Source organism: Rossellomorea sp. H136, from assembly GCF_056838065.1.
On sequence record NZ_CM166371.1, the window covers coordinates 3,187,510 to 3,244,277 of the forward strand.

Genomic DNA, 56,768 nt, shown 5'->3' on the forward strand with positions numbered 1-56,768 from the left:
GATTTTATCTTTTGGACTTGAGAAATGCTTATGAAGGGCAACTGTTAATTCGACCACCCCTAAGTTAGGACCAATATGACCGCCAGTCTTAGATAAATTCTTTATTAAGAAATGACGAATCTCTTGACTGAGCTCTTCTAATTGTTCATTCGACATGTTTTTAAGAAAAGAAGGCTCCTTTATTGATAATAAATCCATGGGGTCCACTCACTTTCATCACTAAATATTTTGTTTCGCACGTTTGTAACGTTTTTTCTTGTTTTTATCTTTTTTATCTTTAATCACTACGATGTGAAATCGATCTTCAAAAAATTGTAGAACTTTACCAACTCTAAATATTATATCCTTAGAATAGGTGATAGCAAACGTTTTTCCAAGCGCTTTGCCTCCGACGGTCAAGGAAGCTATGATACTTGTCAGTGTTACGCTTACAATATATTCCCTCAAAGAGCCGCCTTCAAGCTGAAAAGATACGGCTAATTGTATAATGACAATAGCTGACGCAGTACCACTTATAATCCCTGAAATATCGCCGATTACGTCGTTACAGAAGCTCGCGAACCTGTCTGCATTCCGGACGATTTTGATTGAATAACGTGCACCATATACTTTTTTGGCCGCCATAGCATGAAAAGGGGTTTCATCAGCGGCTGTTGCAGCAATCCCCAGCATATCAAAGAAGATCCCGATAAAGACAATGATTAACACAACAACCAGTCCTGTATACCAGGCGACTCCATTTAATACCATATTTGATGTAACTGAAAAAATAGCCGCTAACACAAATGTGATAACGGCAATGCTGACACTCCACTTTATTGAGTTTTTCATTGTTTCATTCATTATCGTTTAAACACACCGTTTCTATTGTGTAAATATTATCAATGCTATGTAATTGGATGGTCATATAAAGAGTAAAAATTGCAGCTTAGGTCCAGTAGGTTTTCCCAATCAGATACCGGATGTTGCCATACCGGCGGTTTCCCTTTAAACCCGACTTAGCCGCGTCACCACAAGCTAGACTGGATTACCACTTAGTCCGCACTATAATCCTCTTTATATGTCCGAATATGAACAGTCTAGGAGTTTTCCTCAACAGCCCTTAACGCAATCCTTAGCCTCTTTTGCAAAGAGGATTTCATATGGGCGAAAAAGCACATATCAATGGCCAACTGATGTGTACCTTGTAACCATAATCCCCTCTCTCTTCACTCAAGGCAGGCTACGCTGCTAGTGAATCATCACATCGCAGGTTCATACTTTGTTCTTATTGCATATGCTTATGCCAGCATAAGAAACAAAGCCTCCGCGGCTTGCGGGTCAACGCCCACATGCCATTGTGGATCGCCCTCAAGCCTTACTCCCAGATATGACCCAAGGCTGGGCGCCTCAAGCCAATTCCAGGAACTTCATCGATGTGCCCTTTAGTGGATTTTTAGGCCCACCTTCAGGATTGGTGGACTGACTAGAATACTGCACCACCCAAATATTTATTCTAGAGATATTATAACATATGTTAAATAATTTGCTCAAACATAGAATGGTTTTAATGATTCCGGGCAACGATTAATTGGGCAATTTCGGTAAGGATACTGGAATCAATTGTGATTTGATCAAGTGAGTATAACGCTTCGTTCAAGTGAAAGTGAAGCTTTTCCTTAGCTCCTCCTATAGTCAAGAGACTTGGATATGTACTCTTATGTTTCGATTCGTCGCTCCCCACTGGCTTTCCAATAATTTCTTCGGAGCCCTCAATATCAAGAATGTCATCCTGAATTTGAAAGGCAAGGCCAATATGATAAGCAAATTGCTTTAGTAATTCCAACTGCTCTTCCGACGCCTCAGAGATAATCCCGCCTGCCAATACACTAAACGTCAGTAACTTACCTGTTTTATGCTCATGAATGCTTTCGAGTTCTTTTACAATAAGCTTCTTATTTTCCCCTTCAATATCCGCTACTTGCCCACCAACCATGCCTTCCGGTCCGGCACACTTTGTTAAAAGACTGATGAGCCTTAACTTAATATCACTTGTAAGGCCCTTGTCCTCTGCGATCATTTGAAAACTGTAGGTTAGTAAAGCGTCACCGGCTAAAATCGCCATCGCTTCACCAAACATTTTATGATTGGTCGGCTTACCTCTTCTCAAATCATCATCATCCATGGCAGGAAGATCGTCATGAATCAAGGAATAGGTATGAATCATTTCAAGGGCAGACGCAGTGTTTACCCCGAGTAAAGGGTCCTTGTTAAAGGCTTTGATCGTTGCTAAAAGGAGGATGGGACGAATTCTCTTTCCACCTGCTTGCAAAGAATAGATCATAGCATTCTTCAAGTTAGAGGGCATAAATAGGCTGCCTACAGTCTCGACCATATGGTTGGTGATCAATTCTCCATGCTGTTGTTGAAATTCTTTCAGATCAACGTGAGGATTCACCCTTTATTCCTCCTCATCCAGATCGAAGGCTTTTTCCCCTTCATCTGTCATCATTTTCGTTAATTGGTTTTCTGCTTTTTGCAACGTATCATGACAGTATTTCGAAAGATCCATTCCTTTTTGATAGAACTCTAACGCTTTCTCCAATGGAACTTCTCCTTCTTCTAATTTCTCAACAATCTCTTCCAGTTGTTCCATAGCTGTTTCAAATGATAGTTCTTCTTTAGACTTTGCCATTATTTTCACGCTCCTCAACGGATTCAACTTCGCAATGTATTTTTCCATCCCTTACATTTATCTCGAGACGGTCACCAACTTTGACTTGCTTGGATGATTTGATCAATGTATCTTTTTCCTGATAAACCAGGCTGTACCCCCTGTCCATGATCTTTAAAGGACTGAGGGCATGCAAGGTAGAGAGGGAAGAACTGAAACGATTGTTCTTTTCCTTCAGTACCTGCTTAAATTGCTTTTCTACCCTCGACTTCATAAATAAGACTCTCTCGTGCTGAATGGTAATGAGTTGTGAAGGATGCACACGTTGAAGTCTTGAGTGAAGTTGGGTTAATTGGTCACGGTTTTGTCTCACATGCAAGCTTATATTTTTCTGCAACTGGTCGGTCAGCCGGTCGACGGTTTCAATTTTTTGTTGATACAGATTACGCGGGTTTCTTAAAGCGTAGGATTTCATTAAACTATTTAAGCGGCTGCGCTCACTTTGAAGCTTAGTCTTGAACGCTTTGATCAGTAGTAATTTACGATTCATGATTCTTTCCAGCAAATCATCAATGTGGGGAACCGCAAATTCTCCCGCAGCTGTTGGTGTAGGGGCTCTTAGATCGGCTACGAAGTCAGCTATCGTAAAGTCTGTCTCATGTCCGACAGCAGAAATAACTGGAACTTTTGAATCAACGATGGCTTTGGCCACGATTTCTTCGTTAAACGCCCATAATTCTTCAATCGAACCACCGCCACGGCCGATAATCATTACATCTATATCTCCCAAATCGTTTACCTTTCTCATTGCTCCGGTAATCGATCCTGCCGCTTGCTCCCCTTGAACCAAAGCAGGGAAAATGAGGATTTCCCCAATTGGATATCGTCTTTTAATGGTTGTAATAATGTCTCTGATGGCAGCACCTGTTGGAGATGTCACAACGGCAATTCGCTTTGGAAACTTAGGAATCACACGTTTCCGGCTTTGATCGAAATAGCCTGCTTTCTCGAGCTTCTCTTTCAACTGCTCATAGGCCAGATACAGCTCACCAATTCCGTCAGGCTGCATCTCTTTTACATAGATCTGATATTGCCCGCCTGATTCGTAAACGGAAATATCTCCCCTGATCAACACATTCATTCCATTTTCAGGTCTGAATTTCAGTGATTGATTGTTACTTAAAAACATGACAGACAAGATACGGGCTTTTTCGTCTTTCAAGGTAAAGTACATATGGCCGCTTGAATGTCTTTTGAAATTAGAAATTTCCCCCCGTACGAATAGATTGGATAAATGGGGATCTCTATCGAATTTGCGCTTTATGTATTTTGTCAGAGCTTGTACCGTTAAATAACGTGATTGATCGAGTTCCATGCTCAAGTGACTCCTTTGTTTCTTGCAATTTGTAAAGGCTTTTATATGTAGGAATACGGAAAGGGACCAGCGATTAGCTGTCCCTTTCCGTTTTATGTTACCTATAGTGTACTATTTTTTAACCGTTTTGGCGATTGGCAAGAGCCCATTCTGCAGATTTCACTGTATTGTACAATAACATCGTAATGGTCATAGGGCCGACACCACCAGGGACCGGTGTGATTTTTCCAGCCTTTTCCTTCACTTCTGAGAAATTCACATCCCCACAAAGTGCACCGTTTTCATCACGGTTCATTCCGACGTCAATGACAACGGCTCCAGGCTTAATATCTTCTGAGCCGATTAAATTCGCCTTTCCTACCGCAGATACGATAATATCAGCCTGCTTTGTGTAGGATGACATATTCTTTGTTTTCGAATGACAATACGTAACCGTCGCATTTCGATTCAAGAATAAGTGACCTGCCGGCTTTCCGACAATATTACTTCTTCCTAAAATCACGACATGTTTACCTTCTACTGAAATGTTTTCATATTCAAGCATCTTCATGATTCCAAGCGGCGTACAGGAATAAAAGGTATCTTGGTTTGTCACCATTTTCCCAATGGATACGGGATGAAACCCGTCCACATCTTTATATGGAGAAATCGTTTCAATCACGGTTATTGGATTAATTTGCTCAGGGAGAGGCAGTTGAACAAGAATGCCATGAATATGGCTCTGTTCATTTAACTCTTCAATTTTATTCAGCAGTTCATCTTGAGTCAAACTGGATTCATATTGATAAAGCTCTGAATGAATGCCCAGGTTACTGCACGCTTTTCTCTTCATTTTGACATATGAATGAGAAGCATGGTTGTCTCCTACCAGGATGACAGCCAATCCTGGAGTGGCATCCTTTTCCTTAAGCTCCTCGACCTGACTTTTTAATTGTTCACGATAATGACCCGCAATGAGTTTGCCATCAATTATAGAAGCTGACATTCCACTCGACCCCTAACATTGTTAAGATTGACTTACCTTTGAAAGAACACCATTGATAAACTTGCTTGATTGATCATCTCCAAAGATCTTTGCAATTTCAACTGCTTCGTTAATGACTACTTTATTCGGAACATCTTCCACAAACAGCAGTTCATACACTCCTAAACGTAAAATGTTACGATCTACTTTTGCCAGACGGTCAAATGACCATTTCTCAAGGTTTTCACGAATGTGTCCATCAATACGTTCCTGATTCTCAATGAACCCGAGAACAAGCTGTTGAAGATAGGCATCCATCTTTTCCTCTTCCTCCAGCACATTGGTTAACGCAACTTCCGGCTCAATCCCACTCATATCTATTTGAAATAACGCTTGTAAGGCCTTTTCACGAGCAACTCTTCTCTTCATCTTATATTTACTCCTTTTAATCCATCAATTTTCATACCTTTGATAATAGCACAAACTAAGGGTAATACGCACGTGTATGTAAAAAAATCAATATTCTGACAGAAAAGCGGAGGGGGGTTGATCAGGCCCGACAAGCATTTCTGGGAAATCCGTGAAGGCGTTCTTTGCCTTTGGGGATTTCCCAGAAATGACCTCGAGGGACTACCCGCCGGAGCTGGACAATCAGAAAAGCGGAGCCGACTGGGTTGGCCCGACAAGCATAAGATGAATGGGCCGGGAAGGCGTTCTTTGCCTTCATGGACCATTTAGCTTATGACCTCGAGGGACAAGGAGGCGGAGCTGGACAAATCGAAAAGCGGAGGGGCTTTGCCCAGAGGCGACAAGCATAAGACGAACCGACACACAAAAAAAGAACGGCCCCCTAAAGGACCGTCCCTCTTCTACATTTCGTCGTCAATTTCAGCTTCGAATTTTTGATTCTCAAATTGGACGCCAACGATATGAACATTTACTTCATCTGCTTCAAGAGCAGTCATGTTAAGCAGGGCTTGACGAATGTTATCCTGGATTTTTTGAGCCACTGTCGGAATGGCTACACCGAATTTCATGATGCAATAGACATCCACGATGATTCCTTCCTCTGCAAGCTCCACTTTGACACCTTTACCGTGGTTTTTCTTGCCGAGACGCTCGACGACACCTGTTGCGAAGTTACCACGCATTTGTGATACGCCTTCTACTTCTGAAGCAGCGATACCTGCAATTACTTCAATCACTTCAGGTGCGATTTCAATCTTCCCAAGGCCGTCTTTACCGTGAGACATTTGTAAAAGGTTTTGATTTTCCGCCATGTAAGGCACCTCCTGAATTCACACTAGGATTTCATTACTTCGTATTTCTCCAAAAACTTCGTATTAAATTCTCCACCAACAAAGGTTTCATGATCTAATAGTTTCAAATGGAACGGAATGGTTGTGTGTATACCCTCAACCACAAATTCACTCAAGGCACGTTTCATTCTTGAGATCGCTTCTTCACGAGTCGCTCCATAGGTGATCACTTTGGCAATCATACTATCGTAGTATGGAGGGATCATATAACCAGGATATGCGGCTGAATCGATTCTTACGCCAATGCCGCCTGGTGGAAGATACATTTCAATCCTTCCTGCTGAAGGCATGAAATTCTTCTCAGGATTCTCTGCATTAATACGACATTCAATTGCCCAACCAGTGAACGTTACTTCTTCCTGAGTAAGAGAAAGTTTTTCTCCTGATGCTACGAGAATTTGTTCTTTAATCAAATCGACTCCTGTTACTTGTTCTGTTACAGGGTGCTCCACCTGAATACGGGTATTCATTTCCATAAAGTAGAATGATTGATTAACGTAGTCATATATAAATTCTACCGTGCCGGCACCAGTATAATCAACCGCTTTGGCTGCTTTTACTGCTGCTTCCCCCATTTTAACACGAATTTCTTCTGTTAAAGCGGGTGATGGTGTTTCTTCGATCAATTTTTGAAGGCGTCGCTGAATCGTACAGTCACGCTCCCCAAGGTGGATCACGTTCCCGAAATTATCAGCCAGCACCTGGATTTCCACATGCCTGAAGTCCTCGATGAACTTTTCAATGTATACACCAGGGTTACCGAATGCAGTCATGGCTTCTTGCTGAGTGATCGTTACCCCATTAATAAGCTCTTCCTGACTTTTCGCGACACGGATCCCTTTTCCTCCACCACCTGCAGTGGCTTTGATGATGACAGGATAACCCATGGATTCTGCAAGCTGAACTGCATCTTCTGCGTCCTTCACAATGCCTTTTGAACCCGGTACAATCGGAACGCCTGCTTCCCTCATGGTTTCACGAGCCACGTCTTTCGTACCCATCTTCGAGATTGCTTCTGGTGAAGGACCTATAAAGATGATGTTGCAATCGCGGCACAGGTCTGCAAAATCAGAGTTCTCAGCTAAAAATCCGTAACCGGGGTGAATGGCATCACAATCTGTCAGTTTTGCCACGCTAATGATGTTTGTGAAATTCAGGTAGCTGTCTTTCGATGCAGTCGGTCCGATACAATAAGCTTCATCCGCTAATTGAACATGGAGTGCTTCTTTATCTGCTTCAGAATAAACGGCTACACTTTCGATGCCTAAATCTCGGCATGCACGTATAATACGTACCGCAATTTCTCCTCGATTGGCGATTAATACCTTTTTTATCATATCTATTTTCGCTCCTTATTCAGGTTTGACCAAGAATAACGGCTGTCCATATTCAACCAATTGACCGTCTTTTACTAAGATTTCTGTAATTTCACCTTTTACTTCCGCTTCAATCTCATTAAATAATTTCATCGCTTCTACGATACATACGACAGAGCTTTCATCGACTTTATCTCCAACTTTCACGTATGGACCTGCTTCCGGAGAAGAAGATTGATAGAACGTCCCTACCATAGGAGACGTGATTTTATGTAAGTTTGAATCTTCTGCTTTTGCTTGTGGGACTTCTTTTTCTTCTGTATTTACAGAAGGAGCTGCTTCCTGTACAGGCGCTGGAGCCTGCTGTACTGCTTGAGCTGCAGGTATTGCTTCCTCTACTGCCTGAACGACTTGTGGTTGCCCGGAAACTGTTACACCATTATTCTTTTTAAGTTTTATTTTCGAACCATCATGCTCGTATGTAAACTCATCAACACTAGAATGATCTACGAGTTTGATTATTTCACGAATTTCTTGAATTTTTAACACGGTTGACACCCCTCTTATAGTTTAAAAAATTATGACTAGCTACTAATATCATACGATAATACCTCGTATAAATTCAATATGCGATTCCTACCATTCCGTAAAGCGCATACAACCCTAGTCTCTATTCTAGACCTTTTTAGGAAAAAAATAAAATAATAGAAGAATTTTTTTGATTTCTGTTGGATCGTTTATGTGTGATGCAAGTCATTGCACTTCCATTTCAAACAAAAAATAGCCACCTGAAGGTTCCCCTTCGGCGGCACTGGTTTACATGTTAATTTGTTGGCTGAAATTCTACTGCTACCGGTTTCATCTGACCAACTTCACTCATCACGAGGCGGATGATTTCATTCGCATCGGCTGTTGAGTGCTCCTTGTCGGATTTCACTGTAATTCGGATATTTTCACCGTTAGCTCTGACTAACGCATCTTCATAACCCATTGTTTTGATCATTGTTTCCAATACTGATTCTGTCATGGCCAACTCTCTTAAGTTCTCCATTTCCTCATAGGCAGCGCTTTTTTCCTCTGCTGATACATCAGCGTTCGCTACTTTCGCTTCCAGCTCTTCGCGAAGCTGTTCGCGTTGATCCAATACTTCAATTCTTAAAGCTTCGAACATTTCATTTCCAGCTGCGTCTGTTACGACTTCCATGTCAGACATGGTTTCCTTCCCATCTTCTTTCGCTTGCTCCTTTCCGTCCTTTTCTTCATATGCCATATCTGTCACTTGCTGTGTTGGAGAAGTAATGTAATAAACTGAAAGCACGATCACAAGACTCAACATCGTTAATAACCAAACTGTTTGTTTTTTTAGTAACATCTATCATTTCCCCCTTATTTTTTGGGCAGTACCGATACCCGGTGACTTGGTACGTCTAATCCTCGGGTAACAGCCTCTATGATCCATTTTTTTATTTGTATATTATCGGCTCCTTTTGCTACAACAAGGACACCGCTGACTTTAGGTTTTTTTGTTTCTTTCACAATGGGAACTTCTTTCTCACCATTCCTCACGATGACCATTTCTTCCTCTTGTGATTTATCCTCAATCGATCTTTTTCCACCTGACTTATCTTCTTCAGCAGTCGTTTGTGACTGTGTGGATTCATTCTTTTCATACACTTTTGACTCTGTTGCCTCTACATTGACCACAACATGTACTTCACTGACCCCAACAATTTGATCTAGGGCTTCTTTCAATTGGTTTTCGTATTGATCTTCGTACCCTCTCATAGAGCCATCCGATTCCTTATGGCCGGAGCCGAATGTCGCGACCTCTTCAGGTTCTCCTTCGTCTACTGATTTCGAGACCTCTAAGCTGCTATCCCTGCTCCAAAGATCACTAATCAGCATAAAGGCGACACCTACTAACAGCACAATGAGAAAATATTGAAACTTATTCCCTTTTTTATCCTTTGGCGGTGAATTGGAATTTTCCTTTGACAACCATTCCTTCAATGCGTTAAGCGGACCTTTACTAAAGTTCATTTGCTTCCCCAGTCCCCCCTTCAACTGTAATGATTATTTTGTCTGGTGTAAGATTCCATTGCTCGGCGAGTAAGGAGGCCATTTGGGACGTACTTTCTTCAGGGGTTTTCTTTCTCTGCTCAGCTCCCGTATCGATCTCCACGTTTTGAACAGTTTCAATCGTGGTGTTTTCTTGTTTATCTTTTACAACCACTGTCACTTCTGTGATACTTTCCGGGACATTCTCCAAATCATCTGCTTTTACCACAACCTTCTCAATAACCTTACCGTGTTCATCCATCATCTCCTTTTCAGCTTGTTGTTTCATTTGGACAGCCATCTGTTCTAAAATATATGCACGTTGTGAGGCTTGTATTTCTTTTTTCTTCATTTCTATTAAATTTTCTACTGAATTATTCTGTGAATTTCCATTTATATCAATTGACTCCATCACTGTACCAAAATCGGTGGACATTAATTTAAATAAAGGTGTAAGGATAATGGTGATTAACAATAAGCCGGTCACGATTTTTGCATATTTTTGCATGTTGGAACTAGGAAGAAGCATGTCAATGACGGTGGCTAAGAGAACAAAGATAATAATATTTGTAATCCAATCGGTGAGAAATGACATGACGGTACTCCTTCCTCTTTATCGCATCATCATCGTGATATTTCCTGCCGCGATGATGACGGTAAGACTCAAAAAGAACATAAAGGACACAATGGCAAGGGCCGCAAAGACATAAATTACACTTTTAGCAATGATATCGAGACATTCTATCACCGGTCCGCCCCCTAGGGGTTGCAGGAGGGCGGCGGCTAATTTATAAATAAACGCAATCATGAGGATTTTGATTGCAGGAAAAGCTGCAATGATCAGAACAATGGCCACACCAGCGATTCCCACCGTGTTCTTTAAAAGAACGGAAGCGCTGATCACTGTATCCGTCGCATCTGTGAACATTCTGCCGATCACAGGTACAAAATTTCCAGTAACAAATTTCGCTGTTCGAATGGTAATCCCATCTGTCACCGCTGCCGTGGCTCCCTGCACGGATATAACACCAAGGAAAACGGTCATAAAGGCCCCTAATAACCCGATACTCCATGTTCGCAATAACTGTGCCAGCTGCGTCACTTTATAATGACTGGAAAGGGTACTTACGATACTTAATAGCGCAGCCAGAAATAGCAGGGGGAGAACGACATTTTGGATCAATAAACCGCTTGTGTTCATTAAAAAGATAATCACAGGATGGAAAAACGCTGCGGATACAACTCCTCCTGAGGCGGCAATAAGAGCTAACATTAGAGGAATGAGGGCAATGATGAAGTGAATCATAGTGGAAATGGCATCCCGGGTATAATCAATCGCCACGTGAAAACTATTAAGGGCGATGATGATCAACACCATGAACACAATGCTGTAAGCAACCTTGCTGACACTTCCTCCTTCGAACGCATTCTGCAGGGATTGAAGAAACATACTGAAAATCGTAAGCATAATCAGTGTTCCTAATAGCTTCCCATTCATCACAAGCTCCTGGAAGGCGAATTTGAAGATTCCACCAAACCATGCTTTAAAGGAAAACTCTTTTTCACCTTTGATAAAATCAACCAAACTGCCCTTTTGACTTTCAGGGAGATAGCCACCGTATTGATCCACGATACTGTTCCAGAATCCTTTTAATTCTTCGATTCCTAATTGATCTAACTGCTGATCGATCATTTGCTGTTGAATCGTCGAATCGGGCGGATTCTGTTCCTCCCCTTCTTCAGCTTGTCCACCGGAGGCTCCTACGAAAAAAATGACAAGTGCTATGACGAGTATTCGATATATTTGCAACAATTTTTTCCACCTCTTAACGTTTCGCTTATCCAGTTGGGATCATGTTAATAATTGTTTCGATAATTACTGTTAGAATAGGTACCGCCATTGCTAAAATCAAGATTTTCCCTGCAAGCTCCACTTTCGCGGCAAGCGCTCCCTGTCCGGCATCTTTTGTAATGTGAGAAGCGAATTCCGCTATGTAGGCGATGCCGATAATTTTGAGAATGGTTTCTACATACACCATATTCACATTTGCATTCGCAGCAAGCTTCTCAATCATATGAATGATGGAGTATATTTGATCGATCAGAAATAAAAAAATTGAACATCCTACAAACACAATAAGCAAAAAAGCAAAATTTGGTTTCTGCTCTTTCACAATCAAAGCCAGAAAGGTCGCAACCAGTGCTATACCAACAATTTGAATGATTTCAATCGCGGACGCCCCCTCTAACCTTGATATAAGAAGACCGATTTAATCTTCTGGAACAGATCATCGACAATCGAGGCCACCATAAACAAAATATAGATGAACCCAAACAATGTAACCCACTGTGCATATTCTTTCTTCCCTACCTGATCTAAAATCGTATGCAAAAAGGCCACTACAATCCCCACCCCTGCGATCTTGAAAATAATATCCACATCAATTCCCATATTCATTTCCCTCCTGGTTTCTAAAAGCTGTTCTCGCAAGCGATTGGCATGTATAAAAGTATTGACCTATGAAGCATCGTTAGAGTAATAGGATGATCAATAATAAACCTGACAAAAACCCCAAGCTTTTCGTCATCTTTTCATATTTTCTCTGCTTTTCTATCGCCTCTGATTCTTCTCTTTCCAGGTGTGTTAACGCTAACTGAATATGCTTCTGCTGGGTCATCATGTCGTGTTTGCCCAGGTTTTCTCCAAATTGTTTCAGGATTTCGTATTCCCCTGTCTTAAAAGCCGTTAATTTCCAAATATCATTCAGGCTTTCCTCCCACGCTTTTTTCACTGAGATCTCCTGCTCCGTTAATTTCTTTGAGAACGTTTCAAAGAACCATGAAACAGGTTTTTGCAGCTGCTTGGAAATCTTTCTGGTTGCTTCATGCAAAGGGGTATGGCTGTACGTAATTTCTGCTTCCAATGACTGAAGGGCCACCTTCAACAACCGAAGCTGCCTTGGTCTTTCCGTTAAATATTTTGCCGCTTCGAAACCTGCCCAGGAAGTAGAAAGCAGGATGAAAACAGCACCGATTAGTTTAATCATTTATGTCACACCCGCTTTTTTCAGAAGAGATTGACCGTGTTCATTCCACACCTCATGAACTTTACCAGGCTCATCCCCTCTCCTTAATTCAACAAACCGCTCAATGGTTTGAAGATTCACAATGTCCTTGATAACTGGTCTCTTCGCTACTTCACCAAATGTAAATCCATGAGTCGTCATCACAAGGGTAATACCGGCATTAACGGCTTCCTGGATAGCTTGACCATCTTCCACGCGACCAATCTCATCCACAATCAGGACGTCTGGACTCATGGAGCGTATCAGCATCATCATACCTTCAGCCTTCGGACATGCATCCAGCACGTCCACTCTCGGTCCAAACATCAGCTGAGGAATTCCGTTTACACAGCCGGCAATTTCGGACCGTTCATCGACAATTCCTACTTTAAAAGGGGGGATATTTTTTTCAGGAACGCCCGTCGAAATCATACGTGCGAGATCTCTAAGCAATGTCGTCTTCCCTGTTTGAGGTGAGCCGATAATCATCGTATGCTTCCATCCAGCATCATAAACATATGGAAAAATAGAATCAGATATGCCAAGCTTTTGTCTTGCAATCCGAATGTTAAATGAGGACAGATTACGGATTCCTTTTACCACACCGCCTTCTAGAATTACCTTTCCTGCAAGGCCAACACGATGTCCGCCTTCTATTGTGATATATCCTCTCTTCAGTTCCTCTTCTAATGTATAAAACGAATGCCGGGATAGTTTGTTTATGAGCTGTTCGCTATCTTCCTCGGTAACGGTATAAGGAAGAAAATATGGCTTCCCCCTGGCCGTGACCTCCAACACACGGTTGGTACGAACCCTAATTTCTTCAATTCGGTCAATAAGGTCTTGTGGAAGGGTCAGGACTTTGTCAGAAATAGTGCTGGGTAGTAAGGCTAGAACTTCTTGCATATAGGTACCTCCTAATCTTGTTCCACTTCGGAATGTAGGAAGACGATAAATGAACCTTCGTACATGCTTCCCGATAATACAATGTATTCTAGTAGCAAGAGATTATGACATTAGAGTTGGAAGATTTGTGGTGGGTATTGGGAGCTTTGGTTTGGAGTGAGGGGGATGTCGAATTTCGACTAATGGCAGATAAACCAATACATAGCGCGACAAAGACCCCATCGCCAAATAAAAAAAGCCTGAACGAGAGTAATCCCGTTCAGGCTTTTCACATTATTTATCCACGTGATACGTAAGATCCGTCCGTTGTATTAATGATTAATGTGTCTCCTTCGTTGACGAAGAACGGTACGTTAACCACTAATCCTGTTTCCACTGTAGCAGGTTTTGAACCACCGGAAGCTGTATCGCCTTTAATGCCCGGTTCTGTTTCAGTTACTTTTAATTCAACTGAGTTAGGAAGCTCTACTCCAAGAGTTTCTCCTCCGTACATCATGATGGACACTTCCATGTTTTCTTTCAGATATTTCAATTCATATTCGATGGAAGAAGCAGGAAGTTCGATTTGATCGTAGCTCTCATTGTCCATGAATACATGCATGTCACCATTAGCATACAGGTATTGCATTTTTCGGTTATCGATTTGAGCTTTTCCTACCTTTTCTCCTGCACGGAACGTCTTTTCCTGGATGGCACCTGTGCGCAGGTTACGAAGTTTAGAGCGAACGAATGCTGCCCCTTTACCTGGTTTAACGTGTTGGAAATCGATTACTCGCCAAATCCCGTTATCGACTTCAATCGTCAAACCTGTACGAAAATCATTTACTGAAATCATATTTATTTCCTCCTATTGTCTAGTAGACCTGTCTTTAGGACTACAATGGTAGAATGATTAGATCTTTTGTAGAATGTGTCAGTGTTTCATTGGAATCTTCTGTTATGAGTGTATCATCTTCAATACGAACACCGCCAACACCTGGAACATAGACACCCGGTTCAACCGTTACGATCATTCCAGGCTCCAGTACCACATCGGAACGGGAGGACAATCCTGGTCCTTCATGGACTTCAAGGCCGATTCCGTGTCCCAGTGAATGTCCGAAATACTCTCCATAACCCTTTTCTGTTATGTAATCACGTGCAATAGCATCTGCTTCTTTACCTGTCATACCAGGCTTGATTTTTTCCATGGCCAGAAGCTGTGATTGTAGAACGACGTCATAGATCTCTTTCAATTTCTCACTTGGTTCTCCTACAGATAAGGTACGTGTCATATCGGAGCAATATCCTTTATAGTATGCACCATAATCCAACGTTACAAAATCACCTTTTTCAATGACTTTATCACTGGCAACCCCATGAGGAAGTGCAGAACGATTACCTGAAGCAACGATGATATCAAAAGATGAAGATGTCGCTCCCGCTTTTCTCATGAAGAATTCTAATTCATTGGAAACTTCTAACTCTGTCACACCCGGTTTAATAAAATCTAATATATGCTTAAATGCTGCATCGGCAATATCCGCCGCATCCTTAATTATCTTAAGCTCTTCAGGTGTCTTAATCAAGCGTAACTTTTCTACCAGCCCGGATACCGGTACAAGTTCTGCTTCAAGCACTTCACGATAGCTTTCATACGCACTAAATGTCATGTAGTTCTTCTCGAAGCCCAATTTATTAATCCCCAGGTTTTTCACTTGTTTCGCTACTTCCTCATGGATGGGTCCAGTATGCTGGACGATTTCAAAATCGCCAGCCTGCTCGGTTGCTTGCTCGATGTAACGGAAATCTGTTATGAATAACGCTTTATCTTTAGAAATCAGAACAACGCCTGATGAACCAGTAAAGTTTGTCATGTACCGACGGTTGTAAGTACTTGTAAGTAAGATCCCGTCAAGTTCGTTTTCTGAAAAAGTCTCTCTTAATCGTTCAATTTTCATCCAATTCCACTCCCTTAATGTTCTTTATGATCGCTTGTAAAGCCAACTCGTAACCAAACAGTCCAAATCCAACGATCTGGCCAACCGTTTCAGCTGCCACGACAGAATGATGTCTAAACGCTTCCCGGGCATGTATATTTGATATATGCACTTCCACTACCGGTACTGATACCGAAGCCACTGCATCTCTAATCGCATAGCTGTAGTGTGTAAAAGCACCGGGATTCAGGATGATTCCCCCATATCCTTCATCCTCTGCCTTGTGTATATAATCAATCATATCCCCTTCATGGTTCGATTGAGCTGAAAAGAGTTGAAAGCCTTCACCTTCTGCTTGTTTCGAAAGCTTCCCCTCAAGTTGCGGCAAGGTAACATGTCCATAAATATCAGGTTCACGCTTCCCCAGCCTATTTAAGTTAGGACCATTTAAAAGCAAGATTTTCATCATATATAAACCCCTAAAAAAATAGAATGTTCATCATGAACATTCTAACACAAACCTTATTCCTATACCTACATAATTGTCTGATAATGAGGATTTGTTAATGTGAAACTTCCCCTGATTTTTCTTTCTCATTCTGATGTCTCAATTCATTTTCTTCATAAGAAATCGAATAGCCGATAAATACGCCATACAAAATATACAGGCAGAAGGTTGTGATCAAAGTGTGATAATCAATGGATGTAAAGGATTCAATGCTCGGGAAGAGCGGATTGAGCAGTAAAAAGAATGCTAAGTATAACGCTACGCCGTAGGCAGCCCCAACCCACATAGACTTGAATTTTCGTAATAAACCATAATAAATGAGAGCCACACCTATAGAAATCACTCCGTAAGCCACTATGGAAAGAACGATACCAATCCATTTGTCCACCCAGTCACCAACCGCCCACGGCTCAAATATTATATTTGGCTCGATTTTCGTAAAGGAAAAAAAGTAACAAATGTAGGCAATTGAACTCCATAACATCCCACCTATAAAGCCCGTCACTACAACCATCGCCATGAACGATAGTGGTTTTTCACTCTGATTCTGCTCTAAACGTGGATTCTCCTTGCTTTCTTCTGTTCCATCCTGAATCTTTTCATGTTGTCCCTTTTGTTCAGCCATCTGTAACACCTCCATTCGTAGTATGTCCCATTGGTTTAAACATTTGCATGGTTTTACTTATTTTTCATCTGTGTATGATGAGGAAAAATGGATGAAAAAACCTATCTCTAGTCCTTTGATTGATTTTTTAGTAAAATAGATAGTATCTTTCCAAGTTCAAAAAATTAATTTGATTAATATTTAAAGAAAATCGATAACTAATATGGTTAAATAACAAGGAAATTGTCTAGAATAATAGTATAGATATGTATAATGGATTGTATTGTAAGGAGGTGGCTTTGTTGAACGCTCGTAATATCTTTGTTATCACATTAATATTGTTAGCTATTGTAGGGCTCTTAACTTCCCTATTCGGAAATCCCTTAGGGCTAGTAAAACAATTACTTGTTACTGCAGCTGTGATCGGAATTATCTACTTCATTTACCGAAGATGGTTCAGCGGAAGGCGGGCTGGTAATAGTAATGAACAGAGAGCGTTTCTTAAAGCAGCCAAACAATCAAAGAGGCGGCATAAGAAAAAATCTCCAAGTAAGCCTCAAGTATCAAACGCCTCAAAGAAACGTTCGATACGAAAGAAATCCAATGCCAACCTTACCGTAATTGAAGGAAAAAAGAATAAGAAAAACAATCGAGCCTCATTTTAGGAGCTCGATTGTTTTATTAATACGGCCATTTTTGTAGAAATGCTTCCGCTTTTGATTTTCCGTATTGAATGAGCTCTGCTCTTTTTTCCGGCGTTAATCCGAATTCGGTCGTGAGCACACCTTCAGTCGGAATAAAGATGATGTTTTTTTCAAGTTTTCTTGAAATGTATCTTGAATCATGTGCATCTTTCATCGTAGTAAAGAGGGCTTCATACATATCAATTGCATTTCTGATTTGTTTTTTTGGCTTTCCGACTAGATCGTGACTTAACTTCACCCCGATGACCGGTCTCACCTTTTTCAAATTTTCCCGATCAAAAAGCCAAATAGGAAAGTTACTGAGCACCCCGCCATCCACCATGAAACTTATTCCTTCTAAAGATCGCAGCTTTACAGGTTCGAAGAAGTAAGGAAGACTCGCACTCATTCGTATCGCCCTGGCAACAGGAAAGGTTTCTTTCGCTATGCCGTACTTCTCAAGATCATCTGGAAGAACCAATAGTCTGCCATTTGATAAATCTGAAGCGATCACCCGGAGTGAATGAGGTGGTAAATCGGCAAACGTATAAATTCCTCTTGCTTTCAGCTTCTCTTCCACCCAGCTTTCAAGTGCCACTCCTTTATATAAACCTAAACGATAGTATACCCGAAACCATTTTATAATAGGGAGAGAGATGATCGCGTTTGAGTCCATCAATTTACTAAATTCAATATCATCCATGATTTTGAGGAGCTCCCTGCTCGAATAACCGGCAGCAATAAATGCTGCAATCACCGCTCCGGCACTTGTTCCCGCAAGCCTCTTAAATTTGTAGCCCTTCTCCTCTAATGCTTGATATGCCCCAATCAACGCGAGCCCCTTTATGCCTCCACCTGAAAAAACACCATCGATGTCCAAAGGCCCCACTCCTTCAATGTCTATTACTACATCTTTAATTCACAATGAAGGGTTTTAGACTAAAAAAATAGGAAGGGAACCTGTCCCCTCCTAACTTTCTTCATTTATTATAGACCGCATTTCAGCTGAGCGCCGCAGTTTGTACAAGTATTACAGCCACCCATATCTTTTACCGTCCCTTTACGGCAGACCGGACAAGTATTCCCGACTTCAGAACCAATGGTCACGTCTGTTGAACGTACGTCCTGAATCGTATCAACTAATACGATCGGCTTTTTCGATGTAGGAATGTCGTTTTGTTCCTGTTCGTCCTCTTCATCAAAGCTGTTTTCTTCTGCTTTGAGGGTAAGAACTTGTGAATCACGGCTTCCGTCAACGTAGACGGTTCCACCTTTTGCTCCGCCTTTATAAAGTCGCTCATACACTTTTTCTACTTGCCCAACCGTATAACCACGAGGGGCATTAACCGTTTTCGAAATAGAGCTGTCGATCCAATTTTGAATCACACATTGGACATCTGCATGTGCTTTTGGCTCCAAGCTCATGGAAGAAACAAACCATTCTGGAAGTTTGTCAGCATCTGCATCCGGATTTCTCTTCAAGTAATCCTCTACAATATCCGCTTTCACTTCAATGAACTTACCAAGACGACCACTTCTGTAATAAGTGAATGAGAAATAAGGTTCAAGACCAGTAGATACTCCAACCATCGTACCTGTTGAACCTGTTGGTGCAACGGTCAATAGATGAGAGTTTCGAATCCCGAACTGTTGAATGTCGTCCCGTACATCCTCAGGCATTTTCTTCATAAAACCTGTTTCCACAAACGCTTTTCGTAAAGCTTTCGTTTCTTCGTCGGTACTTCCAGTAAGGAATGGGAAACTTCCCTTTTCCTTGGATAATTCAACGGATGCACGATAAGCCGTTGTTGCGATGACTTCAAATACTTCATCCACAAGTCTGTTGCCTTCTTCAGAACCGTATTCTTTTTCACAGTAAATCAACAAGTCTGCAAGACCCATTACCCCAAGGCCAACACGTCGCTCACCAAGGGCCTGCTTTTTGTTTTCTTCGAGGAAGTACGGAGTCGCATCGATGACATTGTCCTGCATGCGCACACCCACTTCAACGGTACGCTTCAATTTTTCAAAATCAACGGTTTTCGTCTCTTTATTGGCAAACTGAGCAAGGTTGACAGCTGCCAGGTTACACACGGAATATGGAGCAAGAGGTTGTTCACCACATGGGTTCGTAGCAACTACCTTTTGACCATATGCCTTCGCATTCGTCATATCATTCGCGTTATCAATAAAGAAGATTCCAGGCTCCGCAGAGTATGTTGCACAAACGTTGATAAGATTCCAAAGCTCTTTCGCTTTGATCTTACGGTAAGTACGCACTTTGTAGCCAAGCTTTTCCCACTCACGGACATCACCCACGTTGTGCCATTCTTCATTATAGAATTTCATTTGCTCTTCGTTATAAGTTTCCACATCAGGGAAGCGCAGTTCATATTCACGGTCGTTTTCAACGGCTTCCATAAAGTCGCTTGTCAGGCAAACCGAGATATTCGCACCTGTCAGGAATTCTGAATTATGGACGCTGTACGTACCGCCTGTACGGAGCTTTTCTTCTGCATTCTTAAGGATTTTCGCATCAAATCCACCGTAGCCAGGGATTTGTCTATAATTTAGGATACCTTGATACATCGCTTCCTCTTGTTCTGACAGAGGTGTGAATTTCAACTTATCCTGTGCTGCTTTTTTAATCGTTTCATCTTCTGTATTTTCAAGAAGATAACGTAAAATACGCGGGTTTTGCATTTTAGAAATAATGAATTCGATAATATCGGGATGCCAATCTGAAAGCATGATCATTTGTGCCCCACGTCTTGATCCACCCTGCTCAACCAAATGAGTCAATTTAGCGATGTCATCCAGCCAGGAAACCGAACCGGAGGATTTACCGTTCACACCTTTAGCCAGGGTATTTCTCGGACGAAGAGTCGATCCGTTCGTTCCGACACCCCCGCCTCGGCTCATAATCTCCATCACCTGCTTGCGATGTTCCGAAATTCCTTCACGAGAATCCTGTACGAAAGGCATCACGTAGCAGTTGAAGTACGTTACGTCCGTGCCTGCACCCGCTCCGTAAAGCACGCGTCCGGCAGGAACAAAATGCAGGTTCACCAATTCATGATAGAACTTTTCAAACCAAACTTGTCTCTTTTCAGGAGTTTCTTCCACTTCTGCCAAGCCTGTTGCGTTACGCTTCGCAATTTGTTCGTAGTAGACTTCCAGTGGCTTTTCGATTACATCAAGTGTTCTTGAGACGATACCCGTTTCCATTTCTTCCGGCTTGTCGATGGCACTTCTGTACTCTTCTTCGATCCAAACATCTACTTTCTTCGTTTCCCAGTCGATGCTCGAAATATAACCTAATCCTCTTGCAGGGAATTTAGGATCTTCTTTTATGGTGAGGACCACGAAATCCCCTTCAGAAAGAGTGATCTTTTCCGTGTCTTTGAAAGAATAGCGATCAATCATGACAAGACGGGATACACCTTTGTGTGTAGTATTCATATCTGGGGTTATGGGATGTACTTGAGGAAATAATCCGATATCCTGATTTAATCTTTCGATGTTTAATTTCATTGTGTTTTTCGACGCAACAGTCATAAAGACAACTCCTTCTATCTCAAATCATTCATTTGTTTGTTGTTTACTTTGATGTCTAATATCAAGTAATACGATATCATAGCTCTATTAGAAAAGCAATAAATAAACACAACATATAGTGTGTAAAAAATTATTCGACACACCACATATTGTGTTTATGGTCAATAGATCATTTGTTTGTCAAACGGATAATAAGCCAATAAAAATAGAAAACAGGAGGAAATAATAGAAAATCATATAATACTTCGACCATTTCTATTAATTTAGAACTTGATATAAATCCAAGTGGCGTAATAGTTGGTAAAATAGGAAAAAAGCGACAAGCATCGCTTTAATTCTACAAAAAAATTTTTTAACGCTTAAAGTTCCAGTCATCTGATTCGTAACGGGTCCCGGCAAGGTCCACAACATATTGTGTTTCCTCATTAGAAAGTTCATATGGTTCCAGGTGGATATTCAATCCTTCTTCAAAACCTTTTTTGAACGCTTCCTTCGCCATATCCATGGTGACCTTTTCAGAACTGATTTCGTTCATCGCGACAGCCTTGCTTTTAAATGCCCGCTGCATACGCTCTTTCACCCGGTCAGATGGATAGTTAAACAGGCTGAACAGCTTATCCTCGTCAAGATCCAATAGAATGGAACCGTGTTGAAGAATGACACCTTTTTGACGCGTCTGGGCACTGCCAGCTACTTTCCTTCCTTCTACCACCAGCTCATACCAGCTAGGGGCATCAAAACAAACAGCCGAACGTGGATTTTTCAACCCTTCCCGCTCTTCTACTGTTTTCGGAACAGCAAAATAGGCTTCGAGTCCAAGTCCTTGAAATCCTTTTAAGATCCCTTCAGAAATCACTCGGTATGCTTCTGTAACGGTTTTAGGCATTTCCGGGTGCTCTTCTGAAACAATGACACTGTACGTTAATTCATGTTCATGCAGAACTCCTCTGCCTCCTGTCGGTCTTCTGACAAAGCCAAGTCCGTGCTCTTTTACTGCGTCAAGATTGATTTCCTTTGCTACCTTTTGGAAGTAACCGATCGAGAGCGTCGCGGGATCCCAGCCATAAAACCTGATTGTGGGAGGAATCTTTCCCTCGCTATGCCAATCCAGTAGCGCCTCATCAAGGGCCATATTATAAGAAGGGGAACAATTCCCTGAGTCAATGAATCTCCATGTTTCTTTTTTCATGCATCATACCTCATTTGCGTCTTCTCTTTGTATTTTGTTATGTAAAAAACCAACTTCATTTAAGTCCGTTACTAGTCTATCAAATCCAAAAGAAAAAACAAAGAAAAACAGATTGGAAAGTGTTTGCTGTAAAATAATAAATTTGTTTTGATTCTCGGGGCTTTCATGAATATAATAGAAGTTAGCGCATTTGTAGAAAGGAGCATGAATGATGGAAGGATTATATATTCTTTTAGTCGTACTTGGTGGAATCATTGTTTATTCACTCTTTACGTTCTTCTATCAAAAGAGAATTGTGAATACTTTGACTGAAGAAGAATTTCGAGCAGGATATCGTAAGGCTCAGTTGATAGATGTTCGTGAAGCGAATGAATTTGAAAACGGTCACGTACTTGGCGCACGAAATATCCCCCTCTCACAAATTAAAATGAGACAAAAGGAAATCCGTGCCGACCAGCCCGTATACCTTTATTGCCAAAGCGGACTACGAAGCGGAAGAGCAGCTCAAATGCTTCACCGCAAAGGGTACCGAGATCTTCACCAATTGCAGGGTGGCTTTAAAAAGTGGACAGGTAAAGTAAAACATAAAAAATAATGTGAAAGGATTGCCTTTGGGGCGATCCTTTTTTAATTGGTGGGAGTAGTGGGAGGGATTGGAGTTGGTAGTTCTAATGGTATTGTGCATAACTCAATTAACAAATGGGATTAAATGTAATTCGACTGGATTCCCTATCACTTCCGTTGGATTACCTACCATCACGAACGTATTCTGCACCTATTCTGCTGAGTAAGCGACCTTATCTGCTTGATTACTTGTCTTTCTATCATGATGTTCCCTTTAATCGGTCGAATCCCCTCTTTTTTCACCTGAAATACACGTTACACACCACAAAGACCTCCACCCCACTTTCCTTACTACAAAGGTCCGTCCCTCAAAAATATCCCCGCAGCAATTGGCTGCGGGGATTTTCATATTCTTTAGCTTTCTTTTGTATAACGCAGTATCGGTTTTCTTGCCGCGAGTGTTTCGTCCATGCGTTTGACGATGGTTGTGTGAGGTGCTTCCTGGACGATTTCAGGTGTTTCTTCTGCTTCTTTGGCAATCTGGATCATGGCATCAATGAAGGAATCAAGTGTTTCTTTCGATTCTGTTTCGGTTGGCTCGATCATCATGCATTCTTCCACATTTAATGGGAAGTAAATCGTTGGTGGATGGTATCCGAAGTCCAATAGACGCTTCGCAATATCCAATGTACGGACGCCAAGCTTCTTCTGGCGTCTTCCACTGATCACAAATTCATGCTTACAATGACGATCGTATGGAAGGTCAAAGTGAGGAGCCAGGCGGCGCATCATGTAATTTGCATTCAGGACTGCGTTTTCCGTAACGGCTCTCAGCCCGTCCGGACCCATCGTTCTGATGTAAGTATAAGCACGAACGTTGATTCCAAAGTTCCCATAGTAAGGTTTTACACGGCCAATGGAATCAGGGCGGTTGTAATCGAACTCGAATTTATCATCATTTTTCACCAGGACCGGCTTTGGAAGATATTTAATCAGGTCTTCCTTCACTCCGACAGGACCGCTTCCCGGACCACCGCCTCCGTGAGGGCCTGTAAACGTCTTATGAAGATTTAAATGCACGACATCAAATCCCATATCCCCCGGTCTGGCTTTTGATAATACGGCATTTAAATTGGCACCATCATAATACAGCTTCCCGCCTGCTTCATGAATGATTGCAGCCATTTCCAGAATGTTTTCTTCAAATAATCCAAGAGTGTTCGGGTTGGTCAGCATCAAGGCTGCTGTATCATCTCCAACTACACGCTTCAGATCCTCCAAATCAACTAAACCATTCTCGTTTGATTTTACCGTTACCGTTTCGAAACCTGCTACAGTCGCACTGGCAGGGTTCGTTCCATGAGCTGAATCCGGTACGATGACCTTCGTACGTTGAGTGTCGCCATTTGCTTCATGGTAAGCACGGATCATCATAAGACCCGTCCACTCTCCATGAGCACCGGCAGCAGGTTGAAGGGTCACTTCATCCATGCCCGTGATCTCTTTCAAATGCTCCTGAAGATCATACATCAGTTCAAGGGCACCTTGAACGCTTTCCGCTTCCTGGAGAGGATTGATATGAGCGAAACCATTCAATCGTGCCACGTTTTCATTCACCTTCGGATTGTACTTCATCGTACAAGACCCTAATGGATAGAAACCGGAATCCACGCCATGATTACGTTTTGATAACGCCGTATAATGGCGCATGATATCAAGTTCAGATACCTCTGGAAGCTCTGGTTCTTCCGAACGGATATAATCCGATGGAATGAGGTCCGATAATTCCACATGTGGTACATCCATTTCACGTAAGCTATAGCCGACACGGCCTTCTTTAGATAATTCAAAGATAAGAGGTTGATCTTGCTTATTCATGACAATCCCCCAATTCTGCTACGAATGCGTCGATTTCTTCTTTGCTGCGAAGTTCAGTAACAGCCACTAGCATGTGCTGTGATAAGCTGTCATCCATTAATCCTAAATCGTATCCACCGATCATTTCTTTACTCAGAAGTTTTTGATTGATTTCTCTAACAGGCATATTTACCTTTACGACAAACTCATTGAATGATGGTCCTTCAAATGCAATGGAGAACCCTTTTGCTTTAAAGGCTTCTTTTGCATAATGTGCTTTTTGGATATTCTGAAGTGCCATTTCTTTGACGCCTTGTTTTCCTAGAGCCGTCATGGCGACAGACGCAGCGAGTGCATTTAATGCCTGGTTTGAACAAATATTCGACGTGGCTTTATCTCGACGGATATGCTGTTCACGTGCTTGAAGAGTCAGAACAAATCCTCTGATTCCATCTTCATCAACCGTTTGACCAACAAGACGGCCTGGAACTTTACGCATAAGCTTTTTGTTAACGGCGAAGTATCCACAGTGCGGTCCACCGAATGCACTTGGAATACCAAATGGCTGTGCATCACCAATGACGATATCTGCTCCTAATTGTCCAGGAGGGGTAAGCGCCCCTAGTGCAAGCGGGTTTGAAGAAACCACGAACATCGCTTTTTGGGCATGAGTCACTTCTTCGATGGCTTTTAGTTCTTCTACCCGGCCGAAGAAGTTAGGATATTGAACGACTACCGCTGCAATATCATTACTCATTAATTGCTTAAGTTCTTCCACATCCGTAACACCGTTATTGTGCGGGATTTCTACCACTTCTATATACTGACCTTTTGCATAAGATCGTAAAACATCACGTGATTCGGGATGCACGGTACTTGAAACCAGTACCTTTTTCCGACGGGTCTGCCCTGCACTCAGCATAGCTGCTTCTGCAAGAGCCGTTCCTCCATCGTACATGGAAGAATTGGCTACATCCATCCCGGTCAGCTCACAGATCATCGTTTGGAATTCAAAAATCGCTTGAAGTTCTCCTTGCGAGATTTCCGGCTGATAAGGTGTATAAGCTGTATAAAATTCAGAGCGTGATAATACATGATCCACGATGATCGGCATGTAGTGGTCGTATACTCCAGCCCCTAAAAAGGATGAATGACTTTTTAGGTCAGCATTCTTCGCTGCCATTTTGGTCAGTTCCTTTACCAATTCCGTTTCTGACTTCGCCTCTTTGATTTTGTAATCCCCTTTGAAACGAACCTTCTCGGGAATATCTTCAAATAGATCGTTAACGTTGTCTACTCCTATGCTGTCTAACATTTCCCTTTGATCCTGCTCTGTCATCGGTAAATAACGATGTTTCATGACCGTCATTCCTCCCCTATTTCTTTGGTCTTTTATAGAATGGTGTGGCTACTACTTTCGCTTTTAACTTTTTCCCTCTGATTTCAACCAGTACTTCCGTATCTAAAGAAGTAAACTCATTATCGAGTAATGCTAATCCAACATTTTTCTTTAATGTCGGCGATTGCGTACCGGTTGTGACTTCCCCTATTTCTTCTTCACGGGAAAACACTTTATAGCCATGACGTGGAATTCCGCGATCAATCATTTCAATCCCGACGATTTTTCTTGAGGCGCCTTCATCTTTTTGTTGTTTCAGCACTTCCTGACCATTAAATGGAACCTCTTTATTCACTTTTACGGCGAATCCAATCCCTGCTTCGATCGGAGTGATCGATTGAGATAATTCTTGTCCGTAAAGTGCAAGATTCGCTTCAAAACGCAATGTATCACGTGCACCAAGTCCGCATGGAAGTACAGCATGCTCCTTGCCCGCAGCTAAGATCGCCTTCCAGATTGCAGCCGCATCACCTGCATCACAGTAAATCTCAAATCCGTCTTCACCTGTGTAACCGGTACGTGAAACAAGTGCAAGCTTACCATCTATGTTCACTTCGGTCTGAAATTTAAAAAATCCGATATCGCTTAGTGAATGTTCGTTTGTAAGCTTTTGTAAAACCTGTTCAGCAAGTGGACCTTGAAGTGCCAATTGCGCCGTATGTTCAGAGATGTTGTTGATTTCAACGCCATCGACTTCATGTTCTTTCAGCCACTGAAAATCTTTATCTATGTTTGCCGCATTAACAACGAGCAAATAATCATTATCTTTTATTTTATAAACTAATAAGTCATCGACCGTCCCACCGTTTTCGTAGCACATAGCCGTATACTGAGCACCTCCATCTTTTACTTTGGAGACATCATTTGTCATCATTCTTTGTAAGTAGTCAAGAGCCCCTTCACCCTTCACTTCAATTTCTCCCATATGAGAAACGTCAAATAGTCCTGCCCGGGATCGTACCGCTTCATGTTCTTCTTTAATACTTGAGAATTGCACTGGTAAAGCCCAGCCACCGAAGTCGATGGTCTTTCCTCCATACTCTTTGTACACTTCGTATAAAGGTGTTTGTTTTAACTCTGACATGACTTTTCCCCCTTTATCTTCCTTACATGCATAATCCTTAACCAAGTTTTATCCCATGAAAAAAAGGACAGAAAAACCCCTTTTCATAAAGAAGTTTTCTCTGTCCTTGCACCTGAAAGTTTACCGAAGAACGGCTTTCCCCTTTGGTGGTTTCCGGGACGGAAACACTCTCCAGAGTTGCGTCCAACAAGAGTCTTTTTGCCTGAGAGATTCACACTTAAATGTGCTTGCTCCTTCGGCGCTGTATGCACAGTCTCTCCCCTTGTTATCATTCGCCAATATTCCTTGAAACATTTGGTCATACTAGAAATATACAGAAGAAATGTTGTAAATGTGAATGTTCGGATTTTCGAGTTTTTTAAACAATAGAAAATCTAATTTCATCCTACCATTAAATACGAGGATTGAGCAATCATTTTTATTAGAAATAAGGAGATGTTTTTCAGATGAATGTTGAGGTTATATTTGATGAAGAATGGGGAGAGGGTCTCGAGAATTTAATTGATAACGATGGCCCATGGGGAAATTGGGAGCTTTATAAGCTGGCCATCGAATTTGAACATCATCTTGCAATTCCGAACTTTGAAGGCCTGCAAGCACCAAAACATTTGGCAAATGTCACTCCGCTCCCCCATCAGCTTGAAGCAGCAAAGCAGGTTGTTGAAACGATGAACGGAAAAGCGATCCTTGCAGACGAGGTCGGATTAGGTAAAACCATTGAAGCAGGAATAATATTGAAAGAATACATGATTAGAGGATTAGTGAAGAAAGTATTAATATTGGTTCCCGCTTCCCTTGTCTCTCAATGGGCCTATGAATTAAACAGTAAGTTTTTCATCCCGGCTGTTCCACAACGAAAAAGTTACGTTTGGGATCAGTGCGATATTGTCGTTTCATCCATGGATACGGCTAAGCGAAGCCCTCATCGGGAAAAAGTGTATGAACAGGACTATGATTTGGTAATTATTGATGAAGCTCACAAACTAAAAAATCATAAAACAAAAAACTATGAATTTGTCCAGAACCTAAAGAAGAAATTCTGCTTACTGCTGACAGCGACACCTATCCAAAATCGTGTCGAAGAGATTTTCCATCTAGTTTCTCTCCTTAAGCCTGGACACCTCGGAAATGAAACCGGGTTTTCTGACAGATATAAAAAGGGGGACCGTACTCTTCAAGAGGATGAACATTTAAAAAGTCTCATTAACAAAGTGATGATTCGTAATAGACGCAGCGATACGGGTATAGAATGGACAAAACGGCACGTAAAGACTGTCTTAATCGATTTTAACGAAGCTGAAAGAGATTTATATAACAGCATCGATTTGCTCAGAGGGAACTATGATGACTGGGCTAATTCAAGCTCCTTCTCTCTATTAACACTTCAAAGAGAAGCATGCAGCTCTCGTGAAGCAGTATTTTATACTCTCAAAAACATGCTTGAGAAGAAGGAAGCTCCGACGGCTGGTTTTGAGAATACTATTGGCACTCTGATGAAAAAAGTAGAAAACGTGACAATGAACTCCAAGGCTCAGAAAGCACTGGAAATCGTCCAATCGATCAATGATAAAGTGATTATATTTACAGAGTACCGGGCGACACAGCTCTATCTGCAATGGTTCTTAAAACAGCATGGAATAAGCTCTGTACCTTTCCGAGGTGGATTTAAACGGGGGAAAAAGGATTGGATGCGTGAACTCTTTCAAAAGCATGCACAGGTGCTAATTGCTACTGAGGCCGGAGGGGAAGGAATCAACCTCCAATTCTGCCATCATGTGATCAACTTTGACCTGCCATGGAATCCTATGAGGTTAGAGCAGCGAATAGGTCGTGTCCACCGTCTTGGACAGACAGAGGATGTTCACATCTACAATTTCGCTACCAGAAACACGGTCGAAGAACATATATTAAAGCTTCTTTATGAAAAAATTAATCTCTTTGAACGAGTAATCGGACAATTGGATGAAATCCTGACCCGCCTGGATTTCCGTGACTTCGAAGAGCATGTAACCGATATTCTTTCTTCATCCAGAACGGAAGGGGAAATGAAGATTAAAATGGAGAATTTAACGAGTATGATTCAATTTGCCGAACAATTAAAGGAGGAGAAATCAAATGCAGCAGCACGAAATTCATCAATTTCTTGAGAGATACTTCGTGGCTAATGGATGTGATCTGGTTGCGAACGGAGACGGTCATATGACCGTCCAGCTCACGATTGATTTGGATAAGGAGCTGATGAACCGCCCTTTCTACTGGCACTACCTTGAGAAAACGGGAGGTATTCCAAATCCGATGACATTATCCCTTATAACGAATCCGGATAAAGCACCTGAAGACTTAAAAGGAGAACCTATTCACTTTGGTTCTCCGCGGTTACACCAAATCTTCCATTCAACACGAAATTTAGCAGGGTATATTCGCTTATATGAAAACCGGCTCACACCGAGTGGTCAGCAAACGCCTCTACATCCATGGCTCGGTTTGAATATCAAAATTTCGTATCAATCTAACCGAAAGAAAGACAGCATTAGAAGCATCGGATTAAACCTGATTAATGGCGTCATTCAGGAAAACTTTCATTCATCATTGATGTCCAGAAACCTGACACCTAAAATTCCTGATTTCTCATTCACATTGACACCGATCATTAAACCGAAAAGCGGAGTGAACCGCATTCAGACTTTCCTGTATGAAGAAATCAAAGAAGAACCTATTGAATGGGCTGAGCAGGCACGAAAGACGTGGGAGGAAGATTTACAATTATTGAATCACTTTTATGGAGGTCAAGAAGAAAAGCCCGAATCCTATTTCCTGGAACAACAAGCATTGAAAGAGCAGTATGAACCTAAGATATCCATTGATATCATCAATGGCGGGATTTTTTATTTACAGCATTCTAATTAATCATAATCGGAGTAAGCGGATTTCCTTTACTCCATTTTCATCACATAAAAAACGACTGCCACATATGGCAGCCGTTTTTTATTTATTTTTCTTAAACATGATCATGAAAGCATATGGGATGATCCCGAACCAGCGAAATAGAAATGGTTCTCGCTCATTTTTCCGTTGCTTCTTTATACTTTTACGTTCATGAGGTGATTTTTCATAATGTTGGACAAATGTTTGTGTTATGAATTTAACATAATCATTCACTGACATAAAAGCACCACCTCCTGCTTTTATCAGTATGCCCGGCTATAAGTAATTTATTCAGCTTGCCCATCTAGATGAGGCAGTATCTCTTCAATAACCTCTTCTATGGTTTTATTGTCTGTATGAATCGTTATGGAGCTTCCACTCTCATACAGTGGGAAGCGAAGGTTGAATAAAACCGATAACCGTTCCTTGGAGTTATTTTGTACGAGTGGACGATTTTCATCGTCTTCTAAACGGGACCATAATGAAGCAAAAGGACAAGTCAGGTGGAATACTAAGTCCTGTTGTCGTAAGATTTCCCGGTTCTCTTCCCTTTCAATCACTCCTCCACCCGTAGTGATAATCGCTTGCTTGTTGGCTAACTCAAGGAGGACTTTGTTTTCCAGATCCCTGAAATGTTGTTCTCCCTGCTGATTAAAGATCTCTTTAATAGACTTTTTCTCTTTGTTCTCAATGTAACTGTCCATATCAATGACCGGGAGATTCAGTAGTTCCCCAAGATGTTTCCCAATCGTCGTTTTTCCTACCCCCATAAATCCAATAAAGAAAATCGGTTTCATATTCTACTCCCAACTTATAATGTGTTTTGTTTCCCTATTATACACAACCGTCGTTGGAAGAAAAAGCTTCTCATCCCGTTTGAATGTCACTTCCAAACGTATTTCATCCGGGTTGTCCATATCGCTTCGGGTAACGATTTCACCATAATTCCCTTTCCATTGTTTGGAGGCGAGCACCCCACTCTCCATCTCCAACAGGATCGCATGAGATACACTCACGTTTCTTTCATAAATGTATTTCATATTTGTTAAGTATAGATATTTACTAATAAAAAGATCCTTTGCAGCAAACCCTATAGATAAAACAATCATCAGAAGCACTAAAGTATATGGCAAAATAAACCCCTTATTGTTAAGGCATTCCTTCTCCTTGTTCGGTTGAAAAGTAAAAGAATTCCCCCTCCACTTTTTCTCCACCCACAAACTCCAAATCCATATGCACTCCCTGGCTAATGGATGCAAAGCTAAATGAATCCACTGACTGTAGAACGACTTCATGCCCTTGATTATTTACCCTCCTTCGAATGGATTGATTATACTTTTCATACGAAATGGATTCACCACTCACCAGAAAAGAGATCTTATCAGGCGTGATCACTACACTTTCCCCTCTCCATAGTTCATTTCTCAAACTTTCATTGAATAGATTCCATTCATAATAATGTGGAGGAACCATATCATTTTTAATCGTAGAGAAACCGTTCATAATGAGAGGGATGCATAGTGAAATCATGCAAAATACTGTAAAGCTTAACAGAGCCTCGATTAATGTATATCCTTTGTTATTCAGCCTTTGAAATACAGACTTCATGGGGATCCGCACCTCTTTTATGATATTGGACACACGCTTCTTCATTGACTCCCCCTTTCCAATCGAGTTCATATCTGACTCCTTTATACATTCTTGAATGCTTCACATACTCGCGACTGACGATTGCCTTCTCCACCCCTTCTTTAAGAAATTTCAAAGCCTCCACTTCATGCTGAAGTCGTTGAAGTTGAGAAGCATATTGGATCAGAAAAGGTATAAATACGCCTGCTATCATAAGGATGCAACTCAAGGCAATAAGGGCTTCCGGAAGTGAGAAACCTTTAGTATTCTTGTACATAAAACCTCCCTTGCCCAATTTGAAACATGAGCTGAATCATGGTATCTCCCATTTTAAAGTTCAGCTTGCCAAATCGATTTGTATTTCCATCTGGATAGAATGTGATGTCTGATAAGCTGTTTATTGATGTAATCTGGATGGAAGATGAAATCTCTCTTGAGACAATCGTTTGTCTAGTAGCGGTTTTCGCAATGTATTTATTAGTTATGGGGTAAAAGGTCACGGTGATGGGAACTTGATGTCTAATGCTGTAGCTTTGGATCTGATAGAGGTCTGATTGGAGCTGGGAAAGAAATAAGTCCTTTTCATTAACTTCTTTCATAGGAAGTATGGAAAAGCTGACCCAAGATAGAAGGGTCGTGAAAATCAATAAGACGACAAGCATCTCAATAAGGGTATACCCTGCTTCCCCATTTCTTACTTCATTAATTAGGGATTACCTTCCCTTCAGCATCAATGGTGATGGCATTTCCGTCGGGGCAGGCTTTATAATTCTCATTTAAATACCCATCTGTGACAAGGGTATCTATGGTGACCGGGAGCGCATTCCCATCCATTTTGTAGGCCTCAACCTGGCCTTCCACCATGTGAACAAATGCTTCGCAGCCTTTGGAGTTAATTGAATTGCTTTGGTTGGTGACGTTAGGTATCGTAATAAAAAGCAATACAGATATGACTAATAGAACAATCATCATTTCGATTAGGGTGAAGCCTTTATCGTTTTTGAGCATGGTATTCCTCCTTGGGTATTGTGTATTTGTTATTAATGTGACTATGGTACAGGACGAAATTCATTTAATTTGCTGTTGTGTCGAGGCAACGCTGGTATTGGCCAATATTTAGATTTTTTTCTAAATCCCCTGCATCATCTGAAATAGGGGCATCATAATGGAGAAGTAGATCGCCATGATGAATAGACCTACAAAAGTAAAAATCATCGGCTGAATATATTTAAGCAATGCATTGGTATTCTCCTCTAATTCTTGAAAGCATATCTCGCTATAAAGTCGCAGTTCTTCAGCTAATCGTCCATTGGATTGCCCGTGATGGACAACAAAGGGTAACTCTTTTTGAAAAAACGGAAGCGATAAGAAACATTCATGAAATGGTTTCCCTTCTTTTAATCCTTCGATCAATTTTATTGAAACGTATTGTAACGTTGGTCGGAAGGATTGACTTTCAATGATGAGCAGAGACTCTGTGATGGATACTCCGCTTGTGAGAAGGAAGCTTAGTTCTCTCGCAAAAAAGTGTGAGTGACCAAGCTTTAAATATTTTGATAGATAAGGAATTTTGCATAGAGTGAATGAGATTTTAATAGGAGAAATTCTTTTTTTGAACAGGGAGAATACTATTGTGCAGAAAATGAGTGATAGTAAAAATATACTGAAAATCACTGGGAATCTTTCGATGAAGTGGAGAAGGTGCAAAAGATTCGCTGAGGGTTCATATCCGATAGAAGTATACAGAGACTGAAATCTTGGAAATAGCACTTTTCGCAGTAAGACCATCATTAAAATCGAGATGATGATAAGCATGAATGGGTACTGAATGACTTGTCGTATTTTCTGCTGGTTTTCCCTTCTCTTTATCAGATAGTTTCCCGCTTCTGATAGAGTATGTCCCATTTGACCATGATGCTCGGCGAAATAAATTTGTGCACTGACGTGACTAGGGATATTTAGCTCTTTGTTGATGACTGAAGAGACGGACTCTCCTTTTTGCAACGACCCCATCATTCTCTTTTTTAATTTGAGCGTATTCTTTTCTTTAGGGAGCAAGAGAAAATCGATGGCTTCTGAAAAACTATAGCCCTTTTGGAGGAGGTCTCCAAGTCTTTTGAGAAACTTACCTTGATCATCGCTTTTCTTCATGAATCCATTTCCTATATTCAAGTTCTGAAACAAATCCTAGTGCCACCCCCTTATTGATCAAGGTTTGGAGTGTATGATACTGATACTGGACCGACTCCCCCTTCGCCTCCTTTATTACTTCTTTCAAAGCTCTTCCTGTTACAATTTCATAGACAGAAGCTCTATTAACCTTTTTACCTCGAAGACAATTCCCTCCACACTCCGTTTTGCAAATCGGGCAAACTAACTTTAGTAATCTCTGTGCCGATACGGCTAACAGTGTTTGTTGAATATCATGCCATTCAATTCCTAATTCCATTAAACGGTAAATCGCACCTTTTGCATCCCTCGTATGCATGGTCGTGATCACTAAATGACCAGTAATATTGATAGAACTATGCATTATTTTTATATTAATCTTTTTACATTTATATTTGTAATTTAAAAGGATTATGGATATCCAAACCCGAATTACTAATTAACGTAATGGAAAGGAGGAGTTATAGTGAAGAATAAAATTAGATGTCAGCACTGTAAGGAGTATTATCAACCACAAGATCAAGTAGCCCTAAATTATGCCAACAGTATCTTACACTTTGATTGTCCTGATACTGAAAATCTTCCTATTATTGATGAGGGAACCTTTGAAGAGATAGTAAAGAAATATTCTTTTTTTAGATAATAATTTCCTAATAGAATGAAGCATATAAAACAATCCACTTAGGGCTTTCTTTAGATTGCTTTTTTATTTATTAGTGAAAAAGGCAGAGTTGTAAAGCACTTATAGAAAGAATGATATAGAAGATATTATTAGAGCTTGATCGAGCAGCTATTAATAGTGGAGTTATGTCCAATAATTTATTTGTAAAGAATGTGCTTTAAATAGAAAAATAGCCTATGAATCAAGAAGATTCATAGGCTATTTTCAATTTCCACTTACTATTTTGCTATAGCATAATAGGTAACTACCAAAACAAGAAAAGTAATTGAAAACCCTACTTTATACGCTATATTTTTGTGTTCGTTTTTGTTCTTTTTTATTAAGTATATAACGAAAAATGTAATACTTATTATGATTAGTAACACAGGAATAATAGTCATTAATAAGCTAGTATTCAGCTTGGATTACCTCCTTTCTTTCTTATAGAGGTTCCACGTTAAAGAAAAGTGCCCATGTTACCCCTACATAAACTCCATTACCCTTATTATTAGCATTAATTCTATTTTTTAGCAATAACCATTGACCCGTAGAAATACCTGCTACTGCCCCAACTGGAGGGAAGAAAGCGCCAACACCAGTTACTACAGTTCCTCCAGCCGCAATCATATCTAAGTACTCATTTGCATACCAATTTGCATAGCTATTGCTCATTTTTCTATCATATCCCCACCAATGATAAGTCCATTTTCCATAAACAGCGGAAATAGTAAAAAGATTATCTTCAATACTTAAATCATCATTAATAGTCACAGAACCTTCTTCAGCCAGCTTATTCATTTCAACAAAATGTGCTTCTAATTTTGCTAAATCATATTTCTTAAATAATTTTTTTGGAGCATTAACCAGTTCAAATTTACCATCCTCTGTTACGTTAACAAACGGCTCAACATCTTCAATCATTTTTTCTTGCTCTTTTTGAAGTTTTTCTTGCTCTTTCTCTATTTTTTTCAATTGTTTTTCTGACTCATTAGCTGCAGCATAGCTAGGAGTAACAACTCCTAAGATTAGCATTAATGTAAAAAGACTAGCTATAATTTTTTTCATTCTCTTTTCTCCCTTTTTTTAAAATTATTCTTGATTTTGCTTGCTTTATCTCTCTTCAGATAATATTTATGATGATTTTGGAATACTCACACTACCCTCACCAAACAGATTATCTTTTCCTGTTACACCCAAATCCTTAGACCAGCTTTTCAAAACATTATTGACTTGTTCAACAGTACTCTCTTCATTCGTCTGAGCTATTTGATTCCGCTGTAAAACATGAGCAACTAATCCAGTTAAGTGAGCAGTCGCATAAGAGGTACCTTCGCTCTTCGAAACTTTTTCATGATCGAGAGTAAGTATTGGAATTTCCGTTCCTGGAGCTGAATAATCAATTTTCCCTTTTGAAACAAAACTTGGTAGGATATTCTTTTCATCGACAGTTGTTACAGAAATAACATTTTTATATGCAGCTGGATAATCGCTATCATCTTTAAAATTGTTACCTGAAGATGCTACGATAACAATTCCATTTTCTATTGCTTTTTCTACTACTGCCTCTAGTGATTTATTACCGTGAGATCTCCCTAGACTTATGTTGATAATGTCAACATTTTGATCTATACACCATTCAATACCTTCAATAAGATCTTCTAACTTACCTCGTCCATTCTTATCTACAACTTTTACAGAATATAAATTCACCTGAGGATTTATTCCTTTAGTCCCAATGTGGTTATCAATAGCTGCAATAATCCCAGCTACTGCTGTTCCATGTCCTGAATCGTCAATTGAAGGATTACCAGGCGAGATAGTGTTATATTCTTTAACTACCTTACCTTTTAAGTCAGGATGTGATATATCAATTCCTGTATCAAGTATGGCTACCTTAATGTTATTTCCATTAAATTCATCCAGTGAATCTACATTTAGGTATTCAATCGTCCAAGGCAGAACTTGATTAGACTTTGAGAGATTACTAGTTAAAAAGTATGCTCCTATAACTGTAATGATTAACAGTAATATGAAGTAATTTTTGCGTTTTACAATAATCACCACTTAAAAATTTTTCTGTAAAATATGGCCATAAATTACACTAGGTATAGGTAATGTTTCCATCCATTACCTATTACCTAGGAATATTTAAACATACATTTACTTCTTTTACCATAAAAAAGTCAAATTATTCCTAGAAGAATATTTTAAAAACTTACAATTTTTTCATCATTACTAGTAATAGGGTTTTCTTTTAGTAAAATTGGAACAATAAACCCCACACAAACATTTCTGAATATCACTGCGTATTCTCTCGGTCTTTGTATCCCGTTTATCGTAATGGGGTTGTTCATTGGTGGATATGTAATGATTATTATTGGTTTGATGCTTAATTTCGAAAAGATGGTTTATTTTGCTATATAGGGAACAAGTATTCAATATTATATTTAAAATCTATTTAAGTAATGGAAAAAAACACACTAATTGGTTAGAGATATATAAATCGAGTTCATTATTAACTCTTCGTATTCTATTTGCTGTTTAAATATTTAATATCCCCACACTCCATTCGAAGTGCGACAAAAACTAAAAATATGTCGAACTTTCTGTTTTTTTATTCATTACGTTAAACAGTAATGGTACTATTATTTTACATAGTTGTATAGTTTTAGAAAAAAGGCAAACCTTTCGAAAGATTGGGACGCAAAGCTACAGGTCTAAGTTAATAAACAGCGATGACGGCTGAGCTACCTAGAATAGTACATATTTTAGGAGGGTAATATATTGACTACTGCAAATACTTGTGAAAATGAACTAGATCAAGAATGGATTGAACTCATTTTTGAGGCTCGCAATCTAGGAATTTCAGTTGATGAAATTAGAGAATTTCTAAATAAATCATCTCGTCCTCTATGAGGTCAAGATGATTTACTTGCTTCGTTCTTTGTATAAAAATTGGAAAAGAAAGACCTTCTCCAGGTATTCTAGAGAAGGCAACATAAAAGCTATGAAGGTTTTTACTATGTGCTCTATTTTATTATCTGTAATTATTATTAAACTTATTCAACACGAATATATTTTTCATTGGCTGTTACATAGAAAGTTTTACCCTTTGAATTTTCCACTTCAAATTGATAAGCATCATCCACTTTCAATTTTCTTACGATGATTGGAAAACCATATCCTTCTGTTAAATAATCCACTACAAATTTATCATCCCACGATGGCCTGGAATAAAATCGTAATTTTGATACCCTACACTCAGCTCTCTTCCCCACATAAGATGAATTTTTCAAAGTTAAATTTTCTCCTGGGTAGATGACATCTGATATTAACCCATTTAGGGATTTCAATTCACTTACTGATAGGTTATTATCTTGAGCAATCTCCCACAGTGTGTCACCGGACTTTACCGTGTATAAGCTTGGAGAAGATGATGGAGAAAGGTCTTTCAAAAGATATTTTAATGGATCCACAGCTTTACTCTTTTTAATATCCCACCTGCCTTTGTGCAACTCGAAGTGAAGATGTTGACCAAAAGAATAACCAGTGTTTCCCATGATACCGATAGGTTGTCCCTGTTTAACATGATCTCCTTCGCTAACCTTTCTCGATCCGGTTCTCATGTGTGCATAAAGAGATTCCCATGTTTGACCATTAATTTCATGAATAATACGGACACACTCACCGTATGAGGATGATAAATAAGACTTGGATACTTTACCAGTTGCTGATGCTACTACTTCATTTATACCACCCTTCGCGATATCGATTCCATTATGCATTCTAGCCACACCATTCAAAAAATCTTTACCGAAACGAGAAGTGATTTTTCCTTGCGTTGGATAAATAAACATATTTTTTCTCTCCCTTTTTGAATCTTTATATTTTAAAAAAGCCCTCCGGTTGGAGAGCTTTACTTCTTTTCTTCACTTTGGTCTTCAATGACTTGTAAACGATCCGTAATCGACTTAGGAATCTTCACACCAATTTGAGCAAGGTTTTCAGCAATCGAAAGACCCTCATTTGCTATATAAAAAAGAACGGTCCCAAAAGTAAGGACACCGTTCAATCCAAGAATTTGATCTATGACATTGGAGATAATAACTACAAAGAAGCTTAGCATCTTCCTAACGTATCCAAACCAAGCATTTCTACTTCGTAACCTTTTATCCTTCCAAGCTTTAATAACTCCTGAGATAATATCGATTACACTCAGTAATACAAGTAAATCTAAAAACTTCACATTCCCAAATAAATAGGCTTTTGCAATATCTAATGTTTCAAAGCTTAATAACACCCATTTCTCCTCCCCTTCTTTTCACCTCGTCTAAAATAAAAAAGAGCCTTTGAATAAGGCTCTTAAAATAGAATTATTCATTTTCCCCATCTGAAAAAAAGAAAAGAATCTTATTTACTCAGTAAGGTTCAAAACTCAATAAATCCAATCAACAGCTTCATTCGGATCAAAATATTCTTCTCCTAATGCCAATAAATCTTCATCAATAAAATCTTCAAGATCATCTACTTCTCTTACATTAAAAGAATTAGGGTCAATATACATAAAAGCCCTCCCTTTCAATACTTTTTCTTATTTTACCCAATCGTAATAAAAAAATGTAAAAGTAAGTAAATTTATTCAAACATTTTATACATTATAACTCTAACTGAAATCTATATATCCCTCAGCTTTAAGAATTTTATTAACATCAACCTTTAATAGTTCAGGAACATCCTCATACTTCCATTTCCCACGAATGATATAAGTTGCAAATAACATAGCCAACATCTACTCACCCCCTCCTAATACCAACTGCGATAATTCCATAATCGCAATGGCATTTAATTCTTCGTCAGGTGGCGTATTTTCTTGTTCCTCAATTAACTGCAATTTGTTTTGGAGCTCAACAGGATCCAGACCCTCAATCCACGCATTAGATTCAAAATCATATTTAGGTTTAAATATTCTCTGATGCCACCCCTCCCGTATGATACGTCTCCCTTCTTCAGTAGCTGAAGTGATTTCTGATTCAGACAAAATAAAAAAATCGATTACACCTCCTGATGCATCGACCTCAAAAACAGTTTTCTTTATAGTTTTATTGCCCACTTAGTTCACCTCTTAATTTTCTGCTCTAAATGAAATACCAGAGATAGAGACCCAAGAATTGCTTCCATTTTGAGGAGTAATGTAACCATCCACACCGATATCAATACGAGTAGCAACGTTTCCTGATGACAAGCCTGTGAAGACTTCTTTTTTATAAGGTCTGCATCCCACGGGGAGACGCCCTAACGCAGACCCGATAGTTCCGGACTTAACCATTCCTCGCAAGTGAACATAACCATCCGCAGTTTTTGTGTATGCAGCAGGTGTGTACTCTGCCCCATAATCAACCCACCCATTTAGTTTTGTGAGATATTCATGAACCGAGGGTTGTAGTCCATCGATGTTAATGCCGTTTCCCCACTTGTAAATAGCACCACCCGGAAGCTGATCGTACCAATTACCAAATCCTATGGATCCGTCGCTACCGAGGTAAATACCGCTGCCTGCGTTACTATCCTTTATTACGACTCCAAACATAGTGAAATCAATTGTAGAACCGGGCAACTTCGTGCTTCCGGAACGTTGACCCACTTTGAAGTACATGCGACCGTCGTTGATGTCGAACTCACCGTAACTGTCCCCAAATCCATAGGTAGTGTCTACGTATTGACCTTCCGAATGGACGTGATTGTCTTGAATCTCGGTGAAGTTGTACGCATCTAAACGTGAGGTGAATGTCGAACCGTTAATCTGAACTCCGGTTAGAGTACCGGCATTTACCTTACCTAAATCGGCAACAATCGCTGACAGATTTGAGACGTCGATGTGATTCGATTTGATGACGTTCGCTTCTATCTCGGTCGTACTGTCTACGATGTTTGGCCCCTGCGGACCTTGAGGGCCTTGAGCTCCCTGATTACCGGTTTCTCCTTTTTCTCCCTTTATAAGTATCCAGGTGTATTGAGAGGGATCGCTTGAATCTGCTGGAATGAAATCAGTATATGTTCCAATGTACGTTTTTCCAGAAGCAGAAGTCGTAGAAAAACCATTTGTACCCGTTGAATTGTTTGCCCAGGCAGTGTGAAAATATGGGGTCAATCCATCAGAACCGGGTGATCCTGGAATACCTTTATCGCCTTGCGCTCCTTTAATCAGGGTCCATTTGTATCTGGAAGGGGTCGTTGAATCAATCGGGTTGCTATCCACATAGATTCCAATGTATTCTTTATCCATCGAATCAGCGATAGAGAAACCAACCATACCATCTTCACTATTAGAATAGGCAATATGAGTGTATGAAGGCGTCCCTTCTTCTCCTGCCGGTCCAGGGATTCCTTGATTTCCCTTATCACCTTGTAATCCTTGTAGTCCCCTGGGTCCCTGTGGTCCACTTGGACCCGCAAGCCAGGTCCCTGATTCTTCACTCCAGGTTCTCCAGATAACTACAGGTGGATTTATTCCTTCAGGGTTAGATGTATCCAGCCATTTTTTTGACTTATCTTCAGGAGGAGTTGAACCTTCATGAAATCTTCGCTCTGCATATTCCATTAAACGAGCATTATTGATTTTCTTATTAACTTGATCGCGTAACGAACGTAAAATTGACTTGACCTCAGTCTCAGTGAATTCAACATAATCTCCAAGTGTAACTTCTACATTTTTCCCTTTGTCTTTTTCAGACATAGTGTGTACTCGAGCTTCTAAATAGAGTGGAGGATTAAATTTTTCATCTTTAACGCGTATCGTATCACCAAAAAATAATTCCTGTCCTACTTTTTCTGATAAAACCGCAATAGAAGTGGAATATTCGATACGAGCATTGATTCGCTTTTCTAATTCATTCTCTGTGTACGTTGTAAGCTCTTCTAAACTCATCTCCGGATCAGTTGATTCAGGATAGTAAACATCGTATAAGTGTTGTAATTGACCGGTCGCGTTAAGACGCCCCCAACGGTAAAGTGCATCTTCACTTTCTACAAAAACCGTTTTTCGATTTCCTTCGCTATCAGCAGGACTCACTCCTATTAAAGCCGTGACGATATCAACTGTTTTTTCTTTTCTTTCGATACCGAGTAGGTCATGACCAAATTCAACTTCATACCCTCTGAAAGCACCATTTCTTTGGATTAAATCAACATAACGAGCAATAACTTTGTTTCCTCTAACAACCACTCTAAAATTCAACTCTAAACGAAACTCACTCGCTATACGCTTTAATAAATCGTAGGGACTTGTATGTTCTTCCACATTTAAGGTTCGATACCCTGCGCCTTGAATTACGCCTGGACTCCAAGCCGTGTGATTTAATGCACGCCCAACGAGGACAGATGGAGTTTGTTCTACAAATGTTTGTGGTTCAATAGGCTTTGACTTCTTCAATTCCAAATAACTTGCAGTGGAATAAACCTTCCGTCCATGACTCCCGTTTCTATTCAAAATTTGAATGGTTTCATCTAAGATGAATTCTGCATAATCACCTGTTTTTTGTGCTATATAAATACGATTCCTGTCTTTTAAGAAGTTTGAATACGCTTTGTCAGCAAAAGTTTCAAAAGCAAATGTATCTCGGTTGCTTTTCAACTCCCGCAGCCGTTCATCGTTCCAGTATTCTTCCTCCATAATATACTCATTATATAATTCGTCAGTACGGCCATTAGCAATGTGTATCATATAATCCCTCCACTAATATGCCGGTCTATATTTCATAATACCGTTCAACCCATTCTCTGGTAATAAAACAAGAGTGTTTTCACCTGGCGACAAGTTGAATGGTCTTGAGCCAAAGTCGCCCTTAGCAACTCGTTCACCATTCAATAATAGTTCTCTTGTTCGGTGATTCATGACGATTTTATCCCCGACATTTGCTATATAAGGTGTTTGATCGACATTAGTTTCGTGAAGCTGAAATACTCGAATGGAATCTATTCGAGGGGTATAAGCTTGTTCGGTGCCTGAATATTTTCCTATATGGATTTGGATATATTTTAAAAGGCCCTGATAAGACCCATCGCTATCATAATAACTCGCAACCTGTGAATTCACATGGTTACCTGCATTACTTACACGTGTTATATAGAATTCAAATCTTTTGCCTACCCTTCTCATCCTCACCATTCCGTTAAAAGTGTCCCAATTGTATTCATAGTTCTCAGCGGATATTAGATAATTTGTAGTCCCACCAAGTTCTGACCCAATACGACCAACACCCTTTTTTCTATGCAGTTGCAGTCCATTATCTTTAATTCCCACCTTACCCAAGACATTAAAATTTTCATCAAACAAATAACATTCGATTCTAAACGTTTCTTGAGAATTAATGGTTCTGACATCCATTAACATTTCTATTTCAAAGTCTTGAATGACTGGTATTTCTTTTATTAATGCAGGACCGTGCCATCTACTGTCAGAAGGAAGACCATAATCGGGAACCGTTATTCCAATTCCATCCGTTTCAAACCTCCCAGATACTTCACCCACATCAACCATTGTTGAAGCTTCTGACCAAGAGCCAAACGATGTCCCTTCTTCTTCGAGGATCATTGTTTTTGTATCCACCAATTCTTCCTCTACGTCGGCCGGTCTGCCTATAACCATATATTCATCACCGGCTGACACCATCGCAAAAGTGATAGGGGCAGTTACTTCTAATTCAAATACAGGCTTTGTGCTAGCTGTCCCATCAACATTTGCTATTGTTCCTGATGAGTTGTTCAACGTGATAGTTTTTTCAGGCCCATATTTCCTTGGGTTTGAACATAAGAAAGTTAAACTCGCAAATAGAGTATTGCTATTTTCTTCTGGCACCTCATTTCCTGAAAGAGTCGCATAAAAACTCGCGTCCTCATCGGAAAATACCAATTCATTTTTTGTACCTTTTAATAAATAATTCAATTTGTTGAAACGTAATCGAAAACCTTCATTTGTTCTATCAGTTATTTTATACTTCACTACAATTTCTCTCTCGCTGCTAGTATATTCGTTTGATTCAAGGAGACCATCTTTTCCAGGAATTTCAGTAGTGGATAAACGATTAGTAACATTACCTCTTCCTGATACTGTAAGGGTGGTAAAACCTCCACTTTCATCTGTTAGTACTTCATCTAAATTAATCCCATTAAAAATGGTTTGAATGGATAAAGAGGTGCTTGCTGCACCTCTTTCATGTAAATCTACAAATTTGTACATAGAGCACCTCTTTTATCTGAATCTATTTTGTATATTTAATTCCCTTTCCTGTTCCTCTGTAATATCACTTACAAACGTTCTATATTCATGTCCACCTAAACTCAGATTAATAAAGGCTGGTTGTTTGTTATTCACTTTGACTTCAGCATTAACTGCACTGCTTACTTGAGCTGCACTACTCTTTTTCAGCCCCCTTAAACCTGTACTGATTCGTGAAGTATTTACTGACAAATCAGGGTTAAATGCTGTTTTTACACCATTTGCAAGTTTTGCAGTCGCACTGACAAGAGGTGACTTTGCTTTTTCGATCGACGTTCTGATTGGCCCTTTAAAATCCATTCTATGAATATCGCTTAATGGCCCTCTTTTGGCTGGAGAGAACGGCCAAAAATCGCGGACTGCTCCCACTATGTTATCCACTACCCCTAGAATCTTGCCTTTCATTGCCGACAAGCCATCGATAGCACTCTGAATAATTGCTTTACCGGATTCATATAAGTCAATACTTTTAAAATAGCTTAAAATGTTACTCCAAATTGCTTTAATGACCGTCCAAGTTGCAGACATTTTTTCACTCACTGTATTTTTCAAAGCTCCAAACTTATCTGACACCCAATTTTTGATTTTACTTGCTATGTCTTTAATCCAATTCCAAACAGCAGACCAAATTTTCACTGTCCATTTTTTGACTTTATCCCAGTTTGCGATGATTAACACAACTAACCCGATTACAGCAGCGATTACCCAACCAATCGGTCCCAAGGCAATAAACCAGGCTGCAGCCATCCTGGCAGCATGAAATAATGCTTGAATTCCCATCCAAGACCACTTTGCAACGAAGATAGCTGAAGTTGCTACCATCTTAGACAATGCAATCACCATGTTTTTACCTGTCGCAAGTAGCCAAGCTGCTGCAATTCTAGCACCTTGTATTAGTGCCTGTGCCCCCATCAGGATCCACCTGGCAATAAAAATAGCTGAATGAACAATAAACTGAGCGACAGTAGTGACTACTGATAAAATGAATTGAGCTAAAGACTTTATCATCATCTGAATGCCTGTAACTAAACCAGCTCGCATCATTCCTGTTTTAAGCCATATAAAGGTAGCCATACCACCGAAAGCTGTTCTAACTAGTATGATAAGAGGTGTTAAAGATAACAAAACTCCACTTAGTGACAAAATCATGGTAATGACTTTAGCAATCAATGGATTAGCCTTCATCATTTCTGAAGACCAACTTAAAAATCCATTAACCATATCAAGTATTTTTGAACCTAGAGGAGCCATACCAATTCCCAGTTGCACTAAAAAGTTAGTGATATTACCTATTAGTGCCATTACCTTTGGTCCGTTTTCTCTGACATACTGAATAAAATTCTGAAATCCTTTTGACTCGTCTAATGTAGCAGACCAAGTAGCAAACTTCTCTGTTAAGCCGATTAGTCCACCCTGCATATCAATAGATAGTGGTGTGAATGCAACCATTAGATTCATAATTCCTTGCATTATATTCTCGAATGATTTTCCTATAGCTACCATCGATGGACCTGCATTTTTATTTAAAAAGCTAATGAATTCCTTAAACTCTTTTGTTTCTATTGATTTCCCTAAACTTTTAGATAAAATGTCCGCTGCGCCAACGGCTCCGTCAAATGCAGGCTTTAAGTCTTGTAGTAACGATTGTACTTGTTCCAGACTCCTGTTAAAGATGTCCATTACAGGCTTTTCAAATTGCTTAGCAAACTTGCTCCAGAACTTACTGAATGACTGGAGTGCTTTTAAGCCTCTTTGTTGCTCTTTTGATAAGCTCGCCTGGGCACTCTCAATCTCTTTTAGTATTTCGGCTCTCTTTTCTAAATCATCGGTGTTTGCTAGCTCGTTTCGTAAATCTTTAATCGTTTTGTTTGCTTCAAACACATCATTTAAAGCTGAGGTAGCTACAGTCCCAAATAAAATAGCACCAGTTCCAGCTGCAGCAAATGAAGTAGTCAATCCTCCAAGAGCACCAGCCAAACTTGTAATTAAAGGTACTAATGCAGGAAGTGCAGCTAGAGATCCACCTCTAAAGAAATTACCTGTAACAGTTCCAACAGAGTTAATCGTCTTTGCTATACAATCTATTCTTTGTTGAAACTTATCCACACGAGCCTCCACTCGGATGATGATTTTATCTCGAGCAATTGCTTTTGCCTTTGCCTGTAAATTGCTGATCTTCTTAAAGAAGCTAACTGTATCCGCGCCCACTTCTTTTTTCACTTTGCCTTTAGTGAATCTATCCATCATTTTCTTTGCATTTTTTATGTTACGTTTCAGTAGTTTAATATCAGCATCTAATGTGGTATCTTCTACACTCTCAGTATCTCTTTTGAATTTTTCAGTTATGTCTCTTGCCTTCTGAATGGCCTTCCTGAATTTCGTAACGTTCGCTTTCAATTCAGCTTCTACAGAGTAGTTAGACATGTATTCACCCCTTTCTAGAATTTCGTTGAAGAGCAATTTGTGCAGGGGATAATTTTTTTGTAGGTTTATTGGTACTTTGTACAATAAATCCTTGATCAATAGTTTTTAATGCTTCCTCATAGTCAAAAAAGTCATTGAAATCTTTGAATGCATATTCTTCTTTTGGTTTCTTCTCGGTCCCTTTATTGACTTTCGCTTCAGCGTTCCGAATGAGAAAAGCAAGTTTATGCAGTTTGTATTCCTCATCTATTTCCTTATACTCCTGGGCATACCTTTTAAAATGGAACTCACTTAATGTCATTTCTTCGACATCAACTAAGCGCCCTATATCAAGTTTTCGAAGTGCATATATAACTACTTCGTTATAGGTTAGCCCTCTGTCGTTTTGCTTACTTTTTTCACTGCTTGATACTTTTCTGGAACCAGCTTTCGGGTCATAGGTTGCTTTCCCAGTTCATACATGACACGTTGAGCAAATTCATCTAGGCCTTCACTGTCCGCGATATCATTCAAGATCGTTTCAAAGTCCTCGTCAGTAGTAGGTTTTTTCTTGTCATGAGCAGTTGCTGCTTGGATCAGTTTATAAAGGCAAATGATATTACCTGATTGAAGACCGGGAACCAACATGGTTTCTAAGCCTTGACCCAGGCTAACACTCTCCACTTCCAAGCCTAGTGATCGGTCAATGGTGGTAAGTGTTCGTAGACCAAATGATAATTCAATATCTCTACCGTTAAAGTTAATATGCAAAGTATTTTCCTCCTAAAAAAATTAAAAGAGGGGTTAGCCCCTCCGAATTCCCATTATGCTTCTGGTGGTGTTCCAAGTCCGTCGTCGGCTGGATCCGTTGCTAAAACGTCATGAAATACATAACCTAAGGTTTCTATATCATTTGAAGGCAGTGTCACTCGTCCCTTTTGCCGTTTAAATTGAGTCACAAAGGTCCCACTCACCTCAGGATCGACTTCTGATGGATTCGTAGTCTCCCATTCAGTTATATAACCCTGGCGATATTCTGCAGCGAAGGTAGTAACCGTGTCGGGATCTGTTCCTGTTTCTTCTCTATCAGCTAAATCTACTTCCCACATTTCTACAGGGTAGTCATCGACAATGGAATCACTGAGCATTGTAAATGTTGGGTCCGTTTCTGCCTGAAGCGCTGAGATACTTATCTCATCCTCAAGTGCTCCAGAACCTGAAACGCTGCCATCCTTCGTGACTGTTGATTCACGATCGCGGGTATATGACTTTGAGTGCTCGGTTTGAAAGACAAGTTTTGCTCCTTCTGCTGCCTCACCGAGTTTTCGAAAATAGAGCACCTTGTGTACTCCTTTTGCAATGTTGCCCATGCTTCTACCTCCTTATTAGGTAATTCTGTATTCTGCCTGGATAACTCCATGCAGCAGATTGTCAGTCGTTGTATTATCAAATATTTCATTTGAATCAAGTGAAACCAGTCTCACGTAGTAATTATCAAGCTGCACCATCCTGCGCAATGCCATTTCGAGATTATTGATCATTTCGGCAAAATGTGATCGATTATTAGCCATCTCCCAAACATGAATGGTTTGCGATATATTACCGGTTATTACTTCTTTATTGTTGATTACATCAGAACCTATCGATCCGGCTACATACACAAATGGATATGAGACTTCCTCGTCTTTTCCTGGAAGATAATCATATGTGTCATATTCCAGAGAAAGAGATTTATTGAATACTGCATTGAACAGTTGGATCTTTGGTGACTTCACCTAAGCACCTACTTTACAAGTCTATTTAGGTCATCGAAAAACTGCTTTTTCTGATTGTAGAATCCAGGAAAGATAAATGGTTGTGAGTCCATGAAGCGTGTTCCGAATTCAAGATAACCAGAGTGTTCTGATTTACTGATGGTCTTACCGACAAGTTTTCTTACCATCCTAGTTTCAATATTCCTTTTGGTGTAGCCCATTTGATACCCCTGTGTGAATTCCGCATTCTTAACTACCTTTTCTGTCATTTCGACGGTGTTATTTTTTACGATTTTCCCTACATCATCTTCAATCTCCCTATCCATTCGGTCAAACTTTGCAAGCAGGGCATCCAGTCCATCTAAGTCCACTCGCTCACCACCTCCAAAAACAAAACGCTCTCAGACCTGTATGTAACATGTCGGAGAACGTTATATTTCTTTCCGTTGATGACAGCTTTATCTACTTTTCGTCCGTATGGTCGCTGTAGCCTAACTGTGGTGATTTGCTTGTCTAAGGAGCCGAATAACACTTTCACTTTTTCCAAGCTGATAGGAGATGTGTTGCAAGGGAGTATGACACCATCATCCACCCTAACAACTGTCTTTCCGACAGAAGGATCATATGCCCTGCCTATAACTTTATGAAGTGTGACCCGATCGGAGTACCTCATCAAAAAAACATTACCTTTCCTGCAGTCTCTGTTATAGGGATATACGTTTCTAAGATGGACTGATAGGGTTTAAAATCATCTTCTGTAAATGAAACAGACCTGCCTTCGATGGATTCTGACTTCATCCCTTCACTACCGATTTTGTTATACCGGTTCACAACCAGCTCCTCAACAATGAACATTAACTCTTCAGGGATAACTGTCAGGCCAGCATTTTGTTTTAACCATACTTTCAATCTGGCTTCTACATTTGTGATAAGTCTATCAATCTGGCTATCTTGAAGATCATCTTGAATTCCCACAATAATTTTGACATTATCTTTGATGGTCATCCAATCACTTCAATTCTGCTTCTGCAGCAAGAGCTTCTTCTTTACCCTGAATCTTTTCTCCATTAGACAATACATACCAAGGACCGCCTGTATGCTTTGGGAATTCTCCTTCTTGACCATCTTGGTCCGCTGGCTCGCCATAGGAATTTTCTACATCTGCTTTGTTAGAAGGTCCCACTACTTCAATCAACACTTTCTTTTGCGTATTATTCTTAGTTGTGAGCTCCTCTAATCGTTCCTTAGACACTTTTTCACCTGGATAAGAATTCCCTTTGTAGTATGCTTTCTGTGTGTCCTTATCCGTAAATGAACGTAGTACAGTATATTTCAATTAAAATTCCTCCTAACATTTATATTATTTATCCTACCGGCGGAGCGTCAGGCGTTAACTTAGCGAACGCTTCATCTTTAATAATCATAAGACCTACATCCATAGTGGCACGAAGAGCAACCATTTCTTGCTCAAACAAGTTTATAGGTGACCCGTCTGCATTTGTAATAGTAGACAGTTGTGCTTCCTCTGAAATTGCATAATCAATATTAAAAGGAATACCGTATCTCAATTGATCAAAATCACCAGCGTAAAGAGTTCCCTTTGCAAGATTTGCAGTTTTTAAATCCACTGCTGGCAACCCATCAATAGTATTGTTTGAACGATCATACAATGATTGTAATGTTCCATTTTCAGCTTTTTGAGCATTGCGTAAGGCAGTATGATTTTGCACTTTTGAAATCCATGCGTTTGGCTCTACATCATTCTCGAAAAGCTCATCTTCTACAGCAAGGATATTGTCGTAAGTGATCCCGTCATAAACTATATTTTCTGCAGCTGTTACTGATTGTTCAATCGATTGAGTGAATGGGTTAGCTACATTCAGAATTCCTGCTTCATCAAACTTTTTGTAGAATGCCTCTGCAATTTTCGGCCGCATCAATTCAAAGAAATTCGAAACCCTGTACTGTAGATACTCTCGGGAAACTGGTAGAATGACACCCAGCTTTTTGGCCGTCATCTTTACTTGCAGCAAGGTTGGTTTTGAAGTTTGAATCTTCTCAGTCTCACCTACCCAGTAAGCCCCTGGTCCTTCAGCAAAGTATTCGAATGTCTTTTCCTTATCTGTCATTTCCTCATAAACGCCCAGCTGCATGATTTTGGAGTTTTCCATTACATCATTCAAGATCATAGTGTTGTACTTATCCGGAATCGTCCCATCTTTGGCTTCGTGAACCATTACATTATCTGGGCTGAATGTTTGTGCAAAGTACTGTAGATCAAGCTTTAAAAGATTTGTTCCCATATGATTTCTCTCCTCTTATTTAATGATTCTATTCTTCCTTGCCATTTCTGCTTTTGATGTATGGCTGCTGTTGTTTAGTTTTGAACCGCCTGTTTCAGGAGGATCCTGACGAAGCTTTTCCTTCACTGCGTTATTGACTGCAGCATCGAATTCCTTTTTGATGCTTGACACTGCTTCCTTGATTTTCTCGTTGTCCTCAAGCTTAATAAGAGAATCAGCAAACCCAGCCGGCAGTCCCTCATCTTTCAAGTCTGTTTCTACTTCAGAACGAAGTTGCTTAGTGTTTAATTCAAGTTCTCGCTTATCAAGTTCTTCGAGGCGCATCTTGTATTCAGCATCTTCTCTTTCTTTCTGAGTCATTTTTGCGTATTGTTCTGCATCCTTTTTAGCATCAGCAATTCTTTGATCAAGCTGAGACTCCCATTCCTTCTGCTTCTTCTCAAGAGCTTTTGCAAGCTTACGATCTGACTCAGCTTCAATCTTTTTTTGAAGTTCTTCTGACGATAGCTCAATTTTTCCTGGTGGATCCTTTAGTGGATCATCGGGATTCGGTGGATCAGCTGGCGGTTCATTCGGCTCAGCAAAATACTGAAGATCTAGTTTTAAAGGTTCAAACTGTTTCTTAAAGGCTGCTGGATTAAACACATTTATTGGTTTGATCAAGTTTATTTCCTCCTTACCCATGAACACGTAACAACACGCATGCGCCCATCATTAACGTCCTCACACGTTTTTTAGCAAAACAAATAAGCTTGTTTATAACGTCTGGTGCTCAAAGACGCGCTCCAACAAATTCTTATAAGGTGTATTTCTCTTTCACACTCGCGAAAAAATTCTTTCTCCAATCGCCTAATACAAGAGCTGTTGAACTCCTACAGAACGGATGCATTGGAGGAGCATTGATTCCTGGCTTCATTTCCTTCACTTTGAATTTTTTCTTATTCAAAAGTTCACATCTCTTTGTGGTCTTCCCATCCATTACGGCAACATATTCGTATTCAGCTTCTTCATCGTTTGAGACAGCCTGATATGATAACTTTTGGGCTTCCATTTGTACTCTGGCAGTTTCAGTGATTAATAATCTTTTTGCATCAAATGAACTTACATCGAATCTCTCTCGAATCTTTCTGACGTACCTATTTGGATGGACACCACGAACAATGGCACTATTAATAATATTGGCCAACTCTTCTCTGAGGGCTTTCATATCTCCCCATATCCTTGAAGACCACTTTGCTCCGTAAAACGAGGCTCCTACAATTGATTTAAGAGTAGGAGTGGTGATTGCCATATTGACTCCTAATATCCCGGCTTGCCTTAACACTTCAGATATACCTGCCTGCTCCAGATACTCTTGAAAGGTCTTATCTTGCTCATTCATCATCGATACCAAGTGAGCATTCAAATACATCATAAGGAGCTCCTGCCGGTTTATCCTCATTTTTGTATTGTAGGTATAGAGCTCCTTATTCGCCTTCGGAGAGAAGTCCTTCTCCCTCACATATCGTGCAGCTGTTCTTTCAAATGATTGAACATCGAATTCTGAAACTCTCTTCTTTGCTTCAGCTAACGATATCGTACTTTTTTCTGCATACCGGGAATAAAAAGCATTGATTTCTTTTTCTACCTCGCGAAGAGCATGATCAATTATCTCTTTTAATTTTTTTGATACCTCTTCATCTTTCATTTGCTCATGCTTGATATTGTCTCTTTCACGCTTTATCCAGTAGGATTCTTCATCTGCCATCTACCACACCTCAATTCCTCATATACTCGGACATCGATTGTCTTTGTTCGGCCCTTTCACCTGATATCTTTTTTTCTTCCTCTTCTGGGTTTTCTACAATCATTGGAATGATCTTCAGCTTCGTTTCCTGGGACAACTCACCTCCAAGTGCATTGAACATCTCCACTGCCTCTTTCGTGCTCTTAGGAAGGTTTGGAGTGAATTTATAAGTTAACCCTTCAAACTCTCCTTTGCCCGCTTCGCTCGCCAGGTGCATGACATTGTTTATCAGCTTATAACGTCGATTGAGAGACCTTTTGAATAATCGCTCTTTGTTAATCCGTATTTGTTCCAGACCAAATAACTTGTACTTCATGGCTTCTCCTGTTTGTTGGCCACTGAAATTCTCATCATTTAGATCCGGTGTATTTGTGAACTTATGAATATCCGTTTGTAGCCTTCCTTTATACGCTTCACTTCCAGATACATCGTATTGTTTATAGATATAATCAGCTTCAATGTGTCCCTCTCTACCATCTGCATTTTGAGTTGGCTTAAGGAAGATGATATTTGCCTCTTTCATCTTCTTCGCTTCGGTTGCATCCAACTCGACATTACCGAGTATCTTCAGCATGGCATCATTCAGATCAGTCATATAGTTTGCCGTATCAGATTGCGCTGCATCATATAAATCGATCAAGTCCAGTACATTCTCAAAATCCCCCTGACGGAATCGATTATTACTGTGTTCATTAATCGGGACTCCCGCAAACGGATGATCAATCTCACTATCAATCGTCAAATTATAGTCACCCATATTCGAAGTGAAATACGTGTAGATCTTCTTGTCTGTATAAAGAATGACTTTAATTTTTCTTTGTCCTCCATAACCAACTGTGAAGTATCTGACCCCAGCAATAACGTTCTTCTCTATAGTAGTGTCATAGATCAAGAAGGTTTCTAATGGTGAAGACAAATATACCTTGGTTTGATCTCGTTGGTTCCGGTGTATCAGTTCATATGCCCGACCGTAGATAGATAAATCAAGAACAATATCTGCATTAAGCGCTGCATCTTCGATCGTCTCGTTGATTTCATTAATTCTCTCTTGAGTGGTTTTATCCTTATGGCGGACTGAAATAGGGACACCAACAAAAAATCCCTGCATGAAGTTAGATACATACTTCGCGTAATTGTGCTTGGCCCGGTGATCTGCCTTATCATCCTCTTTGCGCCGTTTTGAGGCTGAGATTGTTGTGTTCTCTCCAAGATAATAATCGTCCAAGACATTGAGCCTTGGACGTTGGTGTTCGATATGATGTTTTAGAATGGCGGAAAGTTCACTTGTATCTTGGACCAGCGATTTAGCTGATTCAAACGTATATTGAATATTTGCCTCTTTACTAAACCGCCTCTTCTTCGTCCTGCTGTACTTATCTTCTCCAAGCTCAAAATCATTAACGTGATTCATGTTCCACCTCCTATATACCTAATCCTTTTAAAGCATTGTAAGTGTCGTCTTTCTTAGCAACTCCCAAATGGTATTGTTCCAAGCTGTATCTCAATGCATCGATAATATGGTTATTTGCATCTATCGGTGTATTCAACCACTTACCGTCTTTATCCTGATCAAATGTGTACGTATTAAATTCTTCAATAGTATGTTCACATGTGGGATGAATGTACACCTTGAATCCTTGGATGAACAGTATTCCTTGATTCACGCTGCCTTTCCCTTTGACTGAAGCTCTCATCCTTCGAACGCCTTTATTGATTAATTCCTGAATCAATCGTCGTTCTGCAGAGTCAGCTGTGATGACTGATTTAAGAAGTCCTTTTCTAATAATCATCATATAGATGTCATCAGTGAGCATCGCTTTCTCATAATGCTCATCATATATCCAAAGTTCCTTATTTTTCAGGTCCACCACTGAACTTGGTAAGGTAGTAGGATCGTTTGTAAAACCAAAGTCCATACCATGTGCAGTTTCCTGGATCTCTTTGATTTTCTCCTGAATATCGAAATCCCTGACATGGAAGTTATCAAATACAAGCCCTTCAGCTACTCCCCATTCACCATCACAAACAATCCTGGCACGTCTAGGGTTAGTTCTATATAAGTCCTCATATCTGTATCGGTCAACATCATCAAGCCACTCATTAACTCGAAAGGTCGTTGTAATCGCAAACGTATCTTTTTCCCGGGTCTCTTCATCAAAGAAGACTTTCTTAAGCCAGTGTCGTTCAGACCAGGGATTAAAAGTAACTGTTATCTGTTTAAAGAAGTTCGGATCATCATATTTACCACGGATTGATTCAACAACAGTTCGAAATTTAGCTTCAGTTTCAATTTGATATGCTTCTTCAAACCATGCCCAGCTCAATATCCCAACATCAACGGTTATTGATGTGATCTTCAATTCATCATCAAGACCTCTGAATAAGATCTTTTGGCCAGTAGGCATGTACGTTATCTCTGGCATCGATTCATTGAACTTAAATAAATGGGCAACCCCTAATTGCGTGGCTGCCCATTTTAAATCAGTATAAGTAGATTGTTTGTTGGTGTTTGAATATCTTCGGACTACTAAGAGATTCGCCCAGGAGTATTTCATGATTCTGTGAATGAAATTTAATGCAGTGTTCTTTGATTTCTTACTACCACGTGAACCTTTTACTACCCGGTAGAACTGCTTGTTGTTCCAAAACCGGTTGTAACCTCCACCTATCTTCTTTTTGATAGAGATTTTATGTTGCTTAGTCTTCATCTGGTACATCCTCTACAAAAACAGGAGTAATGGTTTCGACCTGCTGCTTATCGGTCCACATGACATATCGTTTTCCTAAGAGTTCTGCTGCCTTAACACGATCTTTAAGAAAAGGATCCTTATCTTCTAGCTGTTGAGCACCTTCACCAATGCCTACTGGGATTTGTTCTGTATGCTCCCCTCTCATTACGGCTGTGAGAAATTGAAGGATCTCATCCTGTTCAGCTATTGATTCCTTTTTCAATTCTTCTAGACGGTCATCAATATATGATCTCACGTTAGCCTTTGTTAGCAGCCTACTTCCAGAGGCTCTTGCAGCTGAATCCTTTTTCACATTAGGGTACGCGATTTTATATGCTGCAGAAATATTACCAGTTCTCACATATTCATCAGCAAAGCGTCTCTGTTTCTCGGTTAGTTTCATTGCACCTCACCTGCCACCTCCAGGTATTTATATCTGTTTTGTGAATAAGATAAACATCAATAATACACATTATTATTAAACTTGTATTTTTTCTAATAGTATATAAGGAATATTAATAAATTTTTCTTATCATTAATACAGGATTCGTACCACAAAATACATATTTTTTATAAAAATAGGCATACGCACAAGAACAGATTTATTAATTGAATATATTATTATTGTTCTACCATCTAAGTATGTCCCATCATACTCTCAACCTACATGTATTAAACATGTAGGTTGTTTTTCGCTTTTATAATCAAGTAGCACAATCCTTTCCTTCTAATTCGCATAAAATATATAAGTTTTAGAATAGAGGAGGTGAGATTATGGGAATTTTTCTAGACGGTAGAACAAGTCAAAATGCTAGTTTGGCTAACAGTATATCTACTCCAATCCTTGTAGGTACCGATTCTTTATTTGGTATTGTTGGATTAGACGTAACAAAGGCAACCGTTGGACAGATAAGAGTCGAGTTCAATGGAACTGTCGCTGTACAGTTACCATTAGCCCCAGTTGCAACTAGTGTAACTATTACTATTGTTAGAGGAACACAACAAACAGGATTGACAACAGTTTTTACTGCAGAACAACAATTGAGTCTTGAAGTATTGGGTCCTCAGCTTGTTACATTTTCTGGTGCAAACTTTAACGCCCCTAAACCGGAAAGTGGACCCTTAGTATATAGTGCATTTGTAAGTGCAACAGCACTAGGAACACTCAGAGTAGGTCCAGAAAGTTTTAGCGCAATTGCAACTTCAGGATAATTTCATATTGGACAAGCATGCCCCCCATTCTTGGTGGGGCATTTTTAAGAGATTAAAAACAGACTACTATTTTTTCTACTTTCAATCTTCTTCTCTGCACGCTCCACATGATTCTGAAGAGTTGTTTTTTTAATTCCCATTAATTCAGCTGTGTAACTATATGATAATCCTTCTACTTTAACCATAATGAAAGCATCTTTTTCTCTTTTTGTAAGGTTGCATAATGCATCATCAATAATTGCTTGTCCTAAACTTGTACTTTTTTGAGAGGTTACATTATAAATTGGATTTACATATAAGGAATCTAATATAATAGGATCACTTAAATACACACTAGTCCTATCTATACCTCTACTGTTATCAGGATTTCTCCCAGAAATAATCCAATCTATTGCAAATTTTAAGTCGGCAATCATTTCATTCACTACTTTGATATCTTCTTGAGCATTTAACTCGGTTCGGCTCTCTAATGTTCTCTTTAGTTTTCTTGCATCTCTCAATGAATTTTTATATTCATAAAGAAGCTTCCTCATATTAGACTCTCCTTTGCGGCGTATACTTTCACTTACTTCCCTGAGCATATTCAACTAACTAAAATTAAAAAGGACACCAATCAAAACACAGTAAATTGTGCAAAGATTAGTGTCCTCCAGTTGGCTGGTAGAACTTTATTTAATATAAACCTTATATTACTGACTCCTTATTACCAATTCCTGGTGCTGTATTATTTTTAATAAACTGAATACTACCATCAGAAATTAAATTTTCGTTTTCATCAAACCATAGGCCATTTATATTTATATCAGCTTTAAAAGTCTCACACTTTACTATCCCATGAAGGTTTTCATACATCAATTCTAGTTTGACTTCTGGAAGAAGGCCTCTTGAATCAATAGTTTTCA

At 39.9% G+C, this 56,768-nt stretch carries 70 protein-coding genes and 3 riboswitches (2 of these 73 only partly in view); of the genes, 8 read left to right on the top strand and 62 right to left on the bottom strand.

What is annotated here, in order from left to right:
• The 22 genes from dxs to ACYH0O_RS16410 all read right to left on the bottom strand — a co-directional run.
• Positions 1 to 198 carry the start of a 1-deoxy-D-xylulose-5-phosphate synthase gene (gene dxs, locus ACYH0O_RS16305; protein ID WP_482629538.1) on the bottom strand. The gene continues 1,695 nt to the left of window position 1, outside the view, so 198 of the gene's 1,893 nt are visible here — the first part of the coding sequence; the start codon lies at positions 196 to 198; the stop codon falls past the left edge of the window.
• A 21-nt stretch (positions 199 to 219) separates the two neighbouring features.
• The gene (locus tag ACYH0O_RS16310; protein ID WP_148969579.1) at positions 220 to 843 is read right to left on the bottom strand and encodes a CNNM metal transporter family protein; all 624 of its coding nucleotides are present in this window, start codon (positions 841 to 843) and stop codon (positions 220 to 222) included.
• Positions 844 to 1,546: 703 nt separating this feature from the next.
• On the bottom strand, positions 1,547 to 2,419 hold the full coding sequence (locus ACYH0O_RS16315) for a polyprenyl synthetase family protein (RefSeq protein WP_482632591.1): 873 nt from the start codon (positions 2,417 to 2,419) through the stop codon (positions 1,547 to 1,549).
• Positions 2,420 to 2,440: 21 nt separating this feature from the next.
• Positions 2,441 to 2,674 (bottom strand): exodeoxyribonuclease VII small subunit, encoded by a 234-nt coding sequence (gene xseB, locus ACYH0O_RS16320; protein ID WP_148969580.1) that lies wholly within the window; start codon positions 2,672 to 2,674, stop codon positions 2,441 to 2,443.
• The gene (gene xseA / locus ACYH0O_RS16325; protein WP_482629539.1) at positions 2,661 to 4,028 is read right to left on the bottom strand and encodes an exodeoxyribonuclease VII large subunit; all 1,368 of its coding nucleotides are present in this window, start codon (positions 4,026 to 4,028) and stop codon (positions 2,661 to 2,663) included. Before xseA ends, xseB begins: the two co-directional genes overlap by 14 nt.
• Positions 4,029 to 4,146: 118 nt before the next feature.
• Positions 4,147 to 5,013 carry a bifunctional methylenetetrahydrofolate dehydrogenase/methenyltetrahydrofolate cyclohydrolase FolD gene (folD, locus tag ACYH0O_RS16330; RefSeq protein ID WP_149157738.1) on the bottom strand — a complete coding sequence of 289 codons (867 nt, stop codon included), beginning with the start codon at positions 5,011 to 5,013 and terminating at the stop codon, positions 4,147 to 4,149.
• 21 nt (positions 5,014 to 5,034) lie between these two features.
• A complete protein-coding gene (gene nusB, locus ACYH0O_RS16335; protein ID WP_149157739.1) occupies positions 5,035 to 5,421 on the bottom strand; it encodes a transcription antitermination factor NusB in 387 nt (128 codons plus the stop codon).
• A gap of 440 nt (positions 5,422 to 5,861) precedes the next feature.
• Positions 5,862 to 6,272 carry an Asp23/Gls24 family envelope stress response protein gene (locus ACYH0O_RS16340; protein ID WP_149157740.1) on the bottom strand — a complete coding sequence of 137 codons (411 nt, stop codon included), beginning with the start codon at positions 6,270 to 6,272 and terminating at the stop codon, positions 5,862 to 5,864.
• Positions 6,273 to 6,295: 23 nt separating this feature from the next.
• Positions 6,296 to 7,648, bottom strand: coding sequence for an acetyl-CoA carboxylase biotin carboxylase subunit (accC, locus tag ACYH0O_RS16345; protein ID WP_482629540.1), 1,353 nt, complete (start codon positions 7,646 to 7,648; stop codon positions 6,296 to 6,298).
• A gap of 15 nt (positions 7,649 to 7,663) precedes the next feature.
• A complete protein-coding gene (accB, locus tag ACYH0O_RS16350; RefSeq protein WP_482629541.1) occupies positions 7,664 to 8,176 on the bottom strand; it encodes an acetyl-CoA carboxylase biotin carboxyl carrier protein in 513 nt (170 codons plus the stop codon).
• A gap of 274 nt (positions 8,177 to 8,450) precedes the next feature.
• Positions 8,451 to 8,999, bottom strand: a complete 549-nt coding sequence (locus tag ACYH0O_RS16355) for a SpoIIIAH-like family protein (protein ID WP_044340042.1) — start codon at positions 8,997 to 8,999, stop codon at positions 8,451 to 8,453.
• 14 nt (positions 9,000 to 9,013) lie between these two features.
• Positions 9,014 to 9,667 carry a stage III sporulation protein AG gene (spoIIIAG, locus tag ACYH0O_RS16360; RefSeq protein WP_482629542.1) on the bottom strand — a complete coding sequence of 218 codons (654 nt, stop codon included), beginning with the start codon at positions 9,665 to 9,667 and terminating at the stop codon, positions 9,014 to 9,016.
• Positions 9,657 to 10,280 carry a stage III sporulation protein AF gene (spoIIIAF, locus tag ACYH0O_RS16365; protein WP_482629543.1) on the bottom strand — a complete coding sequence of 208 codons (624 nt, stop codon included), beginning with the start codon at positions 10,278 to 10,280 and terminating at the stop codon, positions 9,657 to 9,659. The genes spoIIIAG and spoIIIAF overlap by 11 nt, the downstream gene beginning before the upstream one ends.
• 18 nt (positions 10,281 to 10,298) lie before the next feature.
• Complete coding sequence (spoIIIAE, locus tag ACYH0O_RS16370) at positions 10,299 to 11,495, bottom strand: stage III sporulation protein AE (RefSeq protein WP_482629544.1); 1,197 nt, start codon at positions 11,493 to 11,495, stop codon at positions 10,299 to 10,301.
• Positions 11,496 to 11,523: 28 nt separating this feature from the next.
• On the bottom strand, positions 11,524 to 11,916 hold the full coding sequence (gene spoIIIAD, locus ACYH0O_RS16375) for a stage III sporulation protein AD (RefSeq protein ID WP_172655798.1): 393 nt from the start codon (positions 11,914 to 11,916) through the stop codon (positions 11,524 to 11,526).
• A gap of 14 nt (positions 11,917 to 11,930) precedes the next feature.
• Positions 11,931 to 12,137: a stage III sporulation protein AC gene (gene spoIIIAC / locus ACYH0O_RS16380; protein WP_034758004.1), complete on the bottom strand. Its 207-nt coding sequence runs from the start codon at positions 12,135 to 12,137 to the stop codon at positions 11,931 to 11,933.
• Positions 12,138 to 12,216: 79 nt separating this feature from the next.
• A complete protein-coding gene (spoIIIAB, locus tag ACYH0O_RS16385; RefSeq protein ID WP_149157746.1) occupies positions 12,217 to 12,732 on the bottom strand; it encodes a stage III sporulation protein SpoIIIAB in 516 nt (171 codons plus the stop codon).
• Complete coding sequence (spoIIIAA, locus tag ACYH0O_RS16390) at positions 12,733 to 13,656, bottom strand: stage III sporulation protein AA (RefSeq protein WP_482629545.1); 924 nt, start codon at positions 13,654 to 13,656, stop codon at positions 12,733 to 12,735.
• 277 nt (positions 13,657 to 13,933) lie between these two features.
• A complete protein-coding gene (efp, locus tag ACYH0O_RS16395; RefSeq protein ID WP_034757996.1) occupies positions 13,934 to 14,491 on the bottom strand; it encodes an elongation factor P in 558 nt (185 codons plus the stop codon).
• A 40-nt stretch (positions 14,492 to 14,531) separates the two neighbouring features.
• Positions 14,532 to 15,596: a M24 family metallopeptidase gene (locus tag ACYH0O_RS16400; protein WP_482629546.1), complete on the bottom strand. Its 1,065-nt coding sequence runs from the start codon at positions 15,594 to 15,596 to the stop codon at positions 14,532 to 14,534.
• Positions 15,586 to 16,044: a type II 3-dehydroquinate dehydratase gene (gene aroQ, locus ACYH0O_RS16405; protein WP_482629547.1), complete on the bottom strand. Its 459-nt coding sequence runs from the start codon at positions 16,042 to 16,044 to the stop codon at positions 15,586 to 15,588. Before aroQ ends, ACYH0O_RS16400 begins: the two co-directional genes overlap by 11 nt.
• Positions 16,045 to 16,138: 94 nt before the next feature.
• Complete coding sequence (locus ACYH0O_RS16410) at positions 16,139 to 16,708, bottom strand: YqhR family membrane protein (RefSeq protein WP_482629548.1); 570 nt, start codon at positions 16,706 to 16,708, stop codon at positions 16,139 to 16,141.
• 281 nt (positions 16,709 to 16,989) lie between these two features.
• Here ACYH0O_RS16410 and ACYH0O_RS16415 point away from each other — a divergent pair, with 281 nt between their 5' ends.
• Complete coding sequence (locus tag ACYH0O_RS16415; RefSeq protein ID WP_324744507.1) at positions 16,990 to 17,352, top strand: SA1362 family protein; 363 nt, start codon at positions 16,990 to 16,992, stop codon at positions 17,350 to 17,352.
• Positions 17,353 to 17,368: 16 nt separating this feature from the next.
• Here ACYH0O_RS16415 and ACYH0O_RS16420 read toward each other — a convergent pair whose 3' ends face one another.
• From ACYH0O_RS16420 to ACYH0O_RS16430, 3 genes are all read right to left on the bottom strand, one after another.
• Positions 17,369 to 18,250, bottom strand: a complete 882-nt coding sequence (locus tag ACYH0O_RS16420) for a patatin-like phospholipase family protein (protein ID WP_482629549.1) — start codon at positions 18,248 to 18,250, stop codon at positions 17,369 to 17,371.
• Positions 18,251 to 18,357: 107 nt separating this feature from the next.
• A complete protein-coding gene (locus ACYH0O_RS16425) occupies positions 18,358 to 20,928 on the bottom strand; it encodes a vitamin B12-dependent ribonucleotide reductase (protein WP_482629550.1) in 2,571 nt (856 codons plus the stop codon).
• Positions 20,929 to 21,280: 352 nt separating this feature from the next.
• A complete protein-coding gene (locus tag ACYH0O_RS16430) occupies positions 21,281 to 22,117 on the bottom strand; it encodes a lipoate--protein ligase family protein (protein WP_482629551.1) in 837 nt (278 codons plus the stop codon).
• 211 nt (positions 22,118 to 22,328) lie between these two features.
• Here ACYH0O_RS16430 and ACYH0O_RS16435 point away from each other — a divergent pair, with 211 nt between their 5' ends.
• On the top strand, positions 22,329 to 22,712 hold the full coding sequence (locus tag ACYH0O_RS16435; RefSeq protein ID WP_044340028.1) for a rhodanese-like domain-containing protein: 384 nt from the start codon (positions 22,329 to 22,331) through the stop codon (positions 22,710 to 22,712).
• 64 nt (positions 22,713 to 22,776) lie between these two features.
• Positions 22,777 to 22,908, top strand: coding sequence for a hypothetical protein (locus tag ACYH0O_RS16440; protein WP_482629552.1), 132 nt, complete (start codon positions 22,777 to 22,779; stop codon positions 22,906 to 22,908).
• 187 nt (positions 22,909 to 23,095) lie between these two features.
• On the opposite strand, the gene gcvPB is transcribed toward ACYH0O_RS16440, so the two are convergent.
• Genes gcvPB through gcvT form a run of 3 tightly spaced genes read right to left on the bottom strand, consistent with a single transcriptional unit; the run spans position 23,096 to position 27,021 of the window.
• A complete protein-coding gene (gene gcvPB, locus ACYH0O_RS16445) occupies positions 23,096 to 24,559 on the bottom strand; it encodes an aminomethyl-transferring glycine dehydrogenase subunit GcvPB (protein WP_482629553.1) in 1,464 nt (487 codons plus the stop codon).
• Positions 24,552 to 25,898, bottom strand: a complete 1,347-nt coding sequence (gene gcvPA, locus ACYH0O_RS16450; protein WP_482629554.1) for an aminomethyl-transferring glycine dehydrogenase subunit GcvPA — start codon at positions 25,896 to 25,898, stop codon at positions 24,552 to 24,554. The genes gcvPB and gcvPA overlap by 8 nt, the downstream gene beginning before the upstream one ends.
• 16 nt (positions 25,899 to 25,914) lie before the next feature.
• Entirely contained in the window at positions 25,915 to 27,021 is a 1,107-nt protein-coding gene (gene gcvT, locus ACYH0O_RS16455; RefSeq protein WP_482629555.1) for a glycine cleavage system aminomethyltransferase GcvT, read from the bottom strand.
• 98 nt (positions 27,022 to 27,119) lie between these two features.
• A riboswitch (glycine riboswitch) is annotated at positions 27,120 to 27,198 on the bottom strand.
• A gap of 3 nt (positions 27,199 to 27,201) precedes the next feature.
• A riboswitch (glycine riboswitch) is annotated at positions 27,202 to 27,293 on the bottom strand.
• Positions 27,294 to 27,467: 174 nt separating this feature from the next.
• Between gcvT and ACYH0O_RS16460 the strand changes: the two genes are divergently transcribed.
• Together ACYH0O_RS16460 and ACYH0O_RS16465 are read left to right on the top strand one after the other, a co-directional pair.
• Positions 27,468 to 29,168 (top strand): DEAD/DEAH box helicase, encoded by a 1,701-nt coding sequence (locus tag ACYH0O_RS16460; RefSeq protein WP_482629556.1) that lies wholly within the window; start codon positions 27,468 to 27,470, stop codon positions 29,166 to 29,168.
• Positions 29,137 to 29,928, top strand: coding sequence for a YqhG family protein (locus ACYH0O_RS16465; protein ID WP_482629557.1), 792 nt, complete (start codon positions 29,137 to 29,139; stop codon positions 29,926 to 29,928). Before ACYH0O_RS16460 ends, ACYH0O_RS16465 begins: the two co-directional genes overlap by 32 nt.
• Positions 29,929 to 30,006: 78 nt before the next feature.
• Here the strand turns inward: ACYH0O_RS16465 and ACYH0O_RS16470 are convergent, their stop codons facing one another.
• The 9 genes from ACYH0O_RS16470 to ACYH0O_RS16510 all read right to left on the bottom strand — a co-directional run bounded on the left by ACYH0O_RS16470 (position 30,007) and on the right by ACYH0O_RS16510 (position 34,108).
• Entirely contained in the window at positions 30,007 to 30,186 is a 180-nt protein-coding gene (locus tag ACYH0O_RS16470; RefSeq protein ID WP_044340022.1) for a YqzE family protein, read from the bottom strand.
• Positions 30,187 to 30,233: 47 nt separating this feature from the next.
• The gene (locus tag ACYH0O_RS16475; RefSeq protein WP_482629558.1) at positions 30,234 to 30,743 is read right to left on the bottom strand and encodes a shikimate kinase; all 510 of its coding nucleotides are present in this window, start codon (positions 30,741 to 30,743) and stop codon (positions 30,234 to 30,236) included.
• Positions 30,744 to 30,746: 3 nt separating this feature from the next.
• A complete protein-coding gene (locus ACYH0O_RS16480; protein ID WP_149157925.1) occupies positions 30,747 to 31,079 on the bottom strand; it encodes a hypothetical protein in 333 nt (110 codons plus the stop codon).
• Positions 31,080 to 31,095: 16 nt separating this feature from the next.
• On the bottom strand, positions 31,096 to 31,554 hold the full coding sequence (gene comGF / locus ACYH0O_RS16485; protein ID WP_482629559.1) for a competence type IV pilus minor pilin ComGF: 459 nt from the start codon (positions 31,552 to 31,554) through the stop codon (positions 31,096 to 31,098).
• Positions 31,526 to 31,852, bottom strand: a complete 327-nt coding sequence (locus ACYH0O_RS16490) for a hypothetical protein (protein ID WP_482629560.1) — start codon at positions 31,850 to 31,852, stop codon at positions 31,526 to 31,528. The genes comGF and ACYH0O_RS16490 overlap by 29 nt, the downstream gene beginning before the upstream one ends.
• A complete protein-coding gene (gene comGD / locus ACYH0O_RS16495; RefSeq protein ID WP_482632592.1) occupies positions 31,836 to 32,282 on the bottom strand; it encodes a competence type IV pilus minor pilin ComGD in 447 nt (148 codons plus the stop codon). Before comGD ends, ACYH0O_RS16490 begins: the two co-directional genes overlap by 17 nt.
• Positions 32,278 to 32,583, bottom strand: a complete 306-nt coding sequence (gene comGC, locus ACYH0O_RS16500) for a competence type IV pilus major pilin ComGC (RefSeq protein WP_482629561.1) — start codon at positions 32,581 to 32,583, stop codon at positions 32,278 to 32,280. Before comGC ends, comGD begins: the two co-directional genes overlap by 5 nt.
• A gap of 120 nt (positions 32,584 to 32,703) precedes the next feature.
• The gene (gene comGB / locus ACYH0O_RS16505; RefSeq protein WP_482629562.1) at positions 32,704 to 33,726 is read right to left on the bottom strand and encodes a competence type IV pilus assembly protein ComGB; all 1,023 of its coding nucleotides are present in this window, start codon (positions 33,724 to 33,726) and stop codon (positions 32,704 to 32,706) included.
• The gene (locus ACYH0O_RS16510; protein ID WP_482629563.1) at positions 33,710 to 34,108 is read right to left on the bottom strand and encodes an ATPase, T2SS/T4P/T4SS family; all 399 of its coding nucleotides are present in this window, start codon (positions 34,106 to 34,108) and stop codon (positions 33,710 to 33,712) included. The genes comGB and ACYH0O_RS16510 overlap by 17 nt, the downstream gene beginning before the upstream one ends.
• 102 nt (positions 34,109 to 34,210) lie before the next feature.
• Here ACYH0O_RS16510 and ACYH0O_RS16515 point away from each other — a divergent pair, with 102 nt between their 5' ends.
• Positions 34,211 to 34,387, top strand: a complete 177-nt coding sequence (locus ACYH0O_RS16515) for a hypothetical protein (RefSeq protein ID WP_482629564.1) — start codon at positions 34,211 to 34,213, stop codon at positions 34,385 to 34,387.
• Positions 34,388 to 34,846: 459 nt separating this feature from the next.
• Here the strand turns inward: ACYH0O_RS16515 and ACYH0O_RS16520 are convergent, their stop codons facing one another.
• Together ACYH0O_RS16520 and ACYH0O_RS16525 are read right to left on the bottom strand one after the other, a co-directional pair.
• A complete protein-coding gene (locus ACYH0O_RS16520; RefSeq protein WP_482629565.1) occupies positions 34,847 to 35,470 on the bottom strand; it encodes a hypothetical protein in 624 nt (207 codons plus the stop codon).
• 66 nt (positions 35,471 to 35,536) lie between these two features.
• A complete protein-coding gene (locus ACYH0O_RS16525) occupies positions 35,537 to 36,469 on the bottom strand; it encodes a S8 family peptidase (RefSeq protein ID WP_482629566.1) in 933 nt (310 codons plus the stop codon).
• A gap of 604 nt (positions 36,470 to 37,073) precedes the next feature.
• Positions 37,074 to 37,160, top strand: a riboswitch (cyclic di-GMP riboswitch).
• Between the two features lie 29 nt (positions 37,161 to 37,189).
• Here ACYH0O_RS16525 and ACYH0O_RS16530 point away from each other — a divergent pair.
• A complete protein-coding gene (locus ACYH0O_RS16530; protein ID WP_482629567.1) occupies positions 37,190 to 37,321 on the top strand; it encodes an anti-repressor SinI family protein in 132 nt (43 codons plus the stop codon).
• A gap of 143 nt (positions 37,322 to 37,464) precedes the next feature.
• Here the strand turns inward: ACYH0O_RS16530 and ACYH0O_RS16535 are convergent, their stop codons facing one another.
• The 21 genes from ACYH0O_RS16535 to ACYH0O_RS16635 form a co-directional block, all read right to left on the bottom strand.
• On the bottom strand, positions 37,465 to 38,262 hold the full coding sequence (locus ACYH0O_RS16535) for a peptidoglycan DD-metalloendopeptidase family protein (RefSeq protein ID WP_482629568.1): 798 nt from the start codon (positions 38,260 to 38,262) through the stop codon (positions 37,465 to 37,467).
• Between the two features lie 59 nt (positions 38,263 to 38,321).
• Entirely contained in the window at positions 38,322 to 38,705 is a 384-nt protein-coding gene (locus ACYH0O_RS16540; protein ID WP_482629569.1) for a phage holin family protein, read from the bottom strand.
• Positions 38,706 to 38,840: 135 nt separating this feature from the next.
• On the bottom strand, positions 38,841 to 38,969 hold the full coding sequence (locus ACYH0O_RS16545; protein WP_482629570.1) for a hypothetical protein: 129 nt from the start codon (positions 38,967 to 38,969) through the stop codon (positions 38,841 to 38,843).
• Between the two features lie 99 nt (positions 38,970 to 39,068).
• Positions 39,069 to 39,194: a CD1375 family protein gene (locus ACYH0O_RS16550; RefSeq protein ID WP_482629571.1), complete on the bottom strand. Its 126-nt coding sequence runs from the start codon at positions 39,192 to 39,194 to the stop codon at positions 39,069 to 39,071.
• Complete coding sequence (locus ACYH0O_RS16555) at positions 39,195 to 39,515, bottom strand: hypothetical protein (protein WP_482629572.1); 321 nt, start codon at positions 39,513 to 39,515, stop codon at positions 39,195 to 39,197.
• A gap of 12 nt (positions 39,516 to 39,527) precedes the next feature.
• Entirely contained in the window at positions 39,528 to 42,125 is a 2,598-nt protein-coding gene (locus ACYH0O_RS16560) for a phage tail spike protein (protein ID WP_482629573.1), read from the bottom strand.
• Positions 42,126 to 42,137: 12 nt separating this feature from the next.
• Positions 42,138 to 43,640: a distal tail protein Dit gene (locus ACYH0O_RS16565; RefSeq protein ID WP_482629574.1), complete on the bottom strand. Its 1,503-nt coding sequence runs from the start codon at positions 43,638 to 43,640 to the stop codon at positions 42,138 to 42,140.
• A 12-nt stretch (positions 43,641 to 43,652) separates the two neighbouring features.
• A complete protein-coding gene (locus ACYH0O_RS16570; RefSeq protein WP_482629575.1) occupies positions 43,653 to 46,103 on the bottom strand; it encodes a phage tail protein in 2,451 nt (816 codons plus the stop codon).
• A gap of 4 nt (positions 46,104 to 46,107) precedes the next feature.
• Positions 46,108 to 46,404, bottom strand: coding sequence for a hypothetical protein (locus ACYH0O_RS16575; protein ID WP_482629576.1), 297 nt, complete (start codon positions 46,402 to 46,404; stop codon positions 46,108 to 46,110).
• Between the two features lie 68 nt (positions 46,405 to 46,472).
• Positions 46,473 to 46,853: a tail assembly chaperone gene (locus ACYH0O_RS16580; RefSeq protein WP_482629577.1), complete on the bottom strand. Its 381-nt coding sequence runs from the start codon at positions 46,851 to 46,853 to the stop codon at positions 46,473 to 46,475.
• Between the two features lie 53 nt (positions 46,854 to 46,906).
• A complete protein-coding gene (locus ACYH0O_RS16585; protein ID WP_482629578.1) occupies positions 46,907 to 47,452 on the bottom strand; it encodes a phage major tail protein, TP901-1 family in 546 nt (181 codons plus the stop codon).
• Between the two features lie 15 nt (positions 47,453 to 47,467).
• Complete coding sequence (locus ACYH0O_RS16590; protein ID WP_482629579.1) at positions 47,468 to 47,857, bottom strand: hypothetical protein; 390 nt, start codon at positions 47,855 to 47,857, stop codon at positions 47,468 to 47,470.
• Positions 47,858 to 47,865: 8 nt separating this feature from the next.
• Positions 47,866 to 48,207: an HK97-gp10 family putative phage morphogenesis protein gene (locus tag ACYH0O_RS16595; RefSeq protein ID WP_482629580.1), complete on the bottom strand. Its 342-nt coding sequence runs from the start codon at positions 48,205 to 48,207 to the stop codon at positions 47,866 to 47,868.
• 301 nt (positions 48,208 to 48,508) lie between these two features.
• Positions 48,509 to 48,841, bottom strand: a complete 333-nt coding sequence (locus tag ACYH0O_RS16600) for a phage head-tail connector protein (RefSeq protein WP_482629581.1) — start codon at positions 48,839 to 48,841, stop codon at positions 48,509 to 48,511.
• A 4-nt stretch (positions 48,842 to 48,845) separates the two neighbouring features.
• Entirely contained in the window at positions 48,846 to 49,172 is a 327-nt protein-coding gene (locus ACYH0O_RS16605; RefSeq protein WP_482629582.1) for a hypothetical protein, read from the bottom strand.
• A gap of 28 nt (positions 49,173 to 49,200) precedes the next feature.
• Positions 49,201 to 50,139: a phage major capsid protein gene (locus ACYH0O_RS16610; RefSeq protein WP_482629583.1), complete on the bottom strand. Its 939-nt coding sequence runs from the start codon at positions 50,137 to 50,139 to the stop codon at positions 49,201 to 49,203.
• A gap of 15 nt (positions 50,140 to 50,154) precedes the next feature.
• A complete protein-coding gene (locus ACYH0O_RS16615; RefSeq protein ID WP_482629584.1) occupies positions 50,155 to 50,802 on the bottom strand; it encodes a DUF4355 domain-containing protein in 648 nt (215 codons plus the stop codon).
• A gap of 133 nt (positions 50,803 to 50,935) precedes the next feature.
• Positions 50,936 to 51,886: a minor capsid protein gene (locus ACYH0O_RS16620; protein ID WP_482629585.1), complete on the bottom strand. Its 951-nt coding sequence runs from the start codon at positions 51,884 to 51,886 to the stop codon at positions 50,936 to 50,938.
• Between the two features lie 10 nt (positions 51,887 to 51,896).
• Complete coding sequence (locus ACYH0O_RS16625) at positions 51,897 to 53,336, bottom strand: phage portal protein (protein ID WP_482629586.1); 1,440 nt, start codon at positions 53,334 to 53,336, stop codon at positions 51,897 to 51,899.
• 10 nt (positions 53,337 to 53,346) lie between these two features.
• Complete coding sequence (locus tag ACYH0O_RS16630; protein WP_482629587.1) at positions 53,347 to 54,633, bottom strand: PBSX family phage terminase large subunit; 1,287 nt, start codon at positions 54,631 to 54,633, stop codon at positions 53,347 to 53,349.
• On the bottom strand, positions 54,623 to 55,057 hold the full coding sequence (locus ACYH0O_RS16635; protein WP_482629588.1) for a terminase small subunit: 435 nt from the start codon (positions 55,055 to 55,057) through the stop codon (positions 54,623 to 54,625). Before ACYH0O_RS16635 ends, ACYH0O_RS16630 begins: the two co-directional genes overlap by 11 nt.
• 371 nt (positions 55,058 to 55,428) lie before the next feature.
• Here ACYH0O_RS16635 and ACYH0O_RS16640 point away from each other — a divergent pair, with 371 nt between their 5' ends.
• Positions 55,429 to 55,866, top strand: coding sequence for a hypothetical protein (locus tag ACYH0O_RS16640; RefSeq protein ID WP_482629589.1), 438 nt, complete (start codon positions 55,429 to 55,431; stop codon positions 55,864 to 55,866).
• 44 nt (positions 55,867 to 55,910) lie between these two features.
• Here the strand turns inward: ACYH0O_RS16640 and ACYH0O_RS16645 are convergent, their stop codons facing one another.
• Both ACYH0O_RS16645 and ACYH0O_RS16650 read right to left on the bottom strand, forming a co-directional pair.
• On the bottom strand, positions 55,911 to 56,399 hold the full coding sequence (locus ACYH0O_RS16645; RefSeq protein ID WP_482629590.1) for a sigma factor-like helix-turn-helix DNA-binding protein: 489 nt from the start codon (positions 56,397 to 56,399) through the stop codon (positions 55,911 to 55,913).
• A gap of 151 nt (positions 56,400 to 56,550) precedes the next feature.
• Positions 56,551 to 56,768 carry the end of a hypothetical protein gene (locus tag ACYH0O_RS16650; RefSeq protein WP_482629591.1) on the bottom strand. It continues 610 nt past the right edge of the window, so 218 of the gene's 828 nt are visible here — the last part of the coding sequence; its start codon lies beyond the right edge, outside the window; it ends in the stop codon at positions 56,551 to 56,553.

Coding starts and splice junctions, on each gene's coding strand:
- ACYH0O_RS16310 (WP_148969579.1), bottom strand. CDS start 843: ATGAATGAAACAATGAAAAACTCAATAAAGTGGAGTGTCAGCATTGCC.
- xseB (WP_148969580.1), bottom strand. CDS start 2,674: ATGGCAAAGTCTAAAGAAGAACTATCATTTGAAACAGCTATGGAACAA.
- xseA (WP_482629539.1), bottom strand. CDS start 4,028: ATGGAACTCGATCAATCACGTTATTTAACGGTACAAGCTCTGACAAAA.
- folD (WP_149157738.1), bottom strand. CDS start 5,013: ATGTCAGCTTCTATAATTGATGGCAAACTCATTGCGGGTCATTATCGT.
- nusB (WP_149157739.1), bottom strand. CDS start 5,421: ATGAAGAGAAGAGTTGCTCGTGAAAAGGCCTTACAAGCGTTATTTCAA.
- ACYH0O_RS16340 (WP_149157740.1), bottom strand. CDS start 6,272: ATGGCGGAAAATCAAAACCTTTTACAAATGTCTCACGGTAAAGACGGC.
- accC (WP_482629540.1), bottom strand. CDS start 7,648: ATGATAAAAAAGGTATTAATCGCCAATCGAGGAGAAATTGCGGTACGT.
- ACYH0O_RS16355 (WP_044340042.1), bottom strand. CDS start 8,999: ATGTTACTAAAAAAACAAACAGTTTGGTTATTAACGATGTTGAGTCTT.
- spoIIIAG (WP_482629542.1), bottom strand. CDS start 9,667: ATGAACTTTAGTAAAGGTCCGCTTAACGCATTGAAGGAATGGTTGTCA.
- spoIIIAF (WP_482629543.1), bottom strand. CDS start 10,280: ATGTCATTTCTCACCGATTGGATTACAAATATTATTATCTTTGTTCTC.
- spoIIIAC (WP_034758004.1), bottom strand. CDS start 12,137: ATGGGAATTGATGTGGATATTATTTTCAAGATCGCAGGGGTGGGGATT.
- spoIIIAB (WP_149157746.1), bottom strand. CDS start 12,732: ATGATTAAACTAATCGGTGCTGTTTTCATCCTGCTTTCTACTTCCTGG.
- spoIIIAA (WP_482629545.1), bottom strand. CDS start 13,656: ATGCAAGAAGTTCTAGCCTTACTACCCAGCACTATTTCTGACAAAGTC.
- efp (WP_034757996.1), bottom strand. CDS start 14,491: ATGATTTCAGTAAATGATTTTCGTACAGGTTTGACGATTGAAGTCGAT.
- ACYH0O_RS16400 (WP_482629546.1), bottom strand. CDS start 15,596: ATGAAAATTGAACGATTAAGAGAGACTTTTTCAGAAAACGAACTTGAC.
- aroQ (WP_482629547.1), bottom strand. CDS start 16,044: ATGATGAAAATCTTGCTTTTAAATGGTCCTAACTTAAATAGGCTGGGG.
- ACYH0O_RS16410 (WP_482629548.1), bottom strand. CDS start 16,708: ATGGCTGAACAAAAGGGACAACATGAAAAGATTCAGGATGGAACAGAA.
- ACYH0O_RS16425 (WP_482629550.1), bottom strand. CDS start 20,928: ATGACTGTTGCGTCGAAAAACACAATGAAATTAAACATCGAAAGATTA.
- ACYH0O_RS16430 (WP_482629551.1), bottom strand. CDS start 22,117: ATGAAAAAAGAAACATGGAGATTCATTGACTCAGGGAATTGTTCCCCT.
- ACYH0O_RS16435 (WP_044340028.1), top strand. CDS start 22,329: ATGGAAGGATTATATATTCTTTTAGTCGTACTTGGTGGAATCATTGTT.
- gcvPB (WP_482629553.1), bottom strand. CDS start 24,559: ATGAATAAGCAAGATCAACCTCTTATCTTTGAATTATCTAAAGAAGGC.
- gcvPA (WP_482629554.1), bottom strand. CDS start 25,898: ATGAAACATCGTTATTTACCGATGACAGAGCAGGATCAAAGGGAAATG.
- gcvT (WP_482629555.1), bottom strand. CDS start 27,021: ATGTCAGAGTTAAAACAAACACCTTTATACGAAGTGTACAAAGAGTAT.
- ACYH0O_RS16460 (WP_482629556.1), top strand. CDS start 27,468: ATGAATGTTGAGGTTATATTTGATGAAGAATGGGGAGAGGGTCTCGAG.
- ACYH0O_RS16465 (WP_482629557.1), top strand. CDS start 29,137: ATGCAGCAGCACGAAATTCATCAATTTCTTGAGAGATACTTCGTGGCT.
- ACYH0O_RS16470 (WP_044340022.1), bottom strand. CDS start 30,186: ATGTCAGTGAATGATTATGTTAAATTCATAACACAAACATTTGTCCAA.
- ACYH0O_RS16475 (WP_482629558.1), bottom strand. CDS start 30,743: ATGAAACCGATTTTCTTTATTGGATTTATGGGGGTAGGAAAAACGACG.
- comGF (WP_482629559.1), bottom strand. CDS start 31,554: ATGAAGTCTGTATTTCAAAGGCTGAATAACAAAGGATATACATTAATC.
- ACYH0O_RS16490 (WP_482629560.1), bottom strand. CDS start 31,852: ATGTACAAGAATACTAAAGGTTTCTCACTTCCGGAAGCCCTTATTGCC.
- comGC (WP_482629561.1), bottom strand. CDS start 32,583: ATGCTCAAAAACGATAAAGGCTTCACCCTAATCGAAATGATGATTGTT.
- comGB (WP_482629562.1), bottom strand. CDS start 33,726: ATGAAGAAAAGCGATGATCAAGGTAAGTTTCTCAAAAGACTTGGAGAC.
- ACYH0O_RS16510 (WP_482629563.1), bottom strand. CDS start 34,108: ATGCATAGTTCTATCAATATTACTGGTCATTTAGTGATCACGACCATG.
- ACYH0O_RS16520 (WP_482629565.1), bottom strand. CDS start 35,470: ATGAAAAAAATTATAGCTAGTCTTTTTACATTAATGCTAATCTTAGGA.
- ACYH0O_RS16535 (WP_482629568.1), bottom strand. CDS start 38,262: ATGTTTATTTATCCAACGCAAGGAAAAATCACTTCTCGTTTCGGTAAA.
- ACYH0O_RS16545 (WP_482629570.1), bottom strand. CDS start 38,969: ATGTATATTGACCCTAATTCTTTTAATGTAAGAGAAGTAGATGATCTT.
- ACYH0O_RS16550 (WP_482629571.1), bottom strand. CDS start 39,194: ATGTTGGCTATGTTATTTGCAACTTATATCATTCGTGGGAAATGGAAG.
- ACYH0O_RS16560 (WP_482629573.1), bottom strand. CDS start 42,125: ATGATACACATTGCTAATGGCCGTACTGACGAATTATATAATGAGTAT.
- ACYH0O_RS16565 (WP_482629574.1), bottom strand. CDS start 43,640: ATGTACAAATTTGTAGATTTACATGAAAGAGGTGCAGCAAGCACCTCT.
- ACYH0O_RS16570 (WP_482629575.1), bottom strand. CDS start 46,103: ATGTCTAACTACTCTGTAGAAGCTGAATTGAAAGCGAACGTTACGAAA.
- ACYH0O_RS16575 (WP_482629576.1), bottom strand. CDS start 46,404: ATGACATTAAGTGAGTTCCATTTTAAAAGGTATGCCCAGGAGTATAAG.
- ACYH0O_RS16585 (WP_482629578.1), bottom strand. CDS start 47,452: ATGGGCAACATTGCAAAAGGAGTACACAAGGTGCTCTATTTTCGAAAA.
- ACYH0O_RS16600 (WP_482629581.1), bottom strand. CDS start 48,841: ATGACCATCAAAGATAATGTCAAAATTATTGTGGGAATTCAAGATGAT.
- ACYH0O_RS16610 (WP_482629583.1), bottom strand. CDS start 50,139: ATGGGAACAAATCTTTTAAAGCTTGATCTACAGTACTTTGCACAAACA.
- ACYH0O_RS16620 (WP_482629585.1), bottom strand. CDS start 51,886: ATGGCAGATGAAGAATCCTACTGGATAAAGCGTGAAAGAGACAATATC.
- ACYH0O_RS16625 (WP_482629586.1), bottom strand. CDS start 53,336: ATGAATCACGTTAATGATTTTGAGCTTGGAGAAGATAAGTACAGCAGG.
- ACYH0O_RS16630 (WP_482629587.1), bottom strand. CDS start 54,633: ATGAAGACTAAGCAACATAAAATCTCTATCAAAAAGAAGATAGGTGGA.
- ACYH0O_RS16635 (WP_482629588.1), bottom strand. CDS start 55,057: ATGAAACTAACCGAGAAACAGAGACGCTTTGCTGATGAATATGTGAGA.
- ACYH0O_RS16640 (WP_482629589.1), top strand. CDS start 55,429: ATGGGAATTTTTCTAGACGGTAGAACAAGTCAAAATGCTAGTTTGGCT.
- ACYH0O_RS16645 (WP_482629590.1), bottom strand. CDS start 56,399: ATGAGGAAGCTTCTTTATGAATATAAAAATTCATTGAGAGATGCAAGA.